Genomic DNA, 57,671 nt, shown 5'->3' with positions numbered 1-57,671 from the left:
AAGGTAGCACTATGGCAGCCTATATAACCGTCGGCGCAAAGACCTCTCACGGTGGGACGGTCGTCTCCGGCTCACCGCATACCACTCATAACGGCATTCCTGTCGCGCGTAAAGGCGATAAAGTCATCTGTAAAAAATGCAAAAAGGTGACCACTATTCTTAGTGGTGACCCATCCTTTATCGTCGATGGCGCGCCCATTGCGCGCGGCGGTGATGTCACCAGCTGCGGTGCTAAGCTGATTGCTAATCAACAGTCGTTTGCTGAGTCGGACTTTGAAGTGTTTGGGGTTGAGCAGGCAGCGCCTTTGCAGTTTCCTAAGGCAACTTTATAAAATAGTTTATTCCCTAAAGGTAATTTCTCCTAAGAATAACAAGTCTTTAAGATAGAATTCAATAGCTGAATTAGCAAAAAAGCTCATCATTACCTAACAAAAAAACGGCAGGGAATTTCTCCCCTACCGTATTCTCAATTTAAACTCTTAATTCAAATTAGAACTCTAAATACTCGCCGCAACCTCAGCCCCATCACGAATCGCTCGTTTTGCATCCAACTCAGCTGCCAGTTTCGCACCACCGATTAAGTGATATTGTGCGTCTGGCGCATCGCCAACGTTTGGCATCAGCTCAACGACTGACTCTTGACCGGCACAGACCACAACGCTATCGACACGTAGCAGCTGGCTTTGACCTTGGTTATTGGTGATCCAAATACCTTCATTGGTAATTTTATCGTACTGGGCGCCTGATACTTGGATGACGCCGTGCGATTTAACGTGAGCACGATGTACCCAGCCCGAGGTTTTATTAAGACCACTGCCCAAGCGACCTTTGGTACGCTGCATTAAGTATACTTGGCGCACCGGCTTGATGGCTTCAGGCTTAATCAGACCACCCTCGGTTTGATAGTTGGTATCAGAGGTCACGCCCCACTCTTCGCGCCACTCGCTGATAGACTGCGGCGTCGTACGGTAGCTTGGATCTTTTAGCGCATCAGGACCGATTTCATCTAATGACTGACCGTGATTGGCGGTGAGATATTCACTAACATCAAAGCCAATACCGCCAGCACCAATGACAGCAACAGTTTCACCAACTGATTTTTCACCAGAAAGCAATTCAGCATAGCTCATCACTTGTGGTAAATTAGCACCTTCTAGCTTACCTTCAAGACTTCTCGGTACTACACCAGTAGCGACGATGACATGGTGGAATTTGGCTTTCTCAAGCATGGCTTTATCGACTTTGGTATTAAGTTTAATCTCAACGCCTAAGTGCTCAAGCTCATTGATATAGTAGCGAATGGTTTCAAAGAATTCTTCTTTACCCGGGATGACCTTGGCATAGTTAAACTGACCGCCTAAAATATCTTTCGCTTCAAATAAGGTAACGTCATGACCACGTAGCGCGGCAACATGAGCGGCTGACATGCCAGCGACGCCGCCACCGATAACCGCAACCTTTTTAGGTTTTTTGGTTTTCTTATAAACCAATTCTGTCTCATAGCAAGCTTGTGGATTGACCAAACAGGTCGAGCGTTTATTCTCAAAAGTATGGTCAAGGCAAGCTTGGTTACAGGCGATACAGGTATTGATGCGATCTGCTTGGCCATTTTTAGCTTTATTCACCCAATGCGCATCGGCTAAGAATGGACGCGCCATTTGAATCATATCAGCCTGACCACTAGCGACGATGTCTTCTGCGGTTTCAGGCATATTGATACGGTTGGCTGCCATCATTGGGATGCTGATATGCTTTTTAATCTCAGCGGTGAAATCAACAAAAGCCGCACGCGGCACACTGGTGACAATGGTTGGAACACGCGCTTCATGCCAGCCGATACCAGTATTCATAATGGTAACGCCTGCTTCTTCTAAGGCTTTAGCGACAGTAATGACTTCATCCATGACGTTACCGTCTTTGACCAAATCAATCACTGACAAGCGGAAGAGGATAATAAAGTCTTCCCCCGTCGCTTCGCGTACGGCTTTCACCACATCAACGGCAAATTTCATGCGGTTTTGAATATCACCGCCGTATTCATCCGTACGTTTATTGACATGACGCGATAAAAATTGATTGAGCAAATAGCCTTCTGAGCCCATGATTTCGACACCATCATAACCGGCTTGCTTAGCCAATTTTGCACAGCGCGCGTAGTCTTTAACGGTCTGCTCAATATTTTTAATGCTCATCTTACGTGGTTTAAATGGCGAGATTGGCGATTTAATCGGGCTTGCTGACACTGCAAACGGATGATAACCATAGCGACCACTGTGCAAGATTTGCATGATGATTTTGCTGTCATATTTATGCGCCGCACGGGTGACGCGTTGATGATTAAGGACATCAGCGCGCGTGTTCATCGTACCGCCAGCCGGTAGCAACCAACCTTCACGATTGGGTGAAATACCGCCCGTAATCATCATTGCCACGCCGCCTTTCGCACGTTCGGCAAAATACGCCGCCAGTTTACCGTAATTATAAAAACGGTCTTCAAGCCCCGTATGCATCGAACCCATTACCATGCGATTTTTAAGCGTGGTAAAGCCCAAATCGAGCGGCTCCAATAAATGCGGATAGTGCTCGTTGGTGCTGGCGGTCTCAATGGTGTTGGCAGTGCGGCTGGCGGTCATATCATTTTCCTTATGAATGGTTTGTGGGCTACTTCTAAAGAGAGTTAGGCTTTATAAATACAGTTAAGCGATTTAAAAGCAATCGGGATTCTCAAAATTATTCAACTGCGGGATTTAGTATTACCGTTATCCTAACACACCGCCATTCTTATCAGCTACGCGGACAAGCGACTGATGAGTGAGCAATATATTGATGCGAATGTTCAGCAACTTGGTTTATGACTCAGTTTTATGGCATTTAGCAAAGTAAACCCCACAAACCTGCCCAATTTTTAGTTCGATTGGCTATAATAGCTAGGGCATTGTTATAGAAATACGCTATAAGCATGAGCTATGACATGCTAGATATATAAAGCATATACTCAGCGAAATACAAGTTTTCTTGAGTATCAGCAACCGCTTCGCTAAATCCCTGCACCATCGAATACTAGCAATACGATAAAGGACTATCCTAATGACAGACTTCCACACAGGTCTTGGCAAAAACGCTGCCAACTATCAACCGCTTACCCCTATTGACTTCATCATCCGTAGCGCACAGGTTTATCCTGATAAAACCGCTATCATCTATGACGATTTAGAACACAATAACCTCACGCAAACGTGGCAGCAGACCTACGATCGTTGCCGTCAATTGGCTGACGGTCTGCGCAAATTGGGTATCGATAAAAATGACACCGTGGCGGTCATGATGCCAAACACCCCAGCGATGGTCGAATGCGCCTTTGGTGTGCCGATGTCAGGTGGCGTCCTTTGTACCCTTAATACTCGACTGGATATCAATGCGTTAAGTTTTTGTCTGCAGCACTCAGAAGCCAAAGTGTTAATCTTAGACAGCGAGTTTGCTGAGCATGCTGAGATGATTGATGAAGCCTTCCCCAATCTAATCGTTATTCATGCGACAGATGCGGCGCTCGATATCGAGCGTTTTGGTAGTATGAGCTATGAAGAATTAATCGCCAGCTCAGACAGTTTGGATAATTGGGAAAAACCATTAGATGAATGGGATGCCATTGCGCTCAACTATACCTCTGGCACCACTGGCAAGCCCAAAGGTGTGGTCTATCACCATCGCGGTGCCACGCTCAATGCCGTCTCCAATATTTTAGATTGGGATATGCCCAAGCACCCGATGTATCTATGGACACTGCCTTTGTTCCACTGTAATGGTTGGTGTTTCCCATGGACCATCGCTGAGCGCGCGGGCGTCAACGTCTGCTTACGTAAGATTGACGCTGATTTGATTTTGCAGCTGATTGCCAAGCATAAAGTCACGCATTATTGCTCAGCGCCGGTAGTGCACAATATGATTGCCGGCGGCAAACCTGAATATAAAGAAGCCATTAACCATGAAGTAAAAGGCTGGGTCGCCGGCGCGCCGCCGTCTGAAACCATGCTCGCTGCTATGGAAGCAATGGGTTTTCATATCTCGCACGTTTATGGTCTCACCGAAGTCTATGGGCCGGTCACTGTCTGCGCTGAGCAACAAGAATGGGATGCGCTTGATGTCGCTGCTCGCGCGCAGAAAAAATCACGCCAAGGTGTGACCTCGCATTTGATGACAGGCTTTGAGCTTTTTAAACAAGGGACCACTGAGCCGGTTGCTGCAGATGGCGAAGAGATGGGTGAGCTGGCACTGCGCGGTAATATGGTGATGAAAGGTTACCTAAAAAGCCGTAAAGCGACCGAAGAAGCCTTTGCTGATGGTTGGTTCCGCACCGGTGATTTGGGCGTCAAATACCCCGACGGTTATATCAAAATCATGGATAGGCTTAAAGATATCATCATCTCAGGTGGCGAAAATATCTCTAGTATCGAAGTCGAAAACGTCTTATATAAAATGCCTGAAGTGCAAAGCTGTGCTGTCGTCGCCGCGCCGCATGACAAATGGGGCGAAGTGCCTGTCGCCTTTATCGAGATTCATGCTGGCAGTACCTTGCAACGCGATAATGTGATGGCGCACTGCAAGCAGCATTTGGCTGGCTTTAAAGTGCCTAAATATATTATCTTTGCTGAAATTCCAAAAACCAGCACCGGTAAAGTACAGAAGTTTGAGCTGCGTCAAGCAGCAAAATCATTGGCTCACGAAACGCCAAAAGTCAGCCCAAGTACAACGTAGAACAATGCAGTATAAGCTTTTTGTATGCTAAGTCATTGAGTATAAAAAAGGTCAGCCTAATTGAATTAGGCTGACCTTTTTATTGAACTAAGAAAACTAAGATTATTATCAACCTAACGACTAATTAAGCTTTGGCTCAAGCCATTGGTAAATCAGCATACCGATTATCATCGCTGGGATAAAGACATACGCCTGCCATTGTCCGGTACCTAGCAGCACGATACCCGGTCCTGGGCAAATACCCACCAAGCCCCAACCGATACCGAATAGCATCGCGCCGATTAGCAGTTTTTTATTGATAGTAGTTTTGGTTGGCATCTCAATTAAGGTGCCAATCCAGCTATTCTTTTGCCGCTTAGCCAGTTGCACGCCGACTATCGCCACCGCCAGACCGCCGCCCATCACCAGTGCTAGAGAAATATCCCACGCACCAAAGACGTCCAAAAAACCCTGCACTTTAACAGGGTCGGTCATCCCTGATATCAGCAGTCCAAAACCGAATAATAACCCTGCCAGTAATCCAATTATATTTTTTAGCATGTTTGTTTCTCGCACCTAATGTGTTAATCCAAGCTGTTATAACAATCTATTATGACTAGCTGTTATAAACAATATTCATCGCTGTCTTCGCAACGTGCTGTCTATATGACTTTTAAATCAAGCCCAAGACATGGCGACCAACATAAACGGTCACAATACCAAACAACATAAAGGTCGCCGTCGCCGCCATCGAACGTGGTGACAGTCGCGCATTACCGCAGATACCATGGCCGCTGGTGCAGCCTGAACCTAAACGCGTGCCAAAGCCTACCAGCAAACCTGCGCCAATTAATAACGGTATAGAAGTACTTACTTCTATCACTGGTAACGGATTGACCAAACGATATAATAACGGCGAGATAACAAGACCGGCGATAAATAACACCTGCCACATCTCGACGCGCTTGGGCTTTAAAAGACTTGAGAAAATACCACTAATACCCGCAATACGACCAATACCCAATAGCAGAATAACGGTCGCCACCCCTAGCATCAGACCGCCTACTAAGGAGATTGGCGTAAATGCCTGCCAGTCTATTTGTATACTCATAATGTTTACCTAAGCCAATTTTTATCAAATACAGATTTAAATTCGTTTTATATAAATACATTATATAATAAAATATAATAAATAGGTAAAAAATACTGAACCCTCGTTACACAGGCTCAGTATCCTTTTTACTATAAAAACAACTTAATAAATACAGTCATTATTATAAATATAGTAATTATTTAAACTATTTAGCCAATACTTCATCAAGCGCTTTTTCAAAACGCTGTACCGCGCCGTCGACATCGGTCAATTTATCGAGACCAAATAGACCTAAGCGGAAGGTTTTAAAGTTATCAGGCTCGCCTACTTTTAACGGTACACCAGCAGCGATTTGCATGCCAGCTTCAGCAAAGGCGCTCCCTTTATGCATATCATCTCGCTCGGTATAAGCAACCACGACGCCCGGCGCCTCAAAACCTTCTGCTGCAACGCTCTCAATACCTTTAGTAGCTAATACTTCACGGACGCGCTGACCAAGCTCCCACTGTGCCGCACATAGTTTATCAAAGCCCACTTCTTTGGCCTCATTAACGGTATCGCGGAACTGACGTAAGCTATCGGTTGGCATCGTCGCATGGTACGCATGACCGCCATTTTCATAGGCGCGCATGATGTTTAACCACTGTTTTAAATCTAAACTAAAGCTATCAGACTCGGTGCTGTCTACTTTTTGCACCGCAGCGGCGCTCAGCATGACCAAACCTGCGCCCGGTGTGCTGCTCCAGCCTTTTTGCGGCGCGCTAATAAGCACGTCAATGCCCAAGTCTTTCATATCGAGCCAGACGCAACCTGAAGCGATACAGTCAATGACTAATAAGCCGCCAACGCTATGAACGGCCTCGGCCAATGCTTTGATATAGTCTTCTGATAAAATAATACCAGATGAGGTTTCAACGTGCGGCGCAAAAACCATGGCGGGTTTTTCTGCTTTAATTTTAGCAACGGCTTCATCGATAGCAACTGGAGAAAACGGCTTTGGTGTATCACCTTCTTCACGATTGGCAGTCAATACTGTAGACGACTTGGCAATTTTGCCTTTTTCTAAAATTTGCGTCCAACGATAACTAAACCAACCGTTACGGATAATCAGGCAATCTTCATCACTGGCCAATTGACGCGCCACAGCTTCCATCCCATAAGTACCAGAACCAGGAACGATGGCAACGGCATCAGCGTTATAGACTGATTTTAAGTCGCTAGATAAGTCGTTCATGACTTGCTGAAAGACTTTTGACATGTGGTTTAGGGCGCGGTCAGTATAGACCACTGAGTATTCTAATAAGCCGTTTGGATCAATATCTTGACGTAATGCAGTCATAGGACGCTCCTAGTATAATAAGAGAAAATTTGGTTACTGGGTTTTGAGTTTTGGGCATGGTTGAGGTTTTGCCACATCACTGATGTTTTTTGCTCTATCGATTATAGGGGGTAATTTGGCAAAAAACCAACCCGTGTTTAGCAAATGGTTTAGCGGCTAGTTTGATTAGTGGTTTGATAAATGGTTTAACGACCGCGATGCGCCTCTTGTAATCCCGACACCACAAAATCTAGCAACTCATTATCACCTTCACGGGCCGCTTTACGCATCAGCTTTGATGGCGCATGGGTCAGCGTCTGGGTTAAACGTCGCGACAGCTCAATAAGAATGTCCTCAGGGCTGGCATTATCCTGTTGCAGCTTAGCAATAGATTCATGCAGCAGTTTATCGACTTGGTCATGGGTGCGCGCGCGATATTGCTGAATATCTTTGCCGACTTGGCGCACTTGAAAGCGTCGATCCATCTCAACGACCAATTGACTGACGAGCAGCTCAGCATCGACCGCCGCTTGCCTGCGCTGCTCAATATTACCGGCAATCACGTGTTGCAAATCATCGACAGAATACAGATAAACATCATCGATACGGCTAATGGTCGAATCAATATCGCGCGGCACCGCCAAGTCAATCATCAGCATCGGCTGATAGCGACGGCTTTTAAGCGCGCGCAAGGTCATGGTTTTATCAATCAGCACATCCATGCTGCCACTACAGCTACTGACAATATCGGCTTCTGACAATACTTGCGGCAACTCTTGCAGCGCTCTCACCTCTATAATGCGATCAGGTCGACGCAATTCAGCGGCCAATGCTTCAGCACGCTCAGGATTACGGTTACAAATAATAACCCGACCGACCCCAAGCCCTGCAATATGGGTCGCTACCAAGCGATTCATCTCGCCTGCTGCGACGACTAATAAGGTACGACTGGGCAAATCGTCAAATATTTGCGTGACCAATTTGGCGGCAGCATAGCTAAGGGATACCGCTTGAGCGCCCACTTGGGTCTCATTACGCACGCGTTTGGCAGCGGCAAATACCTGATCGACAATCCAGCCGAGCTGGTTGCTTAGGGCTTTTTGATCCTGCGCCAGATGCACAGAGCGCTTGATTTGACCAAGTATCTGCGGCTCACCCAATATCATCGAGTCAAGACCAGCGGCGACTCTGAGCCAATGGGTCAAAGCATGAGTATCACGGTGCACATAAAGATAAGGGTCAATCTCATCCAACGACAACTGTTTAAAATCCGCCAGCCATGTTTTGATTTTTAGAATATGGGCGCTGATGGCCGCTGAAGCAGTCTGCACAGCGACTGCATTATTGCTGGCAATAGTAGCAGCTTGTGGCTCTGCTAAATGTGCGCCTGATTCTGGTGCTAATGAAAGCTGCGGGACGAGCGCATAAATCTCAGTACGGTTACAAGTAGAGACAATGACGCTACCATCGGTAAAGCGCTCTAGCTGTTTAAGGGCGATATTCACATCGTCACCAACAAGCGCCAAGCGCTCTCGTAGAGCGACTGGTGCGGTTTTGTGATTGACCCCAATGACCACTAATCTCATTATTGATAGACCATAAATATAACGTTTACCTGCCAGCCAAACGCTCTTAGAATGTTAAGAAATCCTATTCAATCAGCAGTGCTAAAAAACAGCTTTTCACAGACAGCGCTTGATAAACTGCCTTTGAAAAAATGTCTTTAATAAACAATGCGCACGATACGCCACGAGAGACACAGTGTAAACGCCTAAAAAGCGTTTATTATATCATTATTGCCAGCTTTATTTAACAGGCAACGCTTGGCGATGGTATTTGTCTGTATCTGGGCATGGCCGTGATAAATCAACTGCTATGATGGCTTTTCAAGTAAATGCTGCTAAATAGCTAAATTTAAAAAACGCTAGTAGCGTTCATCTTGTTTATTAGCAATGACCGGCGGTGATGATTAGCAATGGCCGGTTATTCAATAATTGAGTGACTACCGCCGACTTAGGATAATTTAGCAGTTACTTAATCCTCTAAATATTGCTAATATCTGAGTAACACGGACGCTATTGTTTATCCCCTCAATCTACTCTTATAATGCTAGTGACGGGTTTTCTTCGCAGCTATTTCTAGAATAATAACAATAAAATCACCTTGTTATGCTGCAAACGATTTGACGGGTAAATAATGGGTAACCACTGCTAGCTATGATTTTTTTTGGCTCATCCTTTAGATTGCAACCTATGCATCATGATCAGTCTCGCCTGCGCGCTTTACTGCACGCTATTATTGAGCGGCTATGCCAGCGCCATCAGCTAACTTTATCGTTGGCCGTTTGCTTATGCCTAGGATTACCTGCCCACGCCAAATATATCAGCCCCTCACTACATATCAGCTCCTATGACATCTCTGCCGTCGTCGCCAGTGATGCCAATACTAACAATGTAAATATTAGTGATGTAAACATTAATGATGCTAGTAGTGAAAATTCTATTAATACTCCTGCTCATAAAACGCTTACCAAGCAATCATTTAATCAACAGCCACAAACCACTGAAAACGTGGCTAATGTCAACAGTCTAGCACCGACAAGCGGCGGGCAAGTGACGCTTAGAGAACCAAGTTTGTACGCGCTTTTAGATGCAGAGTTTGCCGCGGATCGCGATGATACCGAACGCGCGCTGACCATCTATAAGCAGCAGTCTTTTAAACAAGATGCGACGGCGGTATTTGAGCGCGCGCTAAGCTTATCTTTACGTAATGAGAGTGTTGAGGATTCGCTGCGCTTTGCCAAAACTTGGCAAGACCAAAACCCCGACCACGTGCCCGCGTGGTTTTATGTGGCGCACTTAGCCTTGCGCGCTCATGATTATGAATTGGCAGGCGAAAGCCTGAATCGTATTTTAAGCTATGATCCGCGTGCCGATCTTAGCGAAATTCTGATTGGCATTTATCCCAGTACTGATGAAGACAAACGCGAACTACTTGCCGCTCTGCAACCTATCGATAGTGAGCAAAACGCTTCTTTGTCAGTGTTAAAAGCCGGTTTGCTGTATCAGTTTAATGAGCCTGAGGTTGCCATTGTCCATATCGATCGCGCTTTAGCCCGTCAACCTGATTATGTGCCTTTCATTACTTTAAGAGCCGATATATTGCGCAAGACTGAGCCATCAGAGGCAGTCATTCACTATATTAGCCAAGCCCGCCTACGTAATCCTGATAGCAAGAGCTTATATTTATATGAGATTCGCTACTTACTTGATTTAAAACAAAGCGAGCAGGCTTGGCAGCTGTTACTTGACGCCCATGAGCGCTTTGTCGATGATGAAGAGATTACCTTGCTGGCCGCACTGGTCAGCTTAGACGTTGAAGAGTACGCCAGCGCTGATCAGCTACTCAATATGTTGGCCAAAAGTCCGGCTTACCTTGACCAAGCCTACTACTATCTTGGTATCAGTGCCGAGCGCCAGCAGCGCTTTGAGCAAGCAAAGCACTATCTCAATGGCGTCATGCAAGAAGACTTGGTATTAGAAGCGCGTCGAAAAGTGGTTTCGTTTGAGCTGCTTAATGATGACGTCGAGGCAGCCATCGCAACTTTAGAGAAGTTGCGTAAAGACTTTAGCGTCTTCGCCCCTGACAGCTTTGTGATGCAAGCGGATATCTTGTGGCAGCAAAACGAAGCCGATGAAGCGCTACGGTTATTAACGCGCGCTGCTCGCAAATATCCTAATAATGAGATGCTGCTATTTGCCCGCGTCCAACTCCTTGATGACAAAAACGATTATATCGTTAAGCGCACCTTGCTCAATCACTTGCAAACGCTTGACCCGACCAATCTCTCCTATCAGCTCAGTTACGCGCAGCTATTGCTAGCCAATGAGCGCAGCTCTGAGCAAGGTCTAGCGCTGGCAACGTCTATTATCCAAATCCGTTATGATGACCCGCGCTATGACAATGAGCTGCATCTGCAAGCACTCAACATACTGGCAGCGGATGCCTTAGCGACCGAGGACTACCAGCAGGTCATCGACTATCTACAAACGCCGTATGACGTCTTCCCGACCCTACGTTCAGGCACGCTGTTACTACGCGCTTATCAAGGCTTGGGCAATAATGAAAAAGTCGAAGCATTACTGGCAGACTTACAACAGCGCTTCTCATTTGGTCAACGCAATATCAACGACCGGATACAGCTTTATTAATGCGCTTTTTGCTTAAAACTTATTTAATATTCGTCATAAAATGCGCATAAAAATAAAAAACGCTTGCCATAAAAACTACAAGCCAGTTATAAGAAATGAACAGCCGCGCATCAGCGAGTAACAAATAACGCTTAAGCTAAGCTCTTTTTAAGCTTTTAAATATGTGAGCTTCTAAATATCAAAACATTAATTTTGTAGATTTGTCACTTTTGAGGAATAACCATGTCCGTATTAAAAAAAACTCAGCCAACTAAACTGGCGCTATTCACCGCTTTAACCACCGCGCTTATGATTACCTCTGGCTGCCAGTCATTAAAAACCGCCAACGCTACCAACCAGCCTATTGGTACGGTACAAGGTCAACCAAAAAAACTTGAGAGCTTTAATATCACGGGCAAAATCGGGGTCACAACCCCTAGTAAGGACAATTCAGGAAACCAAGGCGGTAGTGCGTTTTATGCATGGGGGCAACAAGATGACCGCTTTGCTATCGAATTGATTGGCGCGCTCGGCATTGGCAAAACCAATATCGAATATAATGGTCAGTCGGCGACGTTAGTCAGTGAAAAAACCGGTACTTTAACCGCCGATGACCCTGAAACCTTGCTAAAAAAAGCGACTGGCTGGCAAGCGCCGATTTCACAAATGCCGTACTGGATATCGGGTCGCCCAGCGCCTTCAGACAGCGCGCCACAGCTTGATGCCCAGAACCGTTTGATTAGCTCAGTGAATGGTGAATGGCAAGCGAGCTTTACTTATAAAGGCAATGATAAACTGCCAAATAAAATCAGTGCGATGCAGTCGCAAGGCAATAAAGTGGTAATGACCATCGATCATCAAAAACAATAGTAATACGCAGAAAGCAGAATACATTGTGATATTTACGAACAATTCATAAAGACATTTATTTATGACTGAACGCACCACAACAACATCGGTTATCACGCGCTTATCACCGGCAAAGATTAATTTATTTTTGCATATCACCGGTAAGCGCGCTGATGGCTATCATAATCTGCAAACCGTCTTTCGCCGGCTTGACTGGGGCGATTATCTGCATTTTACGCTTGTAGACGACGCAGCATTTTCTATTATAGATAAGACCTTAGACGCTGATAAGCTATGCCATCAGCTTCTTACCCTTTCTGGTGCCGACACCATAACCAGCAGTATCAACGACAATCTTATTTTTAAAGCTGCCCATGCATTATTGGTATTTGCTCTCCAAGCAAACAGACTACCTCAGCAGCTGGCGCAAATCCAAATCACCTTAGATAAACACCTACCGATGGGTGCAGGTTTGGGCGGTGGTTCATCTAATGCCGCGACGACATTATTAGTTTTAAATGAGATTTGGCAGCTCGATGTTAATCAAAATGAGCTAATAAAAATTGGCGCAAGCATTGGCGCCGATGTGCCAATCTTTATCTTTGGGAAAGATGCCATTGCCATGGGGATTGGCGAGGAGCTGACAGCCATTAATTTGCCAGAACAGCAGTATTTAGTGTTAACGCCAAATGCGCATGTGAGTACTGCTCAGCTGTTCACCCATCCACAACTACAACGAGGTATCGCCCCGCTATCGATTGAAACCATTCAAAGCCAGTGCAATGAGTATGTGCAACATTTAAACTCGCCTTATCAAAATGTCTTTACGCCAGTAGTCACTAGCCTTGCTCCTGCTGTCGATGAAGCAATATGTTATTTGCAAGGGTTAGAGTCACAAGCATTGGGCACAGCACGCATGACCGGCTCTGGTAGCGCGGTGTTTTTGCCATTGGATACGAGTGTCACGACTGATAAGACGCTGTTGGCAACATGGATTAAAGATGCGCCTTGTGCAGGCTATCTGGCGAGGAATTTATAAAATGGACGCGCCCTACTCAAACTCTCAAATAAGTTGCTATTAATATGAACAATTCATATCTAAATAAGAATCTAATAGCCGCCACCGTTTTTATTTGCTTATTATCAAGTTTGACTGGGTGTACATTACTATCTAAATCTCACGATGAGTCTAATGCTAATCGCTTATCCGATAAAATAACTTTGCCACAACAGCTAGAGATAAAAGTAAAAGACAACCCTCGAAATGTAGAGGTTTCTCAGCAGGATTCCAAAGTCAGCTCGCCTACCGAACTATTCACTTATGCTGCTACTCTATCAATGCGCGAGATCAATTTTGTTTTCAAAGGCAAATACGTTATCAAAAATAACTGCTTATACTTTGTCAAAAATGATAATGAGTATCTTAGCCCTATTTTTTATCCCGATAGAGCCATTCTTTTTGAAAATGAACAAGCCATTTCTCTAAATGGAACTAAAGTTAAACTAGGTGAGGAGGTTGTCACTAGCGGTATAATTAAAGAGCGTATAGGTAGTTACTATTTACGAAAAGGGGATATTGTCATCGAAGACCCAGAGAATACAGCTTGTTTGACGGAACCTGCAATATTTATGAGTGGTAGAGTGGTCAATCCTCTCGTCTAAAAGAAAATCGCACAGCATCAGCTTACGATTGACAAACTTAATAAAAAACCTCTATTCACTATAATAGTAGCTATGCAACTCAGGCTAATTCACTTACTTTCGAATAAAAGCCATAAAAACACCTAAAGACCTTGCAAATTCTGAAAACTTATTTATAATAGGTCGCCTCAATAGGGGTATAGCCAAGTTGGTAAGGCATCAGGTTTTGATCCTGACATCCGTTGGTTCGAGTCCAGCTACCCCTGCCATTTTTTACTGTAATAGTAGTCATCAATACTTTTCAATACTCTTTTCTTAATTTGAGCAGTTTGACACTGCTTAGCGGTCGCTGCTTGAGTCAATCAATAGGACTTCTGTCATGCCTTATTTGGCGATTTTTACGGGTAATGCTCACCCTGAATTAGCAAAAACCGTAGCCGATCATCTTCATATACCTCTTGGTAAAGCTGACATCACGCGTTTTTCTGATGGCGAAATTGCCGTGGAAATCAAAGAACACGTACGCGGTAAAGACGTGTTTATCATGCAGCCTACTTGTGCACCGACCAACGACAACTTGATGGAAATCATGATGATGGCCGACGCCTTGCGTCGTTCTAGTGCTGGCCGTATCACCGCTGTCATGCCTTACTTCGGTTATGCCCGTCAAGACCGTCGTCCGCGTTCAGCTCGTGTACCTATCTCTGCTAAAGTCGTCGCTGACATGCTAAACATCGTTAGTATCGATCGCGTCATGACCGTTGATTTGCACTCAGATCAGATTCAGGGCTTCTTTGATATCCCAGTCGATAACATCTACGGTACCCCTGTATTATTGAACGATCTTAAAAAACAAGATTATGACAACATCATGGTGGTTTCACCTGACGTTGGCGGTGTGGTGCGTGCGCGTGCCATGGCTAAGCAATTGGGCGATACGGATATGGCGATTATTGATAAACGCCGTGCCCGTGCCAATGAGTCACAAGTGATGCACATCATCGGTGATGTCCGTGACCGTGATTGCGTCATCGTTGATGATATGGTCGATACCGCAGGTACGTTATGCAAAGCCGCTGAAGCACTAAAAGCAAACGGCGCGCGCCGCGTATTGGCTTATATTACCCACCCTGTCCTATCGGGTAATGCGCTGAAAAACATCAGCGAATCGGCATTGGATGAGATTGTCGTTACCGATACCATCCCATTGTCTGACGCTGCTAAAGCCTGTAGCAAAATTCGTCAAGTGAGCATCGCACCCATGCTGGCTGAAAGCTTACGCCGTATCAATAACGAAGAATCAATCAGCGCCATGTTTGATGCCTAGTTTGACGCTTAAGATTTTCTGCTGCTAGAGAAAGCGCTAAGTTTTATTACTTGGCGCTTTTTTTATATCCTATTTTTGAGCGGCTTTGATACATAGGCTTTGTCTTTATAAGCACAGCAAGCAAGAAAAATCTATTTTTGTAGCGCTTTATAACTTTTATCCTTTTTTTATTTATAATTGACTATAGTTTTCTGCCGAGGCGTTTTATATAGCCATTTCACGTAGGTCTTTATTATTACTACAAAAGCACGTATAATGCGCGCCTGTACTGACCGTTTTTTATGATTTAAGACAGTCAATATACTTAAAAGTGCTGATCACGCTAAAAACCCATAACTTTCCTCATTACTATGATGCTGAAAATTGGTTATTAGCGAATGGCTTAAGAGAATAGTGGTTGATTTTTATTAACACTCATCTCTTTTAGCTATCATCACCCATTAGTGGATTGGTCGCAAATCCACTTTTTTATGACCAGACACTTCCTCATTCTTTTTATAGGATTATATCCATGAGCATTAATCATTTTGAATTAAACGCAGTTGACCGTTCTGCTGAGCTACAAGGTAAAGGTGCGAGCCGCCGCCTACGTAAGCAGAACCTAGTTCCTGCTATCATCTATGGTGGTAACGAAGAGCCAGCCGCTATCTCTATCAAAATCAACGAGCTAGTAAAATCTCTTGAATTTGAAGCGTTCTTCTCACACATTTTGACTCTAAATGTAGATGGCGAAGCACATCAAGTGGTTATCAAAGACCTACAACGCCATCCAGCTAAAGGCTTCCCAATGCATGCTGATTTCCAGCGCGTTGTGAAAGGTCAGAAAATCAACATGAACGTTCCATTACATTTTGCTGGTCGTGAAGAAGCACCTGGTACTAAAGCTGGCGGTGTTCTATCTACGCTAGTGACTGATATCGAAATCGTTTGCCTACCATCACAACTACCTGAATACTTAGAAGTTGACGTATCAGGCATGGAAATCGGTGATCTATTCCGTCTATCAGACATCAAACTACCTGAAGGCGTTATCATCTTTGATCTTGACATGGAAGATGCACACGACCGTACTATCGTTAACATGCAGCCACCAACTGTTGAAGAAGTTGACGAAGACGCTGCAGAAGTTGATGCCGCTGACGTACCTGCAACTGAGCAAGCTACTGAAAACAAAGACGGCGAATAATAACCCACCGTTACATAGAGACTGCAATCTAGCGTTTACTATGTAATACAAGGTTCGTTTAGTCAAAAAAATAGCAGGTGATGAATATCTCCTGCTGTTTTTGTAAGTAAGGTTTGAAAAATAACAGTTGTGCTATCAATAAATAGCACCATCGCAAACCTTACCACTCATTTATTAAATTTAAGCAGGGTGTTTTTATGGCCATAAAGCTTATTGTCGGTCTTGGTAATCCTGGTCAGCAGTATATGTTTACGCGTCATAATGCAGGATTTTGGTTCGTGCATCATTTGGCTCAGCAGTTTAATATCGCCCTCGCCCCTGACAAAAAATTCCACGGGGTGACAGGACGCGGGCAGATTCATGGTCATGACGTGCGTCTGCTGATGCCACTGACCTTTATGAATAAATCCGGTCAGTCGGTGGTGCCGATGGTTAACTTTTATGGCATTAAAAATGATGAATTGCTGATTGCCCATGATGAGCTCGATATCCCAGCCGGCAGCATCAAGCTCAAAACCGATGGCGGTCATGGCGGTCATAATGGTCTACGTGATATCACGCCGCATATAGGCAACGACTTCCATCGTCTGCGTGTCGGCATTGGTCATCCTGGTCATAAGTCTAAAGTCAGCGGTCACGTGTTATCGAAAGCATCGCCCGATGAGCAAATCGCCATTGATAGTGCCTTAAGTGCTGCTTTTGACGCCTTGCCATTGCTATTAGATGGCGATATTGAAAAAGCGCGTTCACAGATTTATGGCTTTAAAGTACCGGAATAAGCTGCCGTTATTTGCATTACTTTAAGTCATTTAAATTACTAATACGTAAATTTAGCAGTGACTTTTAGGCAAATAACTTTTATTCTAGCAAGCTTGTCCCCATTAAGCTTTTGATTTGACTCATTTATATCAGTTACCCTAAGGAAGCAACCTATGCTACTTAACATGCTCAAGTGCAAATTACATCGCGCCCGTGTTACTCATGCTGAGCTGCACTACGAAGGCTCATGCGGTATCGACGGTGACTTACTCGACCTTGCTGGTCTACGCGAAAACGAATCTATCGACATCTATAATGTCACCAACGGCAAACGCTTTCGCACCTATGCGATTCGCGCTGAAGCGGGCTCTGGTATTATCTCGTTAAATGGTGCCGCCGCCCATATGGCAGATTTAGGCGATATCGTCATCATCTGTGCTTATGCCCATTTTGATGAAGTAGAAGCAGCAACCTATCAGCCAAAGCTGGTGTATTGCAACGAAGACAATACTGTCAAAGACACTGCCAATATCATTCCGGTACAAGTGGCTTAATAACTATTGATGTTAAGGTGTTTATTTTCACAAAAACACGCTTAATGCTAATAAATAGTGGATGGTTAGCTACGTAAATACGGTATTTTAATAAGAAAGCCGAATCTAAATAGGATTCGGCTTTTTTTACATTTATTTATCCATTTATCAATTTATAAGAAAGGAAATTACTGATGTGGTTGGCGGTTGTTGCAGTATTGGTCGGTTTGGCAATTTTGGTTTGGAGTGCGGATGTTTTTATTGATGGCGCGACCGCACTGGCAAAAAAGCTAAATGTGCCAAGTTTTTTGATTGGGGTGATTATTTTAGGGCTTGGCACGTCAGCGCCTGAAATGGTGGTATCAGTATTAGCCGCAATAGAAGGCAGCCCTGAGTTGGCATTGGGTAATGCTTACGGCTCAAATATCATCAATATCGCTTTGGTATTGGGTGCAACGGTACTGATAAGCCCCATTATCATCCATAAAGGCATCGTTAAGCGTGATCTGCCGATACTGGTAGTAATTACTGCTCTGGCGGCGTGGCAGCTGCGTGACGGGCTGCTAAGCTTTAATGATGGCTTAGTGCTGTTGGCATTGCTTGTGGTGGTTTTGGCTATTCAAATCGTGATGAGCTTACGTGAAGGCAGCTTAAAACACGTAGATGAAATCAGTCACGGTAATATCGTAGATAGTGAGTTATTAGAAAGCCAAGCAGGAAAATCAGATGAGACTGAACCCAGTTTAATACGGGGTTTGGGTGGGCTATTTCTTGGATTATTGATGTTGGTTGCCAGCTCACGCGCGATTGTTTGGGGCGCGGTTGAATTGGCGACTTTTTGGGGATTGAGTGAGCTGATTATTGGCTTGACCATCGTCGCTATTGGGACGTCTTTGCCTGAACTGGTCGCAAGCTTATCCGCCGCTCGTAAAGGCGAGCATGATATGGCATTGGGCAATATTATTGGCTCTAATATCTTTAATACCTTGGGCGTTGTTGGGCTTGCAACACTTATCGCACCAATTACCGCCAATCCAATCATCTTATCGCGTGATGTGCTGACGATGGGCGTCATCACCTTATTGCTTGTGGTTTTATCTCTCTTTGCCTTTATCAGCAAACGCCCATTTGGTCGCACGTCTGGCGCGACGCTGATGCTATTCTTTGTCGGCTATACGCTATGGCTGATGCAAACCGCTAATCTGTAAAGCCGTTTAGCCGTTTAACATTAAAGATGTTAAATACTAAACATACTATTTATTGGCTTTGCGATTTCTAATCACCCGCCACAGCCCTTCATTCTCAGTTTTTGGCATTTTTAAGGTGATGGTATTCGAGAGCATGTCTTGTACCGCAAGACCGCGACGATTAAAAAGACAAAAGGCATAGTTAAAGACAAAACCCAAAAAGGCACTGGTCAATAAAATGGCCCTTGAGCCGCCGATGACACTACCAATAAGGCCAAATATGAGCGGCATCAGACTGGCGGCCAAGATACGCTTAAACGACTGCCCCCATGTTAGTAGGTGACCGCTATTATTGACCGTCTTTAAGCGCCACGTTTGCATACCTAATGTTTGCCCGCCGCGGCGCCAAAACAGTCCATAGAAGCCCACGAGTGTCAGTATAAATGACGGTGTCATTATGGCATTCTGATACCACGTCGGTAGCGATCTGGCTTGTTGCGATTGCGTGCCCGTCTCCATCGTCAATAGCGTACCAATCACGGTCAGTATGGTCCCGACCAAAAACAATAAAGCCAAAATCAACATACCATCATAAAGAATAGCTGCCAAGCGCGTGCCAGGTTTGGCAACCATCGCTTCTTCAACAGCAGGGGTTTGATGCGCTGATTGTTTGCGTGGCGATTTTGCTTTAGGAGCAGCTTTTGGTGACGATTTTGACATGATACAGGCCCATAACAAGCGGAGAATAGAGCGCTCATTGTACCGTAATTCAGGCACTTAGCGTACATTATGATAAGACAAGACTTCTGATGCAAAAGGCTGTTGACTGAAACTTAGAAGGAAGGCAACAAATTGAGATAGAAGCTCATTAAAATAGCAACTCTACAAAAACGACAGACATAAAAAAATCGCCAAATTGTCATAAGACAGGCGATTGATTTAGTTTTAGCTTAATAGTTACATGAACAAATAAGCTAGTATGCAAATGGTGCGCTTGGAGAGATTCGAACTCCCGACCCCTTAGTTCGTAGCCAAGTGCTCTATCCAACTGAGCTACAAGCGCGTACTTTGCACATTATCTACTGAATTATTCAAGAACAATTTCAGTAAATTAGGTTGGTCATTATATAGATAATCTCGCTTGTGTCAACATCTTTTTTAGTTAAATTCAAATTATTTTTAAATTTCATACTAAAAAAATCATTAACGCCAATTTCTGCGTTATTACTCTTTATAACAACTGAATAAATGGCGGTGAAGGAGGGATTCGAACCCTCGATACGCTTACACGTATGGTTCCTTAGCAGGGAACTGGTTTCAGCCACTCACCCACTTCACCGAACGATTTAAGACACTTATCAAAATATTTATAATAAATATTCTTTTAAACACAGTATCGATGCTAATGATACGTCTTATGCCGTGGGCGAGTATTATAGCAAAGCCAAAACGAATTGCAAGCGTTGTCTACAGATTTAACCCTACATTTGCCATAATTATCGATTTAAATGCCTTTATTATTTTTTAAGGGTGAAAATCGCCTAGTTTAGCCATAAAAAGCCAATTTTATTTTAGGTTTTACTATTGATTGACGAGAATCTAATGGCTATGGCTTTTTGGGCAATGGATGGCTATAGTATTTATGATTCATTGTAGAATAAATAAAAGGAAGGCTTATGCGACCAGTGGTACTGTGTTTTTCAGGGTTGGATCCGTCAGGCGGTGCTGGATTACAAGCGGATATCGAGGCGATCGGCCAAGCAGGCGCTCATGCTGCCATCGCTTGTACGGCAATCACTATACAAAACTCGCAGCAAGTATTTGGTTTTGAGGCTTGTGCTGCCGCCTTGCTAGAAGCGCAGGCAACCACAGTGCTCGATGATTTACCTGTGCGCGTGATTAAGTCAGGTATGCTTGGCACCACTGACAATATCGCGATGCTGACGCGTTTGTTTGCTGAGCAGGTTATCGCAGCTGACACGCCATTTGTACTCGACCCGGTATTGGTTGCCAATAGCGGTGGCAGCTTAGGTGATGAGCAAACCTTGGTAACGGCGTTTCGAGAGCTGCTCCCCTATGCGACATTAATCACCCCAAATACGCATGAGCTACGGGCTTTAAGCGGTGAGCAAGATTTGCATATCGGTGCGCAAAAACTATGCGCCAAAGGGTGTCATGCCGTATTGGTTAAGACCTCACACGACTTTGATAGCGGTGATATCGAGCAGTATTTATATATCAAAGGCGAGATGGTACATAAAAGTATCTTGCCACGCCTAAAAGGCGAATTTCATGGCTCTGGCTGCTCATTAGCGAGCTTTATCGCCGGACGCTTAGCGATGGGTGATGCGCTTGTCGAGGCGGTAAAAGCGGCCGATAGTTGGATTACCCAAACACTGCGTGCCGCTGATGCGCCGCACCCTGATAATGCTAACGCCCAATTGATACCCAATCGCTTTGTAGAATTTTAGAATAATCTATAGATGGTAAATAAAAAAAGGCGCTCTATATTTTATAGAGCGCCTTTTTATTCAGTGTTCGATTTTATACTAACTTTAACTTAATGAATTTAACTTAGCCCACCATTGGCATTTAGCCCAACATTGGCATAAAGCTTGATGCCAATCCACCGATAAATATCTCAAGTAAATAAAAGGCAAAAAAGGCAACCATCGGTGATAAATCAATCATACCTAGGTTTGGCGTAATGCGGCGAAACGGCGCCAAAATTGGCTCCGCTAAATTAACAATAATGCCAATAATCGGATGCTGAGATTGGGTAAACACCACAATCCAGCTCACAATGATAGAACCAATAACCAGATAACGGCACATACGCAAAAAGTCTAATACCAAGCTGATAGTACCAGTAAAAAATAGCGGTACAGGCGCAATGCCTTTATGTGTCAAAGCCGCCTTACCAGAGATATCAATCAGACGAATTAAAAACATCAATACAATGGCAGCAATACTAATACGGCCTTGGGCGACGGTTGGGAAAATACGCCCGAACACATCGACGATATGGGTGGCTTTATAAGCAGGGGCAACCATAGGATTGCTGGCATCCATTCCAGCAAACTGCAGCATAAAACGGATAAACACCAACATCATGGCGAAGGTAGTGACCAAATCAAAAATTTGCAATAACAGGTTGTTCATGAAGTGCTACTCAATGTGACATTATTAACGGGATTTAGGATGACGAATGTCATTATCAGGCATTTTTATGACTTTAAATTTTTATAATTTTAAATAGGGTATCTCGTAAATCATGATATACCCTATTTATAAAGGGTTAATGACAAGTAGCGACTGGCTATTTACTCATCTCTTCACTCAGCGCTTGGCTACGGTCATAACAGGCCTGCATAGCTTCAATTATTTGACGACTGATGTCATTGGCCTGCATGGACTCAATGGCTGCTTGGGTCGTACCGTTTGGTGATGTGACTTTACGACGTAGCTCGCTTGGTGCATCTTCACTACCCAGCGCCATTTTTGCAGCGCCCAGCATGGTTTGCAGCGCCAGTGCTGACGCTTGCTCTTTATCCAATCCTAACGCCACTGCGCCATCGACCATCGCTTCGATAAAGTAAAACATATAAGCGGGCGCTGAGCCTGATACGGCGGTGACCGCATGCATGTGTTCTTCATTATCGACCCACATAACCAAACCTGAGGCTTCCATCACTGCAGTTGCCAATTGCTTTTGTTCGGCAGAAATATCATCCGTACCGTACAGACCAGTCGCGCCCATTTGAATCATCGCCGGCGTATTTGGCATCGCACGAACGATATTGCCATAGCCACCTAGCATGTCAGATAACAGCGCAGTCGATAATCCTGCTGCCACTGAAATCACCAGCTGCGTGTCTAAAACATCAGCAAAACCACTGACCACTGCTTTCATGACTTGCGGCTTTACCGCCAATACCACGATGTCAGCACCGATAACCGCCGCTTTTGCATCGGCAGTTGGATCAACCGTATTCAATCCTTTAGCAGCCAATTGCTCGCGCGCTTCACTACTCGGATCAGCAACGGTAATCAGACTCGGTTTGACGCCGCAGCTGACTAGCCCGCTAATCAAAGCCTGCGCCATATTTCCGCCACCGATAAAGCTGATTTTCTTATTATCTAATACTGACATACGTGTCTCCTATTCAAAAAATGCAAAGGCATTCAAACTAACATAATGATAGGTAAAATGACACTCAGTTTACCATACTGCTACTGGCGTCGTTTGATAAATTCAAAGGCTCAGTAATGGCGTTGCTGTTTAAGTAATCATCACTATAGAACGTCGCATATTTATTATTTAACAGGTTTTATGCAGAGTTAAATGGCTGTTGATAAATGCGACAAGCTGTTTCACATCTACATTAATATTCGCCTGCTCAGCATTCAACACCCAGCTTCCAAAAGGTGATAATAATAAAATAGGCAGTTCTATCGGGCAATCGTTCTCTAAAAGCTCATTTTCACTACTCTCTTTATTCATAAAAGCCACGCTGACTACTACCAAACTCTCACGCATCCATAATGGAATAGCCAAGTTTTGATAGAGCTTTTTGCCCGCTTGTGGACGTGATGCCAGTGCGGTTTGCACACGCTGATTGCGACCTAATGGCGCAAAGGTAATCTTAAGCTTATCTTTATCGCTTTCTACGTTATAGCTTTCTAATAGCTGCATTACTTCATTTGGCAGAATCTGTAATTGCCAAGCAAATTTATCATCATTACGTAAATTAATTGGAACGGGTTGTCTTCCAGTTGTATGAACATCAGCCCCAATAGGATTAGATTCAGTAAAATTAAATAAGGTTTGCGTCTGCTCGGTAAGCGGCAACTCAAGCCATTTGAGCCAATCGCTGCTGAGACGAAAAAGCTGCTGACGATAGCGGCGAATGGTATAAGACGCTTTGCGACCTTGCCAAAACAGCGCCGTTTGATGGTCATTATCATCACGTTGGCTTAGACTTAAGACATCATCGACGAGCTGTTTAGCGGGCGGTAATGGCTCATCTTGAGCGAGCCAATGGTGCAATAATTGGCGCTGACGATAAATCGGTAGTTTTTGCAATTTATCTATATTTAGCGCGCGCTGGGCAGGTGGTAATTGTAATGATGCAATCTCTATCTGTTGCAAATCCTCGCCTGCTTGGGCATTGATTATTAATTGCGCGTCACTTAATAGCTGCGCGCTACGAGCAATATTATCAATGATATTGGAGTTATAGCTCGCCAATATCGGCATAATATCTCGACGTAAGCCGCTACGCACATTATCACCAGCATCGTTGGTCGGGTCATCGATATAGGGCAGCTTTAAACGCTGGGCATAGGCGCTGATAGTGGCGCGTTTGATAGTCAGCCACGGTCGCCATAACGCTATACGATGCGTGCCCTGCGTTTGAATGCGCCACGGCTGCATAGCCGATAAACCATTTACCCCGGCGCCTTGAATCAGGCGCATTAAAACCGTTTCCGCTTGGTCATCAGCATGATGGGCTAATAATAAAACATCATCTTGATTAAGTTGCGCGCGCATCACATCATAGCGAGCTTGGCGTGCGGCTTGTTCATCATGACCGTCCACTTGGGCGCGTAAAATCTGACAAGGTATATTTTGCACCTTTGCCCACTGAGCCACATGCTGCGCCCAAGCGCCACTATCTGCTTGTAGACCATGATTCACATGCAGTAATTGCGGTAAAAATGGCAATTTACCTTGCTGATAAAGCTGTACGCAAAGTGCTGCCAGTGCCAACGAATCACGCCCACCACTACAGGCCAGCCAAAGTCGTCGACCATGTAGTTGCTCACCATATTCAGCCAGACTGCTTAATAACGCTTCTGCTAAAGCATTATCAATAGGCAGGGTGGCTATCGGCTCAATAGGATGGGAAAGGATTGCACTATTAGTCATAATCATTCTTATTTATTAGGTGGCTATATCTACGTATAAATCAATTGACATATGAACGAATCGGCACAAAAAAACGCGTCAAAAATGACACGTTTTTATTTTAACATTAAGCGTAAATCGATATCGTTAAAAGCTAAGTTTAAGTAACCTAGCAATATAAACTCTTAGCAAGGCAACATCACTTCTGAGTTAAAGGATTTTAACTTCTCGTAACGCAGCTCGCAACGCTCATGCGCATCCATATCTTTAATCTCATTTAGTTGCTCAACGATTAATGCTTTTAGCGCCGTCATGACTGGCTGCGGCTGAATATGGGCGCCCTCACCTTCATCGATAACCGCATCAATTAAGCCCATTTGATAGAGATTAATGGCATTTAATTTTAATGCTTCACTGGCATCTTGGGCTTTTTCAGCGGTTTTCCACAGGATAGACGCACAGCCTTCTGGAGAGATAACCGAATAAATACTGTTTTGCAGCATATTTACCTTATCGCCAACCCCTATTGCCAATGCGCCGCCTGAGCCACCTTCACCGATAATGGTAACGATGATAGGGACTTTCAGGCTAGAAAATACGGCGATACTTTCGGCGATGGCTTGCGCTTGCCCGCGCTCTTCAGCACCAATACCGGGGTAAGCGCCTTGGGTATCGACAAAGGTCATCACCGGAATGTTAAAACGCTCAGCCATTTTTACCAAACGAATCACTTTGCGATAGCCTTCGGGATTTGCCATACCAAAATTATGGGCGATACGCTCGCGCGTACTACGACCACGATGCTGACCAATCACCATCACAGGCTGGCCGTCCAGGCGCGCAAGACCGCCAAGGATAGCTTTATCATCTGCATAAGCACGGTCGCCATGCAACTCATCAAATTCGGTAAACAGCTGATTCACATAGTCCATAAACAATGGACGTTTGGCATGCCGTGCAAGCTGAACGCTATCCCAGACGGTACTCATAGACGCTTCCCTTTCGTAATTCTATATAATATGGTGATGTTTAATAATGACGCTGTTAAACGACAATGTTAGATGACAAAGCTAAATAACAGGATTGTCGGCGTTATCGGCTTTTGGACAATCGATTATCAAAGTACAGTTGTAAACTCAATAGAAGCTATAGTAGCACATCTTAAATAGCATGACATTACCGACAACGCCGCTTTTGTTACGTTAATCTGTAGCGCAATTATTACAATAGTAACGGCTTAGCGTTAAACATCAGTGTTAAAAGCCAGTATCAAGAATTAGCACTGATGCTTCAATCACACTCGGCCTCAACCACGCTCAGTTTCACGCCCCATTTAGCGAATTGCTCAACCTCAGTATGCAAATCTGATAATAAGAAAGCATAGTGCTCACTACTCTCACCAACCGTGATTTGCCAGCGATTATCATCAATTACTTTTAACTCTAATTCTGGTAACTCATGATCGCTGCGACTATGATGCGCCAGTACCGCTAAGCGTAGCAGCAAACACAGATAAACGAGCGAATCACCGCCGATGGTACACGTCTGCTCTAGCATATCCGCTTTAAGCTTACGGCGATGATTGAGCATCAATTGTGCCATTCGCTTTTGATCCACTTGCGAAAACCCTGGAATATCAGAGTATTCAATCAAGTAAGCACTGTGCTTATGGTAACTGCTATGGGCTATCGCCAAGCCTATTTCGTGTAAGGACGCCGCCCGTCTGAGTAAGTCACCATCTTCGCTATTGAGTGCAAGCTTGGCTTTGACTTGCTCAAATAAATTAAGGCTGGTTTTAACCACTTGTTTGGCTTGTTTTTTATCGCCTGAATAACGCTTTATCAGTGCCAAGACACTGCGGTCACGCACGTCTTCACTAGCAAAGCGACCAAGCATATCGTACATGACGCCTTCGCGTAGGGCGCCATCTGAGTACACCATGGTCTCGATGCCGAGCACCTTCATGATGGCTCGCAATACCGCAACACCCGCTGGAAAGACGGCTTTACGGTGTTCTTTCACGCCTTCTAAATCAATGTCATCAACGTTGCCAATTTTAAGCAATAATTTTTCTAACTTTTTAACACCTTTATAAGTGATGCGTTCTTGCTCGTCTGCCCAACCTTTTGAGACGAGGACGTTGCGCACCGCTTTAATCGTGCCACTCGAGCCAACGACACTACTCCAGCCAACTTTTTGATAGCGCCCATTAATCGCTAGCACCTCTTTACGCGCAGCTGAGATGGCATTATTAAAAGCGTCTTTGGTAATCAAGCCGTCCGCAAAATACTTCTGGGTAAAGGCGACACAGCCCATCTGTAAGCTTTCGGTCAATAACGGATCGAACTCTTGCCCAATGATAAATTCTGTCGAACCACCACCAATATCAATGACCAAGCGTTTGTCACTACTGGCATTGGTATGCGAGACGCCCAAATAAATCAAACGCGCCTCTTCACGTCCGGCAATAATCTCAATCGGTTTGGGCAAAATTTTATTGGCACGGCTGATAAAGTCATTGGCGTTTTTGGCTTGGCGTAAGGCGTTGGTCGCGACGACGCGGATACGCTCAGGTGGCACCGAATCTAAACGCGCAACAAAGCGGCTTAAACATTCAAGACCGCGCTTTTCAGCCGCAGCGCCCAAGATATTATTCTCATCGAGACCGGCAGCAAGCTGCACCTTTTCAGACATAGACACCACTTTTCGCACCTCACCATGGTCGAGGCGTGCAATGGCTAAATGAAAACTGTTGGAGCCAATATCAATGGCTGCCATCATTTCATCATCAGCAAGTGGTGGGTTTTTCAGGTAGTCTTTGGGCATAAGCGAGATCGTTACCGTGTCAGATAAAAAGATATTTAAGAGCGCCAAGGCTTTTAAAATAGAGAATACATGGAATGGAACTTAAGTTTCTTATATAAGGGTTTTTATATAAGGTTTTCTTATATAAACCAGAGCTTTTATAATAAGGCTTTTGTATATTGAAACTATTATTATGCGGATTATAGCAAGTTTTGCCATTAAAACATTTATGCAAAACACTGGCAAGTAAGACGCTAGCACTACTACCTACGCATTAAACCGAAAATAAACACTCTTTAGCCTTAAAAAACAGCGACCACTTCTCATACTTTTTTTATATAGCCTATTTAACAATATGGGCTTGCTACCGCCGTAATTCTCTATATTATAATAGAGAACAAGCACTTACTTATGGCGATAAGTGTTCGATAGATATAATTCGATATATATAATAAGCACCCATTTTTACCATTAAAGCCCATCATGGAATGATGACGCTCAATCAATAACAACCTGCAAGGAAGCAGAAATCATGAATCAGACAACCGCCCAAGCCGCAAAAACCAACGCTCCTGCTGGCACGGAAAAAACCAGTCATAGCAGCCTTATCCATATAAAACGTCCAGCTAAGCTGAAATTTTACGATTTTTATTTAAACGAACATCAAAATATGGCTTGCCGCCGTTTGCATTTCGCCGGTAGTAGCTTTGGACTTTTAGGATTGGCAAAGTCTGTTAAGAACCGCTCGGCAAAGCCACTACTGAAAGGGATTGCGGCAGGATATGCCTGCGCGTGGGTCGGACACTTTTTCTTTGAGAAGAACAAACCGGCCTCTTTTAAATTTCCTCTACAAAGTTTTGCCAGCGACTTTCGTATGTATAGCGATGTGCTACGCGGTAGACTCAGCTTAAAAGACCGTAAGTTTGATAAAATTTAATAGGCATAATTCAATAGACTCAATTTAATAGGCCCAATTTAATAAACGCAAAAAAGCCAGCATAATAAATCATGCTGGCTTTTTATTTTTATCTCTACCATTAAGAGCCAAACACTCTTAACATAGTTAAATAGTGCTTAAACAGTTTTGCAACTGTTGTTAAGCTAAGCTTTTGCCATTTCAGCAAAAATCTCGTCAGCCGCTTTAATAGACGCTTCAATGTCTGCATCACTATGCTTGATTGACATAAAGCCCGCTTCATAAGCAGATGGCGCAAGGTAGATACCGCGGTCGAGCATGCCATGGAAGAAGGTATTAAACACGTTCATATCGCATTCGGTGACTTCATCGAAGTTTTGCGGTACGTTTGTCGCCTTGTCTTTAACAAAGAACATACCAAACATGCCGCCCAATTTATTGGTGCGCAAGTTAATACCATGCTTATCTGCCGCAGCTTGGAAGCCATCAACCAACTTATCTACTTTCGCTGATAATTCCGCATAAAAACCATCGACGGTTAAGTCTTCAAACATCGCAATACCGGCTCGCATTGCCAATGGATTACCTGATAACGTACCCGCCTGATAGACGCCGCCAAGTGGCGCGATACAAGACATCACTTCTTTTTTACCACCGAAAGCACCGACGGGTAAGCCGGCACCGATGATTTTACCAAAGCAAGTCAAATCAGGGTCAATACCAAAATGCGCTTGCGCGCCGCCAAGTCCGACACGAAAACCGGTCATCACTTCATCAAAAATCAATACCGCGCCGTTGGCGGTACATTCTGCGCGCAAAGTATCATGGAATTCTTGGGTTGGAATGACCATATTCATGTTGCCGGCGATTGGTTCCACAATCACGCAAGCAATCTCACTACCCCATTTCGCAAAGCAGTCTTTAATCGCTTGTGGGTCATTATAAGGAATGGTAATCGTATGCTTAGCAAAATCGGCTGGCACGCCTTTTGATGTTGGTTCGCCAATATCCAGCATGCCTGAGCCCGCTTTTACCAGTAAGCTGTCTGAATGCCCATGGTAACAGCCTTCGAACTTAACGATTTTATCACGCTCAGTAAAGCCGCGCGCCAAACGAATCGCGCTCATGGTCGCTTCTGTACCCGAGCTTGTCATTCGAATCATCTCAACACTTGGGACGATTTCGCAAATCTTATCAGCAACGGTGGTTTCAAATGGCGTTGGTGTACCAAAACTTAAACCATCATCAGCAGCTTTTTTAACCGCATCAATGACTTTTGGATGCGCATGACCCAAAATCATCGGGCCCCAAGAGCCAACATAATCGATATAAGCGTTGTCTTCGGTGTCATAGATTTTGCTGCCGTTAGCACGGTGCATAAAGATAGGCGTACCACCGACACCGGCAAAGGCGCGAACCGGTGAGTTTACGCCACCAGGGATATGCTTACGTGCTTGCGCAAATAGTTGTTCATTTTTAGTGCTCATAATTATTCTCTACTTATTCATTCGGTCTTATTTTATTAACAATCACTTAATTAATTAACAGAAACTTAGGCTTTTTTAACCACTGATGATTTTAGCTTCATTGGTCCATAACCATCCAGTTTACAGTCGATATCATGACCATCAGACGCATCTGGCAATAGGCGGATACCTTTTGCTCTCGTACCGACTTTGATGATAGTTGATGAACCTTTGACCTTTAAGTCTTTAATCACGGTGACGGTATCGCCATCTTGCAGCTCATTACCGACCGCATCACGAATGACCGCATCTTGCGCTTCAGCTTGCGCCGCATCGGTTTCAGCCGCGGTCCACTCATGCGCACACATAGGACATACCAGTAACGCACCATCTTCGTACGTATATTCAGCATCGCATTTTGGGCAATTGGGTAAGCTCATAATTTCCTCGTCAGCCGTGATAAATTGGGTGTATTCTAGAGCTAACATTGTACCGTAACTCGCCAGCTTTAACCAATCGCTTCGGCTGTGAATACTGTGCTGTGCTCAATTGTCATATTTGCTTATGCGGTAAAGCGGACGTTTTTTATCACGTGGTTTTTTATGGTACTCTGCTTTAACCAAATTTGGTTTGATAGCCACTTGTCTTTAGATGGTGAAAACCTCAAACACTACTTTAAGTATTATTTTACCAACTACGTGAACAACCACTTTAATAACTCAGTATTAACCCTAATATCTGAGGCTATAGCGACTGATAAATAGGACAACAATAATGACTCAATCAACATTGCCACAATTTGCCCAGCTAACCATTCAAGGTGAAGATGCGGAAAAATTCCTACAAGGGCAACTGACCTCTGATGTCACCAAGCTCGGACTTAGCTATCAAGCAACGGCGCTTAGCAATCTAAAAGGTCGTATCGATTTTGGACTATGGATTAAAAAACAAGAAGAAAAGCATTTTGACGTGGTTATCAGTGCCGACTGTGCTGAGGCTTTTCAAGCGCATTTAAAAAAGTTCGGTGCCTTTTCAAAGTTTGATACCAGTGCGCCAACGCCCATTTATCCTTGCGTGGTTGCCGATGAGCCGACCTTTAGCCATAAAGAGGAACATAATACGCCAGCAGACACCCAAGCGTGGATGCAAGCAAGTCTAGCCATTGGTAACTATTGGATAGTTGCTGCAACGCAAGGACTGTTTCAACCGCAAGAGCTACGTCTGCATCAGCGCGGCGGTATGGACTACGATAAAGGCTGTTACTTGGGTCAGGAAGTCATCGCCCGTATTTACTTTAAAGCGGCGCCAAAAGCGTTTTTACATTATGTTAGCGGCACAGGTGATGTACCAGCAGCAGGTGACAAGCTAGAGAAAATTCAGGTGGTCAATGCGATTGCTGATGACAGTATTAATGGTAATGGTTTTAAGGCATTGGTTGTTGCCCGCCCTGAGCATCTAGCAGACAGCGAGCTTACAATATTAGACTTACCACCAGCACTGCAAGCGGATGTCGCCCGTCAAAAATAACGCGGAATAATCGATAACCCAAAACAGTAAGCACTTTTTAAAATCCTTTAGTAAAAACGCAGCAGAGCAATCTATGACCCATATTGCGGTACTCGGAGCAGGCGTGGTGGGCGTGACCACCGCATGGTATCTTCGCCAAGCAGGCTACGATGTGACCGTGATTGAGCGTGAGCCAGCCGCCGGTATGCAGACCTCATTTGCCAATGGTGGGCAGATATCCGTCTCGCACGCGACGCCTTGGGCCAATCCTGCGGCTCCTATGAAAGCGCTTAAATGGCTATTTAAGGAAGATGCGCCGCTGCTCTACCGCTTGCGTGCTGATAAAGCGCAATTGAAATGGGCGATGCAGTTTTTACAAGAATGCCGTGCAGATAAAGCTGATGCCAATTTGGTGCAAATGGTACATCTAGGATTGTATTCGCGTGATGCCCTACAACAGCTGCGTGCTGATATCAGTATTGATTATGAGCAGCAAACGCGTGGTATTATGCATTTTTATACCAACCAAGCTGAATTTGATGCCGCCATTGCGCCAACAGCACGTATGCAAGAGCTCGGCTGTGAGCGTCATATCATTGATATTAATAACGCGGTTAGCCTCGAGCCTGCGCTTTATCCTATTGCTCATAAGCTCAAAGGCGCAACTTATACCAGCCGTGATGAATCGGGTAATGCCCATTTATTTACCCAACGTTTGGCTGAGCGCTGCATCGATGCTGGCGTGCAGTTCTTATACGATACCGACATTTTGGCGTTAAATGCTGACGTCAATTCTGCTCGCCCGCATGTGCATAGTATGACTATTCGACCCAAGGGTGAGAACGCGCAGACTTTTAGCGCCGACAGCCATGTACTAGCACTTGGCAGCTATAGCGTATCACTCATGAAGCCACTTAATATTCATCTGCCAATTTTCCCTGCCAAAGGCTATTCGGCTACTTATCAAATCAATCCGCGTGCGCCGCATTTAGCACCTTTCGTTAGTCTCATTGATGATGAGTTTAAGCTGGTAACCTCACGCCTTGGCGATAAATTACGGGTTGCCGGCACGGCAGAGTTTAACGGCTACAATTTAGATTTAAATAGCACCCGCTGTGCAGCTATCACGCGCCGTGTACAGCAGTTATTCCCCAAAGGTATCATTGCTGATTCTGTGCAATATTGGACGGGACTGCGCCCGATGACCCCATCAAATGTACCGTTAATAGGACGCGCGCATAGCGGTCACGTCCGTCACGGTAGTCATGATGCCAATGCTAGTTTTGATAATTTATGGCTCAATACCGGTCATGGTACGCTTGGTTGGACCCATGCTTGCGGCTCGGCAAAGGCTCTCAGCTTATTGATACAGGGTGAGACGCCGCCAGTCGACTTTGATTTTGTTGGCTTAAGAACGTAAAAATAAGAAACGTAAAAGTTAGGAACGTAAAAAAAGGCACTTTTATGAGTGCCTTTTTATTTATATTAAAGACTTTTTAGAGCTATTTTATGCAGCGCTTCCTGACTTAATATCGGCATTAACGTCAGAATCAACGCTTGAATCGGTAATCTCCAAATTAGCCACTTCTAGCGGAATTGCTTCTAATTGCACAGGTACGCCATTGACCGCTGCATTACCACTTAACTGATCGATTAAGGTATCGTCCGTCAAATCATTGACACTGACACCGGCATGCGCTTGCGCAATCTTTTGCTTCACGCCTTTACGCCCATGACCCCAGCCATGCGGGATACTCACCACTTTTGGCATCAGCTCATCCGTGACTTCTGCGGTAATAATCACGCTACCGACGCGCGAGGTAACTTTTACGGTTTGACCATCTTCAATACCGTATTCTTTGGCCGTTTCAGGATGCAACATAAGCGTGCAGCGCGGCTTACCTTTTACCAAACGATAGCTATTGTGCAGCCACGAATTATTACTACGGACATGGCGACGACCGATTAACAACACCTGCTTATCGTCATAGTTCTGCATCATCTCCCGTACCCGCTCTAAATCGGCTTGATAAAAATCAATATTAAGATGAATCTGCTTGTCTTTATGCTTTAATGCTTGCGGTAGCATCCTTTTCAAAGGCCCTAAGTCAAGGCCGTGCGGATTTTTCTTAAGTTTATTCAATGTCATGCCAGCATAAGGTCCACGTCTTAATCCTTGATCAAGCATAAATTTCGGTCCTAATGTCCTGACTATTCGGCGCTCAATTTTGGTTGCAAGCGCTGCTTTTCTATCTAGACGTTTTGCCAGCTCTAGATAAATTTGCCAATCATGTTTGGCACTTTTTTTCTTAGCAAACAATGCTTTTGAATACTTAGCCACGTTATGGACGGCAAAATTATTAAAGGTGACGTCATAATGGTCACGCTCTAGTGGCGAGACGGGTGGCAAAATGATATGGGCATGACGACTGGTTTCTGTCACAAAGTAATCAATCGCAACCATAAAATCCAAGTTGGCAAAAGCCGTATCTAACTTTTCACCATTTGGCGTGCTGAGTACAGGATTGCCAGCGACCGTCATAAAGCCTGTTAACTGCCCCGCGCCTTCTACCAACATCTCATCCGCCATCGCCACGACAGGATAATCACCATTAAAATCAGGCAAGTTACTCACGCGACTATGGCGTTTACCTAAATAACCTGGGCCTGAGTTATTGACCACATCGACCGCAGGATTGGGGAACATCAAGCCACCCACTTCATCCAAGCGCCCTGTGACAATATTAATCACCATAATCAGATACTGACTTAATAAGCCAAACTCTTGCACCGAGACACCCATGCGCCCATAACAGACCGAGCTTTCGGCTTCACAAAACTCTTTCACCAGTCGTTTAATCTCGCTTGCCGCAATGCCGGTAATATCAGCTACGGATTCGGCGCTATAATCTTTGGCAAAGTCTGCAATGCGTTCAATCTCTGGCGCGAGCGCCGCCGCTCTATTATTTTTAGCGCGCGCTTTGTCTGCATAACCTTGGAGATAGATTTCATTAAGCATGGCAAGCAAGAGTAAGACATCCGTCGCTGGACGAATAAAATGATGCTCGCTCGCAATATCTGCCGTTTCGGTGCGCCTTGGGTCGATGACTACTACCTTGCCATCGCGGGCTTTGATATCTTTTAGCTTTTGGCGCATATTTGGCGCGGTCATAATACTGCCGTTAGACGCTAGCGGATTACCACCGATGATAAGCATATACTGAGTACGATTGACGTCAGGCACAGGGATACGCAGCATATGCCCAAACAGATGCATACTGACAATATGGTGCGGCAATTGGTCGATGGAAGTCGCAGAAAAACGACTGCGCGTCTTTATACTGCTTAATAAATGCTTAATCGTTAACATGCCGCCCAAATTATGGACGTTGGGATTACCTAGATAAATACCGAAAGCATTTTGACCATGTTTTTTCTGTACCGACTGAATACCCGCCGCCACTTTATCGAGAGCTTCAGACCAGCTAATCTCCTTCCAACCGTTAGCGGTTCTCTCAACGGGATGACGCAGGCGATCACTGTCTTCATGCAAATCTTGTAAAGCAGTTGCTTTTGGACAAATATAACCCTTGGAGAATGGGTCGTCTTTATCGCCTTTAATCGATAGCACTTTTTCACCATCGTGCTGGATGACGATACCGCACATCGCTTCGCATAAATTGCAGGTTCTCAAATGTGTTTGTTCATTCGTCTTGGTTTGTTCACTAGCCATGGTCGCGCTCCCTGTTATTTTTTACTATAGCTTTCACTATATAAATTCCATTTTATACGTTTAATAAAGGTAGTAAATTTACTCATCTTAAAAATATTGAGCGTTAGCCAAAGTTAAGCATTGATAAGCTCAATAACTAACCTTCCACTCTGTGCCTATCTTTGGTGAAAAAACTGTTAAAAAGTCCATCAAAGTTTTTGCACAACATCTCAATCGCCTGATGCTGTGAATAGCGCTGTTGATGACAACCTAATATCAACTCATGTACTTGGGCGGCAGCGATATCAACGCAGAGATGAACGTCAAACGCCTCAAAAGAACACTCGGCTGACTGCAAACCCTGTATAAATATCTTGGTCCACTCCTCGCGTATCTCTGTGATTAGACTTCCCAAGCCCTTATTCACTACTTTTGAATCAAAGCGCAGACTGTCTTCCATTAAACGTTGAAATAAAGCGATATTCTGAAAGGCCGCATCAAAAATCATGGTTAAGCAATGCTGACAACGTTGATTAAACGCCTCTTTAGACAGCATTGCATAGTCTTTAAGCATATCTTCCCACGCCATACGCATCGGTGATAAATAATTGTCTTTCAGCTGCGCGCCTAACTCCTGCTGCAACGCCTCTAAGCTATCAAAGTGATTATAAAAACTTGGCTGAGCAATACCCGCACCTTTGGCGATTTTGTTCATGCTCATGCCACAAGCGCCTTCCAAGCTATATAACTGCAAGGCACTTTTTAACAGCGCATGGCGCGTCTTTGCTTTTGCCAAATCACGCTTCGATTCTGCTTTTGTAGAACTTACTACCTTAAGTGCATTCACTGTCAATCTACCGTAGATGAATCAATCGTATAACGTATTTATTATTTCAACTATAAGGCTATAGCCATTTAAACAATAAGTCTATATTTAAATACTCAGACAGGTTTAAATACTGAAGCAAAGGATTATTAATAGTCAATATTTACCTATCATGCTGAGAAAACGCCCCATCTCTTACACAACTATGCGGCCCATAACATAGTGGTGGTTTTTATCATAATTGAGTAACACTGCAAACATTGGCCATACAGACAAGGCTCGCTGAAATTCATATATTGGTAGCACAAGTTAGCCACTGGCTAATTGTAGAGTACTGAAACGCAGTACTGAAAGTGTCATAAGAATCATAAATAATAATCTACATACTAAAGCGTCATACAAACTGTTGATTCAACTTTTATAACAGCTTTATCAAGACGCAATAACGAGAATAAGGAATATCACAATGAATGAACATACCCTAAAAGGTGATTGGAATCAGATGAAAGGTACAGTGAAGCAGAAGTGGGCTGACCTGACTGATGATGACTTACTACATATCGAAGGTAGCCGTGATAAGCTTGTGGGTAAAGTCCAAGAGCGTTATGGTCATAGCAAAGATGACGCTGAGCGCGAAGTTGATACATGGCGCAATGAAAACAAATACTAATTAATAATTACTCTTATAAGACCTTGTCGTAAATACAGATCTTTATAAGTAAGTAACTAATTAAAAAAACCGCATTGATTATGATGCGGTTTTTTATTGTTCGTTATTCTTTGATAGTTACTTATCTATATCGATAAACATAGTAGTCGATACATAGCACTGTCAATATATAGAAGGCTTGCTAGCTTTCATGGCAGTTTTGAATAAAAAACAAACAGTGTAAAATAATTAATACCCAGACACGATAAAACCGCATAGCAATTAATTGTTATGCGGTTTTATTGTTAACGATCCTTGTTACCCATCACCACTCTAATCACTGCATCCTTGCAGGATATTGAGTATATTGTGATAGCCGGGCATCCTGCCCATTTCTTCACACTACTATTGGCATTATCTGCCTGCAACACGGGTCATGTGTCCTTATTCCAATTGCTATTATCATCCTGATGCCAGCAAATCGAACTATTATCCTTAATACGGTCAACTCAATCCTTGAGTCACATTCCCTTATGCCGTGTGTGTATAGTGTCAAATTATAAGGCTGCTGTTAAGTCGCGTAAGCGTCATTGCGTGTAAGCATATGCTTACGTCAGTTATAAAAATGACCGGTAATATCAGCCAAGTTATTGATAATAATATTATTATCGTTAAATAATATATTTGATGGTTTTCTATAAACTATTTAAATACTAAAAGTGTTATCGACGTTTGCTAACGTTAGCAACACCTTAGTCACCTAAAGTGTCGAATGCTTACGCAAATATTTGCAAAATTTACAACTTATTAACACCAAAGACACGTATTAATGAGTTTTAAGTCTTACTATGTGTATGTAAGAAAATATTTCAAGATTAAGAGACAAATATCGATTCTATAAGAATGTTGCTCCGTAATCCTTTGCTTTATAACTTTTTATAGAATCTTGAACTCTTTATATATAACAGACATATAACCAGTCACTATTAGACATTTAAGCCTGATAAATACCAGTATGACAAGTATGAGTTGGATTAAGATAAGGCTTATTAATAACAGTGCCTTACTCAGATATGCTATAACAAAGGAGATTTTATCGTGAAAATTCTACCCGCTTTCTCATTTAAGACAGCAATATCTGCCGGTCTGGCGCTGACGATGTTAGGGACAGTTGCCGGTTGTGCCGTTGTCGGTCCAGGTTACGAAGATTACCCAATATATGGCGGTAACAGCGATTATGGCAATGTTGACTATAAGCGTGTTAACCAAACCCTGCGCAATGACCTACGCCGCAAAGGCTATCAGGTTATGGATATCCGTGCTGATAACTATCGTGGCAATCGAGCCATCACTGCCATTGCTAGAAAGAACAATCAAACTTATGAGCTGAAATATACCTATCCTGACTTAAGACTCATTAGCTCAAATAAAAGAGCCTCTACTAGCATCTGGCAAGATGATAAATATGATAAAAACGACTATAAGAAAGACAAATATAAAAATAATGGCAAATATAAAAATAAAAAGCATTATAAAAACGATGATATTGAAAACAGCATCAAAAGAGATTCGCGCTATCCAGCCATTAAACAACGTGCTATTAACAAGGTAAGGTCGATGGGTTACCGCGTCGAAGATATTGAGCTGGAAGAAAAGAACGGCCGCGGCGTGTTTGAGATTGAAGCCAAGCGTGGTTCGCAAGAATATGAAATTTTACTTGGCTATCCAAACTTAAATGTCATCAAGGTTGAGAAAGATTAGTATTCAAGCTGTATAAACTTTTGCAAGAAATGTTTTAAGCAGTAAATACATTAGCTAAAGATTTTGGCATCGTTGACTACTTGGTGCCTTTGGTCACATAAGCCAGCCCTTGGTTTATGTGACCATTTTTTATAGCATGGCTTTTTATAGCATGGCTTTTTATAGCACGACTTTTGATAACATAGCTTTTGATAACATGATTTTTATGGCAAGATTTTATATAGCCCAATTTTGCTTAGCATCACTGCTAACGCCTTTAACATCATAAGAGGATATTATGAAAAAATTTACTTTATTAAAAACCACCGCTGCGAGTAGTACGATTGCCGCGTTATTAGCCATCACGACAGGCTGTGTCACCGCACCTGGCTATAATGCTTATGGCGACCTTTACGAGGACATTTATAAAGACACCAAGGTCTACAAGAAACACAAAAAAAACATCAAATCCATTGATAAAGAGCTTTATCAGCCTGCTATCGAGCAACGTGCGGCTAATAAAGTCAGTAGCATGGGTTACCGAGTCAAAGACGTCAAATATAAAAAAGGCGACAGTAAAATAAAAGTAAAAGCCCGACGCGGCAGTGAAGACTATAAAATCGAGCTTGGCTATCCGAGCTATAACGTGATTAAAATCAAAGAAGATTGACAACAGGTGTTAAAAGTCTAATACCTCAATCACATCATACGCAGGCGTCTCATAAGGATGCGCCTGCTTTAATGCCTCGATAACTGCCTTAATACGAGCAGTAGCAACGACCATCTCTACCCGCCACTCATCAACGGTTTCAAGTTTATCTTGCGCCCCAATATTTGGCTGACTGCCTGCCAGTGGCATAAACTGCCCGCTCCCCTGCACTTGCCAGCAGCATTGTTTATAATTGCCAATCTTGCCAGCACCCGCCGCAAATAAGGCGGATTTTACTGGCTCTAACGCCGTATCTGGAATAAAAACGGTTAATTTATACATAGATTACTTCCTTTGAGCCTATTTAGAAAAATTACTATCAGCTATAAACTTACTATTTTTTAGACAATGAAGGATGGTCGGTCCAGATATAGCGCAATAACCAATCTTTTGCCTCGCCTGCATAATCAATCCCAATCCGTGGACGCAGTGATATTGGCGGCTGACAGCCATCATCTTCAATCCAAACTCCTGACGCAGGTGTAATGGGTTCGCCGTATAAATCACGGTTGATTTGCAAGTGTTTGGTCAACTTGCCGGGACCGGCCAATTGTTTTATTTCTTTTAGAGGATTTAATATTTTATCTGCGCTAAGTAATTGCTCGTCAAGCAAGCGCTCACTATCCTCTGTGAAAAAGCCTGCCCGTATCAACACCGCTTCTGGTGACTCTGCCGGCCCACTTACTAAATTAAGCATATGATGGATACCGTAAGTCAGATAAACGTAAAACACGCCGCCTTGGCTATACATGATCTCAGTCCGTGCAGTACGCGTACCGGCGTGCGCATGACAGGCGGCATCACCCTCTCCAATGTAGGCTTCAGTTTCCGAGATACGCATGCGCAGGATTTTTTGCTTGCCGTCACTATCGGTTAGCTGTCGAAATAAAACCTTACCAATCAAGTCAGCCGCGACCACACAGGTTGGACGACTAAACCATACAGGTTCTAAAATTATGGATTGAATATCGGATTGCTTAGGTGCTCGCATCAATGATGACCTTTTGATTTATAACGGTATTTTTATATTAACGATATAAATTTAGCATAAAAACTTACCGAAAGACGTTAGGTGATAGACGCTATTACCTATTGCAACTGATGCTATACAGACAGTTAACTCATTCTAATAGTAATCTTGACTCTCGCTATTCAAGATTAAAAACATCCAATACTAAAATACATAATCAAAAGGATATAACAATGAGTAACTCTAATGCGAGTGATAATAAGCACAATAATAAGCAGCAGAATAACAATGAAAAGGACACGGATCAGAACGCAGCGATGAAAAATAACGATGCTGCTAATGAATCTAAAGACAACAACGCTAATAAAGATGCTAATAGCAAAAACGATAAACAGAACAATCAATCAGACAGCAAAGACAGCAAAGACAGCAAAGACAGCAAAGACAGCAAAGACAGCAAAGACAGCAAAGACAGCAAAGACAGCAAAGACAGCAAAGACAGCAAAGACAGCAAAGACAGCAAAGACAGCAAAGATGATAAAACGTCAGATAAGAATGGTAATAAAGACGATAAATCATCAGACAAAGACAATAGTAAAGATAAAGACGCTTCTGATAAGGAAGATAAAGACAGTAAAAACAATGACTCTAAATCTAAAGACGATAAAGAGTCCTCTTTAAAAGACACTGCGACAACTAAAGCTAAAGAGGTAGTCGGCTCATTAGCTGATAAAGCCGCAGATGCGATGGAGCTGGCAGCGAAAAAAATCAAAGAAGTGCGTAAAGACAAATAATATAGCTGTCTTTAACATAACCATTTTTAAAATGATTATCCCCATAAAAAAACTGAGCGCATGGCTCAGTTTTTTATTACTTAAATATTGAAGGGTTGGATATATTTAGTTTAATGGCACGCCAATACGTTTTGCCACTTCTTCATAACCTTCAATCACGTCACCCAACGACTGGCGGAAACGGTCTTTATCCAGTTTTTTCTTGGTAGCTTTGTCCCAGATACGGCAACCATCAGGCGAGAACTCATCGCCTAAAACGATACGGTCATGGAATACGCCAAATTCAAGTTTAAAATCTACCAGTATCAAATCACCAGCATCAAACAGAGTTTTTAATACTTCATTTACTTGATGGCTCAGCTCTTTCATCTTCGCCAATTGTTCTTCATTAGCCCAATCAAGAGAGATAGAGATTGACTCATTGACCATCGGATCACCAAGCGCATCATCTTTATAGAACAGCTCATAAGTAGGCGGCGTTAAAGCTTGACCTTCTTCTAGACCTAGACGACGCACTAGACTGCCAGCGGCAAAATTACGTACCACACATTCAACTGGAATCATCTCTAAGCGCTTAACCAGCACTTCATCATCTGATAATTGCTTTTCGAAATGGGTTTCGATACCAGCATCAGCCAGCTTTTGCATGATAAAGGCGTTAAAGCGGTTGTTCACCACGCCTTTACGGGCGAGCTGCTCGATACGCTTACCATCAAGCGCTGAGGTATCGTCACGGAAATGTAAAATCAGCAGATCGTTGTCTTCTGTTTCATAAACAGATTTGGCTTTGCCTTTATACAGCAGTTCTTGCTTTTGCATGAGGGGAGTTCCTGTTCGTTCAAGCTTATGTGGTAAAAACGCGCAGCGACCGCTAAGCGCTTTATATTAAGGTGTTAAGAAAAAATGCTTAACCATAATAAAAAACCAGCGGTACAGATAGGGATAAAAAAGGGTTTATTCTGAAACTTGGATAACGGCAACCGCACGCTGAGGTTTCGGCAATTGATACTGCTTACCTGACTCGTTTTGCAACTTTAGCGTATTTGTGCCCGCACTAGGGGTTGGGTATAACGGCACAAATGGTGCGGTTTCTTGCTCAGCCGGTAGCTGTAGCGGCGCCAGTTTTTTGCTTTGCTGATACTCAAGACTACCGTTATCACGCTTGCCAAACACTTCTTTTGTCGCTTGGCAACCGCTCAATACCAACGTACTACCCAAAACTACCGTTAGCAGCGCCGGGAATATCTTTGCAGGGGTTGATGATACTGTCATCATATTATCTCTCTGAGTTAGCCGTTATTGCTTATTTGGTGCGTATTTGGGTAATGCGCTTATAGTTAAAATACTTAATAGACTCTTGCTAAGCTATAAGCGACATTTTACTGAATTACCAAAAATCTAGAGTAAGTTGGCACGAATCAAGGCTTCATCAATCGTTGCATGGTGCTTTTCAGCCAACCATACCAATGGTAGACGAATACCTGTATCTATCATGCCCATTTTATGTAGAGCATATTTGGCAGGGATAGGACTTGACTCGATAAATAGGTCGCGGTGTAGATGTTTTACCACGTCATGGACTTTATGAGCGGCATCAAAATCACCGCGTAAACCCGCACTAAAGGTCTCGCTCATGGCTTTTGGGGCAACGTTGGCAGTCACTGAAATATTGCCTTTACCACCCAATTTCATCAATTCAAGGGCAGTACCATCATCACCAGATAGCACCACCATCCTGTCACCGACCGCTTTGATTAATTGCTCGCCGCGAATCGTAGAACCTGTGGCGTCTTTAATAGCGACGATGTTATCAATATCAGCAAGGCGTTCAACCGTTTCTTGAGCAATATCAACAACGGTACGACCCGGTACGTTATAAAGCATCTGCGGTATTTTTACCGCTTCAGCGATGGCTTTATAATGCTGAAACAAGCCTTCTTGTGGCGGCTTATTATAATAAGGAGCAACCAATAGCGCACAGTCTGCGCCCGCATCCGCTGCATCTTGGGTCAGCTTAATGGCTTCAGTGGTGTTATTGGCACCAGTACCTGCAATCACCGGGACGCGACCTTTGACATGCTGCACAAAATAGCGAATCACATCGCTGTGCTCTTGCATCGACAAAGTCGCTGATTCACCAGTGGTACCGACAGCAACAAGGCAATGCGTGCCCTGCTCAATCTGCCAATCTATGAGGTCTGCCAGACGTTTATAATCGACCGTGCCGTCAGGATGCATGGGCGTTACCAAGGCTACCATTGAGCCTTGTAGTCGGGTTTTGATATCGTCGTATGCTGTGCTCATAACCGTGCCTTACTGTATTATCCTAGCTTTTATTAAAGCTATCACATGATAAGTCGTGTGCAAGTGCCCTGATAAAGATAATCGTCATAAACACAAATGCATAATGATGTATGTTTATTGAAAATAACGTTAAAGGTCATACCTTGCTTGATGGTGATATTCATGATTTATAATAACGTCATGAACGCTATTTTTATCTGCTGCCAATCTGATTGATGCTTAGCCATAAAAACGCCTGTTAGTGTAGCATATTTTGGCTCTATCGCTATCAATCAATTAACCTCTAAGCTCTTTATAAAGCAAAAAATCGCCTGTCCATTGAGAGGCTAAGCGCTACTTTATGATGCCAATTTTGCAGCAAACATCGAGAGGATTTCAATGTAAGCTTGACATTATTTGGGACTCAAGCCTAGCCTGAAAACTAAACAGTTAGTGTAGCGTAATTACTGATTAGCGATAAAACCTTTTCCGGTATTTTAACGAATCGTCAACACATCGATGGTCGGGCGATACAAGCAAGCCAATTATCGCGTTATTATTTATCTTAATCATCATCTATGATTCTAATAGCTCAGCTTCTCTACTCTGTATTTTCTACTCAATCCGCAAACCGATAATACCCGGAATACCTTGACGCATCATCTCAAGCGTCACCACCCCTTTTTTGGGTAATAATGAAACGGCGCTAGAAAAATCGTTGACCGTTTTAATAGGTTTTTGATGCAAGTTAGTGATAACGTCGCCGGCCAATATGCCCGAGCGTGCTGCCAATCCTGTCGGCTCAATAGCGGTGACCAATACACCCGTCTTATTATCAGACGCCAGCTCTCTTTGCTCCTCTGGCGTTAAGTTGCGCAGCGCTAACCCTAAGCTTATGCCGTTAGTTTGCTGAGCAGAACTTTGTGACTGGATATCGTTTGAAGCGTTACTGAGCTTGCCTGTTACGATAGATTGCTTACCATCGCGCTGAATCTGGACGCGAAATGTATCATTAGGCCGGGCCCGATTAATCAAATTTAATAAGTCTGATGCTTCCACAATTTGGATATCATTATATTTTAAAATAATGTCACCTGATTTTAGCCCAGCCTTTTGCGCTGGCGAATCTGGTGACACGCGTGTCAATAACGCCCCTTGTGGACGCGCCAAGTTATAGGCTTCAGCTAAATTACGGTCAATATCTTGGGGATAAATACCCAAATAAGCGCGTGCGACCTCACCATTATTTTTTAGCTGCTCATAAATATCCATCGCCGCATCAATCGGGATGGAAAATGACAGCCCCATATAACCGCCTGTACCACTAAAAATACGCGAGTTAATGCCAATCACTTCGCCGCGCTGATTAAATAACGGACCACCTGAATTTCCAGGGTTCAAGGCAACGTCAGTTTGGATAAAGGGCACGCTGGTCTCACGCGAAAAATTACGGGACTTGGCACTAACAATACCCGCCGATGCCGAATAATCAAAACCAAAAGGCGACCCAATTGCCAATACCGGCTCGCCCACTTTTAAAGCATTGGAATCACCGATTGGCAACGAAGGGAACTGACGACCCGTGACCTTTAATACTGCCACATCAGAGCGCTCATCACTGCCTACTAAAGTCGCATCAAGCTCGGTTCGGTCATTAAGCGTGACGCTGATTTTGTCCGCGCCCGCCACCACATGATGGTTGGTCAGCATATAACCATCAGCGGTGACAAAAAATGCCGTGCCATAAGCATGCTCAATCGCTGGCGTCGCTGCTTGATCAGGAATACGCAAACGATCACCAAAGAATTTACGCAGCAGCTCAGCGGTCTGCGCTTTGGCAAGCTCAGCCTCACTAACGGTTTTGGTCACATTTACGCGCGCTACCGCTGGGGTAACTTGCTGAACCAAACCCGAAAAATCTGCGGTGGTAACGGCAGCTTCAGCATTCGGTACGGTAGCTATATTGATACCCGCAACCATGGTAGTGGCTACGGCAAGTGCCAACGTGCTCTGTTGTAACCAACGCGTCAAATTGCGCGTATTCGGTACTTTAGACATATTGATAGGCATATTTTTAGGCATGTTACCCTCCATATAATGGGTCTTATAGTCGTTATAAACTAATTGTTATAAACGGTTTAAATAGGACCGTTATTAAGCATAATTTTGGCGTATCTCATCAAGGTATCGTACTAATTTATTTATTCTAATAACTATGGCTTAGCTTGCTTATTCACTAAAATCTAAAGAAATGGTCTTTATATTTTTAGATTAAAAATTTACTGAATGCTTTTATCGCAGGTTTTTATCATCAACTTTTAATAATGCAAGCTTGCAAAGTAGACTGTTTGTTAGTTTACAGTCCATTTTAGACTTATGGTATAAAACTTTCTCTTTTCTCTCATAAGGATGGTCAATGTCATTACCTACTTCTGTTTTAAAGTGAATCCACTATATGCTAGCAATGCTAAAAAATAACGCAAGCCTGCCTTATTTATAACATGCGCTTAGTAGCTGCTTTGATAAAGCTTTATGGGCAGATAGTAAAGCCGCTCAGAGCGCTCAGAAAAAAGAGCCTCGAAATACATAAAATAAAACCATGTTATGATAACAAGCCAAATAATTTATATGGCAAACAAAAGTTAATTTTTGTAGGTCGTTAGGTTATTAGATTGGCTATCATCACCTTATTTTTCATCTTTTGCTTTTTTAGATTATGCTTACTAATCTGGGAAAGCTTTTGTCTTTACTGCGATATCGTATATATATCATATCTCACTTTGTTTTGAGCAATGCTATGGCTCATGCTGCCATTGACGTTACTGATTGATGCTTTGATTTATATGCGACAGCTCATGAAGGCGAATTTTGCCACAGCTTATGACAGCAGCGTCTATAGTCTGTGGCACGCCTCTTAATAGATATAAAATATGACAAGATTATAAAAGGATTAATTTATGGATACCGCCCTATTGTTATCCGGCGTGGTTGGGCTTGGCATCGCCGCCCAATGGTTGGCTTGGTATTTAAAGCAACCGTCCATTTTGTTTTTATTACTAATTGGTATTATTGTTGGCCCAATATTGGGCGCTTTTGACCCTGATTTGGTGCTCGGTGAGCTGATGTTCCCTTTTATCTCGTTGGGCGTGGCGATTATTTTATTTGAAGGCTCGCTGACTTTAGAGTTTGATGAGATTAAACAGCACGGCTCTGTGGTACAGATGCTGGTGTCGGTCGGTGTACTTATTACCATTGCGATTGTGGCGCTATCGACTTACCTGTTGTTTGATGTCGACCCTTTGATTGCTTTACTATTCGGTGCGCTGGTCTGTGTGACTGGCCCAACGGTTATTATGCCGTTACTGCGCAGTGTGCGCCCCAATAAAACCATTTCTAACATTTTGAAATGGGAAGGTATCATCATCGACCCTATCGGCGCGATTGCGGTGGTATTGGTCTATGAATATATCATCTCAGGCGGTGAAGCCAGTAGTATCTTGCTGTTTGCTAAAATTGTGGTCTTGGCAGTAGCGATGGGCTTAGCGGGCGCGTGGGCATTGGCATTTTTAATGCGCCGCCATATGATTCCTGAGTTTTTGCGCAATGTCTTTACCCTTGCCTTTGTGCTGCTACTGTTTTCTATCTCCAACCACTTAGAACACGAGTCTGGCTTATTAACGGTCACCGTACTTGGGGTGGCGCTGGCTAACTGGCCAAAATTCCCACGTGAAACGATTTTAGAGTTTAATGAATCGCTGACCATATTATTGGTATCGGTATTATTTATCATTCTTGCTGCCCGCGTTGAGCTTGAAAGTCTGCTAAGCGTTGGCTTTGCTGGACTGGTACTACTCGCCATTGTGATGTTTGTCGCGCGTCCTTTATCAGTATGGGCGTCGTCTATTGGCTCCAATCTAAAAACCAATGAAAAGCTGATGATTAGCTGGATTGGCCCACGCGGTATCGTTGCCGCTGCTATCTCATCCTTATTTGCTATTCGCTTGCAAGAGTATGATATCCAAGGCGTTGAGCTGCTAGTACCTTTGGTCTTCCTCGTCATTATTGGTACGGTAATGATTCAGGGCTTAGGCGCAAAAATGGTTGGGAATTTCTTGGGCGTACGTGAGCCTGAAACCAACGGTATCTTGGTCGTTGGCTCCAACCCTATCGCTTTATTGGTGGCAACGTCTTTAAAAGACCAAGGTTTTGATGTCATCGTTGCTCATAATAACTACACCAATATTGCCCGCGCGCGCATGAGCGGTCTGCGTACCTACTTTGGCAATCCCATCTCTGACCATGCCGACCATCACTTAGACCTTATCGGTATTGGGCGCCTGTTTGCCATGAGTATGGATAAAGAGATGAATACCTTGTCCGAGATTCACTATCGTCATGAGTTCGGCGAGCGCAAACTGTATCGCCTTAAATTCAGTGATGAAAAAGTCAAAAGTGAGCGCGATGATAAGCAAGGCAACTTTCATTCGCAGTGGTTATTTGGCAAAGACGTCACTTATACCAAGCTTGCCAGTATGCTGTCGAAAAAAGCGCGTATTAAAATCACTAATATCACGGACAGCTATAGTTTTGAGCAATATAAAGCCGATAATAAGCAATTCGTACCGCTTTATACCGTCGACAAAGAAGGTAAGCTACACGTGATTACCGATAATTTTGATGGCACCGTACCACGTGATCGTAAGCTGATTTCATTGGTCGTCGATGATGAAGTACAGCCAAAACCGGTCGACGTAACACCGAAACAAGAACAAGCACGCGCAGCGGCAGATGCCAGCTTTGAGTCGAGCTCGAAAGCGCCTGAAAAGCGTCAAGAAACAGAGCTTACGGATGCTAGTAATGACACTACGCTGCCGGAATCTACATTAACCACGGTGAAAGAAGTAGATAATGAGGTAACAAAGGATACTGATATAAAAGCTGCGCAAGAAAATCCATCCGATACTGTTACGCATACGCCTAATAAAACTCAAGCATTAGAGGTTAATGCTAAAAAAGCAGAGACTCAAACGGCAGATTCTGATGCTACTGGCGCTGCTAATTCTACTAACGTTACCAATGCTCATAAAACTAAAGGTGTCATGTCGGATAATTCGACCGCCACTTCGAAAACTAAAACCTCTAGCAATACCAATGGTAATGGCAGCGCACCGAAAACCAAAAAAGGTGCGCTTGACCCCAATCGTTTACCCGACTCCAGTGGCGATAACATTGATAGCATTGATAGCATTGATATAAATAAAGACTAGCGCAGTTTTGAAAAACCTTCCCATAAACTATCAAAGCCCCAACTGCTGAGTTGGGGCTTTTTGCTTAATTGCTTTAGGCTAAAAATAATAATGCTAAATAGCATTAATCTGCTAGCTTTAAAACAGCGTTAGCTTAGCGCAAATTTTTCCTGAACGGTTTGCCAGATACGTTGACTGACTTCCTCGGCGCTACCTGACGCATCAATACGCTGGATACGCTCAGGCTGTTCGCTGGCAAGGACGCTAAAACCTTGATGCACTCTAGTGAAAAACTCCGTCGCTTGCTGCTCAAAACGGTCAGCAGCGCTACGTTTATTGGCGCGCACCATGCCTTCTAATATCGGCAAATCTAGCCACAAGGTTAGCTCTGGTAACTGTACGACAAACTGACGGATAAGCGACTCAATTTTAGCGCGCACAGCGCTATCACCATGAGCACGCCCAAAACCTTGGTAGGCAACGGTCGAATCAGTAAAGCGGTCACATATCACCCAAGTACCGCGTTGCAGGGCTGGTAAAATCACTTGCTGCAAATGGTCACAGCGCGCCGCAAACATAAGTAGCAGCTCGGTATCATCATTAATCGTGGTATTCGGGTCTAGCAAAATAGCACGTAATTGCTCAGCAAACGGACTACCGCCCGGCTCACGGGTACGCAGATAGTCGATGCCCTTTACTTGTAGCCGATTGCAAAGCTGCTCGATAGCGGTGGTCTTGCCAACGCCTTCAGTACCTTCAAAGCTAATAAAGCGCCCTTGAATGGACGCTGTATTAGTAGACGCTGTATTAATAGAATGGTTAGACGCGTTTATTTGCGATGATTTTTCTTCTGGCAATGCTGACATGATATGACCTTATGTCATTGATGAGCGTTATGCAGTTATATAAATAGCTATATAACGACATAACGCTCAGTACACGATAGGTTTTTGGAAATATAGACGATTAAATTACGGTGGCGGCGTTTGTGCTTTCTTTTGACGCATGACGCTCAGATAGTCTCTGACCGCTTGGTTATGCTCATTTAAGCTATTGGTAAATTTGTGCCCGCCGTTACCGGTTGCCACAAAATATAACGCTTCGCTATCGGCAGGATGCAAGGTTGCTTCAATAGAGGCAGCAGATGGCAGCGCAATTGGCGTAGGCGGTAAACCATCGATTTGATAGGTGTTATAAGCCGTCTTTTCATCGATGTCTTTGCGGCGAATATTGCCTTCATAACGGCTACCCATACCATAAATAATGGTCGGATCGGTCTGCAAGCGCATACTTTTATTCAAACGATTATTAAATACCGCCGATACCAAAGGACGCTCTTCTGCCACACTGGTTTCTTTTTCGATAATCGACGCCATCACTAACGCTTCGTACGGACTGTTATAAGGTAAGTTAGGGGCACGATTCTCCCACGCCTTGGTCAATGCTTGCTGCTGGCGCTTATACAAGTCGGTCAATACCTGCTTATCCGTGCTCCCTTCACCATAATAATAAGTATCAGGGGCAAACCAGCCTTCAAGATTGTGATTGACGATAGGGTCATTACTATTGACCACCGAATCTGGCAAGATGCCGACCAAATCCAAGGCCTGCGCAATACCGGCATTGTCTCTATCATTACCACTCTCATTAATCAGCACTTCTTTTTTGATGCCTTTATTATCACGTAGCGCCTGATATAAATCTTTTGAGGTTTTGCCTTCGATGATTTGTACTTTGACCATCGCCGCCTTTACCCCTTGCCCAAGCACGTGCAGCGTTTCAGCAAAGGTCGGGTTTTCTGGCAATTGGTAAATACCAGCATGCAGCGGACCATCGACTTGTGATTTGATATACAGCTTAGCCACGCTGGCAGAAAACAGCGGTATCTGCTGTTGCCACTGCGGCAGTAGCCCATAATACGTCTGACCCGCCTCAATCGTCACCATCTGCTGCGGCTGCTCAATGCGTCCAAACAGCGTCTGATAAACCATCACCAAAAAAAACGCTGCAATCAGCCCAAGCACCAGTAATACCTGATAGCCACGCTGCATAAAAAACGACGGATTATCGGCTTTATAGTGGCGCGGTTTATTATCACCGCTAATGAGCGAGATATCCGTCGCCGGTACTTCCTCTGCGGCAACGTCGTCAATGACGGGTTTTTTGTCCAACGCTGTGGTATCGACAGGCTGATCAGCTGTGCCGTCATGGTCGTTTATTGGTGGCTCATCAGGACGTTCAGGCGGTATTTCAGGGGTTGGCTTGCTCATGGCAACTCGCGAGGCAGAAGTTTGCTAGAATTTAGCACTGAACTGGGTGATTTTCAATGGTATTTGCTTAGCTTATCGATTAACTTACTATTTGGCTTGAGAGTGATGGCTTAATATTCATCCTCTTTTATTGTTATTTCCCCGCTTGCCCATTGGTCACGAAAACTTATTATGAACCTAAATTTCAATCAAAGTCTTGCCAAAAACTATCAGTCAGCAAGCCAAATCATTAGAGTGCTCAGTGAAGATTGGGTCGCTAAGCAAAGTTATTGCCCTAATTGTAATGCCGAACCATTGGCTGAATTTACGAACGGCAAGCCTGTTGCTGATTTTTATTGCGGACATTGCAGTGAGGAATATGAGCTAAAAAGTAAAAAGGCAAAATTAAGTCAGATTATTAATGATGGCGCTTATGACACCATGATTGAACGTATCAACAGCGACAACAATCCAAACTTTTTCTTTTTAACGTATTCTCAAGCATTGAGCGTGAATAACTTTTTAATCATTCCCAAACAGTTCTTTAAGCCGGACATGATTATAAAACGCAAGCCTTTATCCATCACTGCCAAACGCGCTGGTTGGGTCGGCTGCAATATTGATTTGCGTAAAGTGCCTGAATCGGGAAAAGTATTTTTGGTCAAAGACCAGCAAGTCATACCACGCGATGATGTCACCGAGCAATTTCAAAAAACCTTATTTCTGCGTCAGCAATCACAGCAGACACGTGGTTGGACGTTGGATGTTTGGCAATGTATCGATAAACTCGATGCTAATTTTTCTCTCAATCAGGTTTATGCGTTTGCTGACTTATTAAAACTCAAACATCCTGAAAACAACCATATTAGAGATAAAATCCGTCAGCAATTACAAGTATTACGCGATAAAGGCATTATTGAATTTGCCGGTCGTGGGCACTATCGCAAATTATATTAAACGCTTTTCGTTATAACGCTCAGCTCTCGGTTGCCCTTTCTTATCGCGATAGACATCAGCTATCAACTCATCCCTATCGTCCCATAATGGTAAACGTGCCGATGCAACTAAACGGTCATGAAACTTATGCGGTGGATACTCCCAATCAATTTCATCATTGATTTTAAAAAAGTGCTCTTCTCGATAATCTACATAAGCGTGCATTCTATTTTTAACATAGTTATTCCAATGCCATACTAGCTGCAATGATGTGCGAGCAGGCTTAGTAAACTGCTTTAAACTGACTGTTAACGCACGCCTTACTGGTTCATCGTTAGGAAAGACTTTAATACGTTGCTCGATAACTTCTTCTTGTGTTTCTGCATACTCAAACACACCGCCAAAGGCAATAAATCTCTTAAAGTCTTTTAAATACATAACGCCGAGCGATAATTGGGTAAATCGTGATAAATGAATAATTTCGTCAGGTTGTTCTTTTGCTAATTTGCAAATTTCATCAAAAACCATCAAGCGACGAATTTGTATTGGAATTCTGCTTTCTTCATAAATTGGCTGCATCGATATCTCTCCCTTTAAAAGGCGCTATTGAACCTTTATGATTGAGAAAATATCATTGATCGATTTGCCTGAGCGCACAAGTCTTTGTCACAAAAGACGATCACTTCTTTTTAAGCGCCTTTGCTAAGCTAGCGGATATAAATCCTAAAGAAACTTTGATAAGCATGTATTGGGAATAGTGATGATAAAAAGCGATAAGAAAGTGGAGAAAGTCTTTCAGATAGAGATTGTCGAGACGCTAAGTAACCTCGTGGAAATTAGCGCAGAAAACGAGCAAGAAGCACTATTAAAAGCGCAAGAACTGTATCGTAATGAAGATATTGTTTTATATCCTGATAACTTAATTGACACCAAATTTAATATTTTTAAATACGGTTAAATCGCTTCAAAACCCACCACTTCACCCGAGAATAACCTCAGGCTGGTCATTGGCATAATACCGCGTAGGGCATTGCAAAAGAACAGCTGGCTTAAATGGGGTAAGTCCTCATCTTGTAACGACCTGATGATAACGGGGTTATTGCTAGTCGATAACCCATTGATAATGACTTGTCGCATCACGCCAGCGACGCCCGATTGCGCCATCGACGGCGTATACCATTGACCTTGGGTTAAATAGTTTGTACTGTCTTTATCAGACTTATTTTTTTCAACGTTGTCTTTATTAGCATTAACGGTATCGTTTATCTCTGATGATGGCGATTCTAGCAAGCGTGAATCGGAGAGCTGATAGAACACATTGCTCATCGTTCCCTCAACCCAGTGTCCGCTCATATCGCGTAACAGACCTTCACCGATGCTTGGTTTGATATTGTCTTCCAATGCTTTGGCTTTGATAGCGTGCAGCTCGCCACTTGCCAGCACATTATCCAAACGATTTAAGCTTTTTAATCCAGCTAGCGGTGGCGGTAGGCAAGCAATTTGAGAAGACAAGCAAATGGCGGTGGCGGCAGATTGTAGCGGAATTGATTGCCCATCAGGCAGAGGCAGCGATTGCGCAGTGGCAATACTCATTGGCGAGGATTTAAGCCAAACCTCACAAGCACTGCCGCCAGTATTTAGCGTATAACCATAACCGCGAACTTCTTGGGCAGCACGCGTCACGATCAGTTTTAGCATACCTTGCTGTAATTGCTTGGCATGCATCTTTAATATTATTAACAATGCGTCGCTGTCCAGCTGCAGTTGTAAGGCTGTCGCATGGGAGATAAGGCGCTGTTGATGATAGTCCAACCACAATATCTGTCCATCAATGACGCCCATAGTGGTAAAAAAACCATCGCCATATGCCAGCCCGCGATTGTCTAATGACATGGCGAGCTTTGCAGCATCTGCCATAGCGTTTGATGGATGTAAGCATATCCAGCTATTGGGCGACATCAAGGCTAGCCCCGCTTATTTATCAGCGGTTTGAGCAGCGGATTTATTAATCACCAACATACAGCTATAAAACTCGCATTTTGCCAACTCTACTTTTTGACCACCGATGACTTTATTTTTGACGATTTGACCATTGAGCATATCAGCGACCAGCTTACCACCTTCATCACCCATCAATTGGCGCGCCAGCTGATAAGATTTTTTGGCATGGTTTTTACTAAGCTTTTTTTCATTATCGGAGTCTGTCGGATTGGCAAAATACCAGCCAAGTTCGAGATATTTTTCAGAATCAATCAAGTCTAAATACGGCGCATCGGCCTTCATAAAGCGATATTTGGACGCCGGATTACTGGCATAATCTAAGCTGTTTTCATCGGTGCTGACCACTTTACCAAACGCCGACTTTATCTCGCTCAGCTCATCGACGTTGAGGGTTTTTACTTTACCCGTGCCCCATGAGGCGACATCATATTTTACTGGCGTACCTTGCTGGGCGGTTGCGCCATCTAAATCAGCGTGCGCGGTGGTGTTTTCTTCTTTAGTCGTCTCAGTGACGGTCTGCTCGCTCTTCTCAGCGCTGGCGTCTTCAATTGTGACGCTCTCTTTGTTGCTATCACAGGCGCTCAAAGACACGCCAACTGCCATTATCGTACTGACCATAAGGGTCTGTAGGCTATTATTCCACATGGGCAATTTACTCACACTTTTATAAAGGTCTGAAAATGGTATTAACGAGCGGACAGCGATGCCGCTGATAATGAACAATGTCTGTTAAGATTGTATCGTGATACGTTTTATTATTAACCTGTTGATACGCGCTTTTTTAGCAACTGGCTTTTTCTCATATTCTTATATTTTCTTATCTTGCTTTTACACTTCTACAATTCATTGGCTTGTTCACAATGGCTTTTTTATCATGGCTTGTCCACAATAACTAGGGCAGCCTGAAATCTTAATGCTCCCTAGTTTACCCAACTGCTTAACACTTGACCACCCTTTACGTTACGGATAGCACTCCCACAGAGTACAGATTTGTTAAAGACCTCACGAGGTAAAAACACTCTTTATTTCACGATTTATTGGCGCAGCACAAGTTTGTCAAAGATAGCGTTATCCCTTATGATAAATGGGTTATCTATTTTTTATAAATTATCGCCTGTTAATTTTGTCACTGTTTTGCCACTGTTTTGCCTCTTTCACTATTTTGCCTCTTCTAGCCAGCGGACCTTTTATGACCCAGCATTTTATCGTTATCGGCAATCCAATTGCCCACAGTAAATCCCCTGAAATCCATACGCAATTTGCAGCGCAGGCAGGTATCGAGATTGGCTATCAACGTCAGTATTGTCCTGATGATGCGGCGAGTTTTACGGCGGTGATTGAGGCGTTTTTTCAAGGTGGCGGTGTCGGTGCCAATGTGACGGTACCATTTAAACAAGTTGCTTATGATTGCTGCGTGGCGCGTGGCGGCTTGTCTGAGCACGCCAAAGTCGCTGGCGCAGTCAATACATTACTGCTCAATACAGCACTGTTAAAAACTGGCACGCCGATAGCTGAGGCCATATATGGTGATAATACTGATGGCCAAGGTTTGGTTAATCACATCAAAAGCTTGGACTGGCCACTAAAGAGCGCACGCGTGGCGCTTATCGGCGCAGGCGGCGCGGCGCGCGGAGTGATACTGCCATTGATTGAAGCCGGTATCAGCAACCTCACCCTTGCCAATCGCACATTAAGTAAAGCAACTACACTCGTCAACGAGCTGAGCGCAGCAAGTGAGACGATTGCCCAGCAGCAGATTAAAGCCTGTACTACTGATGGGTTAAGCGGTGATTTTGATATCATTATCAATGCCACCTCGATTGGTTTATCTGGCGATACGCTGCCGCTTAGCGATAAGCTCAACGGTCATTATGCTTACGATATGATGTATGGACGCGCTTTGCCATTTTTGCAGCATTTTGCCGAGCGCGGCGCACAAACATCAGACGGTTACGGCATGCTTATCGGGCAAGCGGCGTTAAGTTTTGAGCGTTGGACGGGAAAGCCGATTGACGTGGTAAAAGTCACTGAAATTTTACAAACGCATTAGTTGGAATTATTTAGAGTAACAATTAAAAAAGCCGTATGAATCTTGCGCATACGGCTTTTTAATTGTCTATGTTGTCATTTAAAAAGCATTCCTTTATCCAAAACGCGCCAGTAACCAATTTTCCATCCGGCGCATTGGCACCCGTAAATTGGTAGAATGTATCACTACCCCGCCGCTTAGGCCGACCAAGCAACCAATAATAGTATCAAACAAACGTGCCAAAATGACTTCTTGATAAGCTTGCTCAGAAAACGGTAAGCCACTGCCGTATTCAGCGATAAATATCGTCAGCGGCGTGATAAATATCACCGCTAAGCCATAATGGCGGTCGACCAAGGTTTCGATACAGAGCATCAAGCCCAATATCGCCAGCGCCACGCCCCATATCGACAAGCCCCATGAGAGCATCCAACCTGCCAGCCCAACACCTAATAAAGTGCCAAGCAAGCGATGGATTTGTTTAATCCACATGGTACGCAAATGGATACCTTGAACAATCAAAAAGCAGCTAACCGCCGCCCAATACGGATTAGATAATTGTAGCGTGATGGCGATAAGTAACGCTAAGCTGACAAAACCGGCGACAATAATACTTTCAGTAATGGTATCGGGCTCATAACGATAAGTGGGCGTTGGGGTTGCCGGACGCGTCGCTAATAAAAACAGCGAATATAGCAGCGACATCACTAAGGCAAAACCACTACCGAGCATCACCAGTCCCGTGGCGGGCATTATGTCTTCTAAAGGTAGCGGTATAAATAGCGCAATCGCCCCCGCCATCATCACGAACAAGCCTGCGGGCGGCGGCTGGCGATAATAACGCCCAAAAATCACGATACCAAAAGCCATCAAGGTAAATATCGGCAATTTTAATGGCGGGATTTGCTGTGCTATCAAACCGAGGGCAAAACACAACGACATTGCAAAGCCCCATGCCATCACCGTCACCAAGCGATACGGCAGCTTACCGACTAAGGGGACGTTCAAAATAACCATCGCTCCCAAAGACGCTTTGATACCAGACGGTAAGGCGTCAAAGTAGGCACCCACAAATACCGGAAAGCTAATCGCAATCGCGGCGATAATTGGCATATGCCACGGGCGCTTGCTACGGTTGACGGTAAGCAAGTGATTGAGCTCACCGTCGATGAGGCTTTTGAGGCGAGCAAATAGTGCTGTTAGCCAAAATGCTGGCGTTGCCTTGCGCTTTGATGCGCTCATAATTGGCTTTCTTTTATTCATTCATCATTCATCTTATTCATTCATGTAAATCATATTCTTAAATATTTTTGCTACTATCATCTATCTTTAAACCCCATTATACGAGTTATAGACAATTCAAAATAAAAAGGCTCATTCAAAACAATATTCTACATATATAACCAAATGTTTTGTTTTTATTATCTAATAATGAACATTAGTTATTAGTTGTATATTTGTCGCTATAGAAGATTTATACTGACATCAATGCCACAACAGCTGATTTTTATCAAGGACGCCTTAACGGTTCTCTAAATGGATAAGCTGTTCTTAATAAAACTGCATGACAATCTATAATCTTGTCAACCTTTACCCCAAATAATTGAACAACCGTTTACATAAGCCGTGGCTCACATATTGAGCTGACCGTCTATGATAGCGAATAACCAAAGAGAGCGACTATGTTAACTTACAAAGCACCTTTGCGTGATATCAAGTTTTTGATAAATGATGTTTTCGACTTCCAAACGCATTATAAAGATTTGGACAATGGCGAAAACGCTGACCCTGAAACGGTCGATATGATTTTGCAGGGCATGGCTGATTTTGCCGAAAACGTCCTTGCACCACTTTATCAGCCAGCAGATGCAGAAGGCTGTCATTTTGAAAATGGTGTGGTTACCACGCCAAAAGGCTTTAAAGAAGCTTATGATCAGTTCGTTGAAGGCGGCTGGCAAGGTATCTCGTACCCTGAAGAGTACGGCGGTATGAACTTACCGATGTCAATCAACCTTATTAAAGCTGAGATGATTGGTACGGCTAACTGGCCATGGGCGATGTATCCTGGTCTATCAACGGGTTGTATCAATACTTTACTACAGTATGGTA

The 57,671-nt window shown here is 43.7% G+C and carries 51 protein-coding genes and 3 tRNA genes; 25 read left to right on the top strand and 29 right to left on the bottom strand.

All coding sequences use genetic code 11. From position 1 onward, the window contains the following. The first annotated feature begins 11 nt into the window (after positions 1-11). Complete coding sequence (locus JMX94_RS07075; RefSeq protein ID WP_201564513.1) at positions 12-332, top strand: PAAR domain-containing protein; 321 nt, start codon at positions 12-14, stop codon at positions 330-332. A gap of 165 nt (positions 333-497) precedes the next feature. Here the strand turns inward: JMX94_RS07075 and JMX94_RS07070 are convergent, their stop codons facing one another. Continuing rightward, positions 498-2,633, bottom strand: a complete 2,136-nt coding sequence (locus JMX94_RS07070; protein ID WP_201564511.1) for an NADPH-dependent 2,4-dienoyl-CoA reductase — start codon at positions 2,631-2,633, stop codon at positions 498-500. 454 nt (positions 2,634-3,087) lie between these two features. Here JMX94_RS07070 and JMX94_RS07065 point away from each other — a divergent pair, with 454 nt between their 5' ends. Next, a complete protein-coding gene (locus JMX94_RS07065) occupies positions 3,088-4,752 on the top strand; it encodes an AMP-binding protein (protein WP_201564503.1) in 1,665 nt (554 codons plus the stop codon). A gap of 120 nt (positions 4,753-4,872) precedes the next feature. Here JMX94_RS07065 and JMX94_RS07060 read toward each other — a convergent pair whose 3' ends face one another. The 4 genes from JMX94_RS07060 to hemA form a co-directional block, all read right to left on the bottom strand. Continuing rightward, a complete protein-coding gene (locus tag JMX94_RS07060; protein WP_201564501.1) occupies positions 4,873-5,292 on the bottom strand; it encodes a DUF6691 family protein in 420 nt (139 codons plus the stop codon). A gap of 112 nt (positions 5,293-5,404) precedes the next feature. Further along, positions 5,405-5,842, bottom strand: coding sequence for a YeeE/YedE family protein (locus JMX94_RS07055; RefSeq protein ID WP_201564499.1), 438 nt, complete (start codon positions 5,840-5,842; stop codon positions 5,405-5,407). 187 nt (positions 5,843-6,029) lie between these two features. Continuing rightward, entirely contained in the window at positions 6,030-7,163 is a 1,134-nt protein-coding gene (locus JMX94_RS07050) for an aminotransferase class V-fold PLP-dependent enzyme (protein ID WP_201564497.1), read from the bottom strand. 185 nt (positions 7,164-7,348) lie between these two features. Then, the gene (hemA, locus tag JMX94_RS07045; protein WP_201564496.1) at positions 7,349-8,728 is read right to left on the bottom strand and encodes a glutamyl-tRNA reductase; all 1,380 of its coding nucleotides are present in this window, start codon (positions 8,726-8,728) and stop codon (positions 7,349-7,351) included. A 666-nt stretch (positions 8,729-9,394) separates the two neighbouring features. On the opposite strand from hemA, the gene JMX94_RS07040 reads away from it, so the two are divergent. The 10 genes from JMX94_RS07040 (at position 9,395) to JMX94_RS06995 (ending at position 18,835) form a co-directional block, all read left to right on the top strand. Then, positions 9,395-11,353: a tetratricopeptide repeat protein gene (locus JMX94_RS07040; RefSeq protein ID WP_227673548.1), complete on the top strand. Its 1,959-nt coding sequence runs from the start codon at positions 9,395-9,397 to the stop codon at positions 11,351-11,353. A 222-nt stretch (positions 11,354-11,575) separates the two neighbouring features. Then, positions 11,576-12,202 carry a lipoprotein insertase outer membrane protein LolB gene (gene lolB / locus JMX94_RS07035; RefSeq protein WP_201564491.1) on the top strand — a complete coding sequence of 209 codons (627 nt, stop codon included), beginning with the start codon at positions 11,576-11,578 and terminating at the stop codon, positions 12,200-12,202. A 61-nt stretch (positions 12,203-12,263) separates the two neighbouring features. Next, the gene (gene ispE, locus JMX94_RS07030; RefSeq protein ID WP_201564489.1) at positions 12,264-13,220 is read left to right on the top strand and encodes a 4-(cytidine 5'-diphospho)-2-C-methyl-D-erythritol kinase; all 957 of its coding nucleotides are present in this window, start codon (positions 12,264-12,266) and stop codon (positions 13,218-13,220) included. Between the two features lie 44 nt (positions 13,221-13,264). After that, entirely contained in the window at positions 13,265-13,843 is a 579-nt protein-coding gene (locus tag JMX94_RS07025; RefSeq protein ID WP_201564487.1) for a hypothetical protein, read from the top strand. Between the two features lie 172 nt (positions 13,844-14,015). Continuing rightward, positions 14,016-14,091, top strand: a tRNA-Gln gene (locus JMX94_RS07020). A 110-nt stretch (positions 14,092-14,201) separates the two neighbouring features. Then, positions 14,202-15,149: a ribose-phosphate pyrophosphokinase gene (locus JMX94_RS07015; RefSeq protein WP_149490452.1), complete on the top strand. Its 948-nt coding sequence runs from the start codon at positions 14,202-14,204 to the stop codon at positions 15,147-15,149. A gap of 511 nt (positions 15,150-15,660) precedes the next feature. Then, positions 15,661-16,335 carry a 50S ribosomal protein L25/general stress protein Ctc gene (locus JMX94_RS07010; protein ID WP_201564486.1) on the top strand — a complete coding sequence of 225 codons (675 nt, stop codon included), beginning with the start codon at positions 15,661-15,663 and terminating at the stop codon, positions 16,333-16,335. Between the two features lie 197 nt (positions 16,336-16,532). After that, positions 16,533-17,114 (top strand): aminoacyl-tRNA hydrolase, encoded by a 582-nt coding sequence (gene pth, locus JMX94_RS07005; protein WP_201564484.1) that lies wholly within the window; start codon positions 16,533-16,535, stop codon positions 17,112-17,114. Between the two features lie 153 nt (positions 17,115-17,267). Then, positions 17,268-17,648: an aspartate 1-decarboxylase gene (gene panD, locus JMX94_RS07000; protein ID WP_045443274.1), complete on the top strand. Its 381-nt coding sequence runs from the start codon at positions 17,268-17,270 to the stop codon at positions 17,646-17,648. Between the two features lie 173 nt (positions 17,649-17,821). Continuing rightward, a complete protein-coding gene (locus JMX94_RS06995) occupies positions 17,822-18,835 on the top strand; it encodes a calcium/sodium antiporter (protein WP_201564482.1) in 1,014 nt (337 codons plus the stop codon). 45 nt (positions 18,836-18,880) lie between these two features. Here the strand turns inward: JMX94_RS06995 and JMX94_RS06990 are convergent, their stop codons facing one another. The 3 genes from JMX94_RS06990 to JMX94_RS06980 all read right to left on the bottom strand — a co-directional run bounded on the left by JMX94_RS06990 (position 18,881) and on the right by JMX94_RS06980 (position 20,153). Further along, the gene (locus JMX94_RS06990) at positions 18,881-19,534 is read right to left on the bottom strand and encodes an RDD family protein (RefSeq protein ID WP_201564474.1); all 654 of its coding nucleotides are present in this window, start codon (positions 19,532-19,534) and stop codon (positions 18,881-18,883) included. A 266-nt stretch (positions 19,535-19,800) separates the two neighbouring features. Then, positions 19,801-19,877 (bottom strand) — tRNA-Arg (locus JMX94_RS06985). Positions 19,878-20,063: 186 nt separating this feature from the next. After that, positions 20,064-20,153, bottom strand: a tRNA-Ser gene (locus JMX94_RS06980). A 337-nt stretch (positions 20,154-20,490) separates the two neighbouring features. On the opposite strand from JMX94_RS06980, the gene JMX94_RS06975 reads away from it, so the two are divergent. Next, complete coding sequence (locus tag JMX94_RS06975) at positions 20,491-21,285, top strand: hydroxymethylpyrimidine/phosphomethylpyrimidine kinase (protein ID WP_201564472.1); 795 nt, start codon at positions 20,491-20,493, stop codon at positions 21,283-21,285. A 121-nt stretch (positions 21,286-21,406) separates the two neighbouring features. Here JMX94_RS06975 and JMX94_RS06970 read toward each other — a convergent pair whose 3' ends face one another. From JMX94_RS06970 to ppx, 5 genes are all read right to left on the bottom strand, one after another. Beyond that, on the bottom strand, positions 21,407-21,976 hold the full coding sequence (locus JMX94_RS06970; protein ID WP_201564470.1) for a YggT family protein: 570 nt from the start codon (positions 21,974-21,976) through the stop codon (positions 21,407-21,409). Between the two features lie 157 nt (positions 21,977-22,133). Then, a complete protein-coding gene (gene proC, locus JMX94_RS06965; RefSeq protein ID WP_201564468.1) occupies positions 22,134-22,967 on the bottom strand; it encodes a pyrroline-5-carboxylate reductase in 834 nt (277 codons plus the stop codon). 168 nt (positions 22,968-23,135) lie between these two features. Continuing rightward, entirely contained in the window at positions 23,136-24,746 is a 1,611-nt protein-coding gene (tilS, locus tag JMX94_RS06960; protein WP_201564466.1) for a tRNA lysidine(34) synthetase TilS, read from the bottom strand. Positions 24,747-24,910: 164 nt separating this feature from the next. Continuing rightward, positions 24,911-25,714, bottom strand: a complete 804-nt coding sequence (locus JMX94_RS06955) for an acetyl-CoA carboxylase carboxyltransferase subunit alpha (protein ID WP_201564458.1) — start codon at positions 25,712-25,714, stop codon at positions 24,911-24,913. 301 nt (positions 25,715-26,015) lie between these two features. Beyond that, complete coding sequence (gene ppx, locus JMX94_RS06950) at positions 26,016-27,551, bottom strand: exopolyphosphatase (RefSeq protein WP_201564456.1); 1,536 nt, start codon at positions 27,549-27,551, stop codon at positions 26,016-26,018. Between the two features lie 511 nt (positions 27,552-28,062). On the opposite strand from ppx, the gene JMX94_RS06945 reads away from it, so the two are divergent. Beyond that, entirely contained in the window at positions 28,063-28,467 is a 405-nt protein-coding gene (locus tag JMX94_RS06945; RefSeq protein WP_201564454.1) for a DUF962 domain-containing protein, read from the top strand. Between the two features lie 164 nt (positions 28,468-28,631). Here the strand turns inward: JMX94_RS06945 and hemL are convergent, their stop codons facing one another. Both hemL and JMX94_RS06935 read right to left on the bottom strand, forming a co-directional pair. Beyond that, a complete protein-coding gene (gene hemL, locus JMX94_RS06940; RefSeq protein WP_201564452.1) occupies positions 28,632-29,933 on the bottom strand; it encodes a glutamate-1-semialdehyde 2,1-aminomutase in 1,302 nt (433 codons plus the stop codon). A gap of 65 nt (positions 29,934-29,998) precedes the next feature. Further along, entirely contained in the window at positions 29,999-30,352 is a 354-nt protein-coding gene (locus JMX94_RS06935; protein WP_270896626.1) for a zinc ribbon domain-containing protein YjdM, read from the bottom strand. A 334-nt stretch (positions 30,353-30,686) separates the two neighbouring features. Here JMX94_RS06935 and JMX94_RS06930 point away from each other — a divergent pair, with 334 nt between their 5' ends. Together JMX94_RS06930 and JMX94_RS06925 are read left to right on the top strand one after the other, a co-directional pair. Further along, positions 30,687-31,439, top strand: coding sequence for a folate-binding protein YgfZ (locus tag JMX94_RS06930; protein ID WP_201564450.1), 753 nt, complete (start codon positions 30,687-30,689; stop codon positions 31,437-31,439). A gap of 13 nt (positions 31,440-31,452) precedes the next feature. Continuing rightward, positions 31,453-32,838 carry a D-amino acid dehydrogenase gene (locus tag JMX94_RS06925; protein WP_374220406.1) on the top strand — a complete coding sequence of 462 codons (1,386 nt, stop codon included), beginning with the start codon at positions 31,453-31,455 and terminating at the stop codon, positions 32,836-32,838. Between the two features lie 87 nt (positions 32,839-32,925). Here the strand turns inward: JMX94_RS06925 and JMX94_RS06920 are convergent, their stop codons facing one another. After that, positions 32,926-35,151, bottom strand: coding sequence for a molybdopterin oxidoreductase family protein (locus JMX94_RS06920; protein WP_201564446.1), 2,226 nt, complete (start codon positions 35,149-35,151; stop codon positions 32,926-32,928). A 136-nt stretch (positions 35,152-35,287) separates the two neighbouring features. After that, positions 35,288-35,977, bottom strand: a complete 690-nt coding sequence (locus JMX94_RS06915; protein ID WP_201564444.1) for a TetR/AcrR family transcriptional regulator — start codon at positions 35,975-35,977, stop codon at positions 35,288-35,290. Between the two features lie 445 nt (positions 35,978-36,422). Here JMX94_RS06915 and JMX94_RS06910 point away from each other — a divergent pair, with 445 nt between their 5' ends. The 3 genes from JMX94_RS06910 (at position 36,423) to JMX94_RS06900 (ending at position 39,015) form a co-directional block, all read left to right on the top strand. Then, entirely contained in the window at positions 36,423-36,626 is a 204-nt protein-coding gene (locus JMX94_RS06910; protein WP_201564442.1) for a CsbD family protein, read from the top strand. Positions 36,627-37,703: 1,077 nt separating this feature from the next. Further along, positions 37,704-38,366 carry a hypothetical protein gene (locus JMX94_RS06905; protein WP_201564440.1) on the top strand — a complete coding sequence of 221 codons (663 nt, stop codon included), beginning with the start codon at positions 37,704-37,706 and terminating at the stop codon, positions 38,364-38,366. 277 nt (positions 38,367-38,643) lie between these two features. Beyond that, positions 38,644-39,015 (top strand): hypothetical protein, encoded by a 372-nt coding sequence (locus tag JMX94_RS06900; protein WP_201564438.1) that lies wholly within the window; start codon positions 38,644-38,646, stop codon positions 39,013-39,015. Positions 39,016-39,024: 9 nt separating this feature from the next. On the opposite strand, the gene JMX94_RS06895 is transcribed toward JMX94_RS06900, so the two are convergent. Both JMX94_RS06895 and JMX94_RS06890 read right to left on the bottom strand, forming a co-directional pair. Next, a complete protein-coding gene (locus tag JMX94_RS06895) occupies positions 39,025-39,336 on the bottom strand; it encodes an NGG1p interacting factor NIF3 (protein WP_201564436.1) in 312 nt (103 codons plus the stop codon). A gap of 52 nt (positions 39,337-39,388) precedes the next feature. Next, the gene (locus JMX94_RS06890; RefSeq protein WP_201564434.1) at positions 39,389-40,045 is read right to left on the bottom strand and encodes a DNA-3-methyladenine glycosylase; all 657 of its coding nucleotides are present in this window, start codon (positions 40,043-40,045) and stop codon (positions 39,389-39,391) included. A gap of 212 nt (positions 40,046-40,257) precedes the next feature. On the opposite strand from JMX94_RS06890, the gene JMX94_RS06885 reads away from it, so the two are divergent. Next, positions 40,258-40,818 (top strand): hypothetical protein, encoded by a 561-nt coding sequence (locus JMX94_RS06885; protein WP_201564432.1) that lies wholly within the window; start codon positions 40,258-40,260, stop codon positions 40,816-40,818. A 105-nt stretch (positions 40,819-40,923) separates the two neighbouring features. On the opposite strand, the gene purC is transcribed toward JMX94_RS06885, so the two are convergent. The 4 genes from purC to JMX94_RS06865 all read right to left on the bottom strand — a co-directional run bounded on the left by purC (position 40,924) and on the right by JMX94_RS06865 (position 45,171). Further along, on the bottom strand, positions 40,924-41,637 hold the full coding sequence (gene purC, locus JMX94_RS06880) for a phosphoribosylaminoimidazolesuccinocarboxamide synthase (RefSeq protein WP_201564415.1): 714 nt from the start codon (positions 41,635-41,637) through the stop codon (positions 40,924-40,926). A gap of 135 nt (positions 41,638-41,772) precedes the next feature. Beyond that, entirely contained in the window at positions 41,773-42,093 is a 321-nt protein-coding gene (locus JMX94_RS06875) for a hypothetical protein (RefSeq protein WP_201564413.1), read from the bottom strand. A gap of 123 nt (positions 42,094-42,216) precedes the next feature. Beyond that, a complete protein-coding gene (gene dapA / locus JMX94_RS06870; protein ID WP_201564411.1) occupies positions 42,217-43,122 on the bottom strand; it encodes a 4-hydroxy-tetrahydrodipicolinate synthase in 906 nt (301 codons plus the stop codon). Between the two features lie 594 nt (positions 43,123-43,716). Next, complete coding sequence (locus tag JMX94_RS06865; protein ID WP_201564659.1) at positions 43,717-45,171, bottom strand: Do family serine endopeptidase; 1,455 nt, start codon at positions 45,169-45,171, stop codon at positions 43,717-43,719. Between the two features lie 887 nt (positions 45,172-46,058). Here JMX94_RS06865 and JMX94_RS06860 point away from each other — a divergent pair. Beyond that, entirely contained in the window at positions 46,059-48,368 is a 2,310-nt protein-coding gene (locus JMX94_RS06860) for a sodium:proton antiporter (RefSeq protein WP_201564409.1), read from the top strand. Positions 48,369-48,496: 128 nt separating this feature from the next. Here the strand turns inward: JMX94_RS06860 and tmk are convergent, their stop codons facing one another. After that, positions 48,497-49,129, bottom strand: coding sequence for a dTMP kinase (tmk, locus tag JMX94_RS06855; protein ID WP_227673554.1), 633 nt, complete (start codon positions 49,127-49,129; stop codon positions 48,497-48,499). A 189-nt stretch (positions 49,130-49,318) separates the two neighbouring features. Further along, positions 49,319-50,617, bottom strand: a complete 1,299-nt coding sequence (mltG, locus tag JMX94_RS06850) for an endolytic transglycosylase MltG (protein WP_201564405.1) — start codon at positions 50,615-50,617, stop codon at positions 49,319-49,321. A gap of 171 nt (positions 50,618-50,788) precedes the next feature. Between mltG and JMX94_RS06845 the strand changes: the two genes are divergently transcribed. Continuing rightward, on the top strand, positions 50,789-51,553 hold the full coding sequence (locus JMX94_RS06845) for a DpnI domain-containing protein (protein ID WP_201564403.1): 765 nt from the start codon (positions 50,789-50,791) through the stop codon (positions 51,551-51,553). On the opposite strand, the gene JMX94_RS06840 is transcribed toward JMX94_RS06845, so the two are convergent. Then, positions 51,545-52,111: a hypothetical protein gene (locus tag JMX94_RS06840; RefSeq protein ID WP_201564401.1), complete on the bottom strand. Its 567-nt coding sequence runs from the start codon at positions 52,109-52,111 to the stop codon at positions 51,545-51,547. The two genes, JMX94_RS06845 and JMX94_RS06840, sit on opposite strands and share 9 nt — an antisense overlap. 181 nt (positions 52,112-52,292) lie before the next feature. Here JMX94_RS06840 and JMX94_RS06835 point away from each other — a divergent pair, with 181 nt between their 5' ends. Next, a complete protein-coding gene (locus JMX94_RS06835) occupies positions 52,293-52,490 on the top strand; it encodes a DpnD/PcfM family protein (RefSeq protein ID WP_227673547.1) in 198 nt (65 codons plus the stop codon). Here the strand turns inward: JMX94_RS06835 and JMX94_RS06830 are convergent. Both JMX94_RS06830 and JMX94_RS06825 read right to left on the bottom strand, forming a co-directional pair. Continuing rightward, a complete protein-coding gene (locus JMX94_RS06830) occupies positions 52,487-53,491 on the bottom strand; it encodes an aminotransferase class IV (RefSeq protein ID WP_201564399.1) in 1,005 nt (334 codons plus the stop codon). The two genes, JMX94_RS06835 and JMX94_RS06830, sit on opposite strands and share 4 nt — an antisense overlap. A 15-nt stretch (positions 53,492-53,506) precedes the next feature. Continuing rightward, a complete protein-coding gene (locus JMX94_RS06825; protein WP_201564397.1) occupies positions 53,507-54,178 on the bottom strand; it encodes a hypothetical protein in 672 nt (223 codons plus the stop codon). 544 nt (positions 54,179-54,722) lie between these two features. Here JMX94_RS06825 and aroE point away from each other — a divergent pair. Beyond that, a complete protein-coding gene (gene aroE, locus JMX94_RS06820; protein WP_201564395.1) occupies positions 54,723-55,583 on the top strand; it encodes a shikimate dehydrogenase in 861 nt (286 codons plus the stop codon). Between the two features lie 93 nt (positions 55,584-55,676). On the opposite strand, the gene JMX94_RS06815 is transcribed toward aroE, so the two are convergent. Then, positions 55,677-56,804 carry an FUSC family protein gene (locus JMX94_RS06815; RefSeq protein ID WP_201564393.1) on the bottom strand — a complete coding sequence of 376 codons (1,128 nt, stop codon included), beginning with the start codon at positions 56,802-56,804 and terminating at the stop codon, positions 55,677-55,679. Positions 56,805-57,244: 440 nt separating this feature from the next. Here JMX94_RS06815 and JMX94_RS06810 point away from each other — a divergent pair. Further along, positions 57,245-57,671, top strand: a 427-nt coding sequence (locus JMX94_RS06810) for an acyl-CoA dehydrogenase family protein (protein WP_201564391.1), incomplete at its 3' end; no start/stop codon positions are given.

Origin of the sequence: Psychrobacter sp. CMS30 (genome assembly GCF_904846565.1) — a bacterium.
Lineage (GTDB): Bacteria > Pseudomonadota > Gammaproteobacteria > Pseudomonadales > Moraxellaceae > Psychrobacter > Psychrobacter maritimus.
The sequence above is the reverse complement of the archived record's forward strand: the minus strand, read 5'-3'. Positions and strand labels throughout refer to the sequence as shown.

Bases quoted from the DNA above. Each gene is read 5' to 3' on its own strand.
- JMX94_RS07075 (WP_201564513.1), top strand. From the start codon at position 12: ATGGCAGCCTATATAACCGTCGGCGCAAAGACCTCTCACGGTGGGACG.
- JMX94_RS07070 (WP_201564511.1), bottom strand. From the start codon at position 2,633: ATGACCGCCAGCCGCACTGCCAACACCATTGAGACCGCCAGCACCAAC.
- JMX94_RS07065 (WP_201564503.1), top strand. From the start codon at position 3,088: ATGACAGACTTCCACACAGGTCTTGGCAAAAACGCTGCCAACTATCAA.
- JMX94_RS07060 (WP_201564501.1), bottom strand. From the start codon at position 5,292: ATGCTAAAAAATATAATTGGATTACTGGCAGGGTTATTATTCGGTTTT.
- JMX94_RS07055 (WP_201564499.1), bottom strand. From the start codon at position 5,842: ATGAGTATACAAATAGACTGGCAGGCATTTACGCCAATCTCCTTAGTA.
- JMX94_RS07050 (WP_201564497.1), bottom strand. From the start codon at position 7,163: ATGACTGCATTACGTCAAGATATTGATCCAAACGGCTTATTAGAATAC.
- hemA (WP_201564496.1), bottom strand. From the start codon at position 8,728: ATGAGATTAGTGGTCATTGGGGTCAATCACAAAACCGCACCAGTCGCT.
- JMX94_RS07040 (WP_227673548.1), top strand. From the start codon at position 9,395: ATGCATCATGATCAGTCTCGCCTGCGCGCTTTACTGCACGCTATTATT.
- lolB (WP_201564491.1), top strand. From the start codon at position 11,576: ATGTCCGTATTAAAAAAAACTCAGCCAACTAAACTGGCGCTATTCACC.
- ispE (WP_201564489.1), top strand. From the start codon at position 12,264: ATGACTGAACGCACCACAACAACATCGGTTATCACGCGCTTATCACCG.
- JMX94_RS07025 (WP_201564487.1), top strand. From the start codon at position 13,265: ATGAACAATTCATATCTAAATAAGAATCTAATAGCCGCCACCGTTTTT.
- JMX94_RS07015 (WP_149490452.1), top strand. From the start codon at position 14,202: ATGCCTTATTTGGCGATTTTTACGGGTAATGCTCACCCTGAATTAGCA.
- JMX94_RS07010 (WP_201564486.1), top strand. From the start codon at position 15,661: ATGAGCATTAATCATTTTGAATTAAACGCAGTTGACCGTTCTGCTGAG.
- pth (WP_201564484.1), top strand. From the start codon at position 16,533: ATGGCCATAAAGCTTATTGTCGGTCTTGGTAATCCTGGTCAGCAGTAT.
- panD (WP_045443274.1), top strand. From the start codon at position 17,268: ATGCTACTTAACATGCTCAAGTGCAAATTACATCGCGCCCGTGTTACT.
- JMX94_RS06995 (WP_201564482.1), top strand. From the start codon at position 17,822: ATGTGGTTGGCGGTTGTTGCAGTATTGGTCGGTTTGGCAATTTTGGTT.
- JMX94_RS06990 (WP_201564474.1), bottom strand. From the start codon at position 19,534: ATGTCAAAATCGTCACCAAAAGCTGCTCCTAAAGCAAAATCGCCACGC.
- JMX94_RS06975 (WP_201564472.1), top strand. From the start codon at position 20,491: ATGCGACCAGTGGTACTGTGTTTTTCAGGGTTGGATCCGTCAGGCGGT.
- JMX94_RS06970 (WP_201564470.1), bottom strand. From the start codon at position 21,976: ATGAACAACCTGTTATTGCAAATTTTTGATTTGGTCACTACCTTCGCC.
- proC (WP_201564468.1), bottom strand. From the start codon at position 22,967: ATGTCAGTATTAGATAATAAGAAAATCAGCTTTATCGGTGGCGGAAAT.
- tilS (WP_201564466.1), bottom strand. From the start codon at position 24,746: ATGACTAATAGTGCAATCCTTTCCCATCCTATTGAGCCGATAGCCACC.
- JMX94_RS06955 (WP_201564458.1), bottom strand. From the start codon at position 25,714: ATGAGTACCGTCTGGGATAGCGTTCAGCTTGCACGGCATGCCAAACGT.
- ppx (WP_201564456.1), bottom strand. From the start codon at position 27,551: ATGCCCAAAGACTACCTGAAAAACCCACCACTTGCTGATGATGAAATG.
- JMX94_RS06945 (WP_201564454.1), top strand. From the start codon at position 28,063: ATGAATCAGACAACCGCCCAAGCCGCAAAAACCAACGCTCCTGCTGGC.
- hemL (WP_201564452.1), bottom strand. From the start codon at position 29,933: ATGAGCACTAAAAATGAACAACTATTTGCGCAAGCACGTAAGCATATC.
- JMX94_RS06935 (WP_270896626.1), bottom strand. From the start codon at position 30,352: ATGAGCTTACCCAATTGCCCAAAATGCGATGCTGAATATACGTACGAA.
- JMX94_RS06930 (WP_201564450.1), top strand. From the start codon at position 30,687: ATGACTCAATCAACATTGCCACAATTTGCCCAGCTAACCATTCAAGGT.
- JMX94_RS06920 (WP_201564446.1), bottom strand. From the start codon at position 35,151: ATGGCTAGTGAACAAACCAAGACGAATGAACAAACACATTTGAGAACC.
- JMX94_RS06910 (WP_201564442.1), top strand. From the start codon at position 36,423: ATGAATGAACATACCCTAAAAGGTGATTGGAATCAGATGAAAGGTACA.
- JMX94_RS06900 (WP_201564438.1), top strand. From the start codon at position 38,644: ATGAAAAAATTTACTTTATTAAAAACCACCGCTGCGAGTAGTACGATT.
- JMX94_RS06895 (WP_201564436.1), bottom strand. From the start codon at position 39,336: ATGTATAAATTAACCGTTTTTATTCCAGATACGGCGTTAGAGCCAGTA.
- JMX94_RS06890 (WP_201564434.1), bottom strand. From the start codon at position 40,045: ATGCGAGCACCTAAGCAATCCGATATTCAATCCATAATTTTAGAACCT.
- JMX94_RS06885 (WP_201564432.1), top strand. From the start codon at position 40,258: ATGAGTAACTCTAATGCGAGTGATAATAAGCACAATAATAAGCAGCAG.
- purC (WP_201564415.1), bottom strand. From the start codon at position 41,637: ATGCAAAAGCAAGAACTGCTGTATAAAGGCAAAGCCAAATCTGTTTAT.
- JMX94_RS06875 (WP_201564413.1), bottom strand. From the start codon at position 42,093: ATGATGACAGTATCATCAACCCCTGCAAAGATATTCCCGGCGCTGCTA.
- dapA (WP_201564411.1), bottom strand. From the start codon at position 43,122: ATGAGCACAGCATACGACGATATCAAAACCCGACTACAAGGCTCAATG.
- JMX94_RS06865 (WP_201564659.1), bottom strand. From the start codon at position 45,171: ATGCCTATCAATATGTCTAAAGTACCGAATACGCGCAATTTGACGCGT.
- JMX94_RS06860 (WP_201564409.1), top strand. From the start codon at position 46,059: ATGGATACCGCCCTATTGTTATCCGGCGTGGTTGGGCTTGGCATCGCC.
- mltG (WP_201564405.1), bottom strand. From the start codon at position 50,617: ATGAGCAAGCCAACCCCTGAAATACCGCCTGAACGTCCTGATGAGCCA.
- JMX94_RS06845 (WP_201564403.1), top strand. From the start codon at position 50,789: ATGAACCTAAATTTCAATCAAAGTCTTGCCAAAAACTATCAGTCAGCA.
- JMX94_RS06840 (WP_201564401.1), bottom strand. From the start codon at position 52,111: ATGCAGCCAATTTATGAAGAAAGCAGAATTCCAATACAAATTCGTCGC.
- JMX94_RS06835 (WP_227673547.1), top strand. From the start codon at position 52,293: ATGATAAAAAGCGATAAGAAAGTGGAGAAAGTCTTTCAGATAGAGATT.
- JMX94_RS06830 (WP_201564399.1), bottom strand. From the start codon at position 53,491: ATGTCGCCCAATAGCTGGATATGCTTACATCCATCAAACGCTATGGCA.
- JMX94_RS06825 (WP_201564397.1), bottom strand. From the start codon at position 54,178: ATGTGGAATAATAGCCTACAGACCCTTATGGTCAGTACGATAATGGCA.
- aroE (WP_201564395.1), top strand. From the start codon at position 54,723: ATGACCCAGCATTTTATCGTTATCGGCAATCCAATTGCCCACAGTAAA.
- JMX94_RS06815 (WP_201564393.1), bottom strand. From the start codon at position 56,804: ATGAGCGCATCAAAGCGCAAGGCAACGCCAGCATTTTGGCTAACAGCA.